Source organism: Pelomonas parva (assembly GCF_043555835.1).
In the GTDB taxonomy this organism is placed as follows: Bacteria; Pseudomonadota; Gammaproteobacteria; order Burkholderiales; family Burkholderiaceae_C; genus Pelomonas; species Pelomonas parva.
This window is the reverse complement of the sequence record NZ_JBIGHV010000006.1, coordinates 327,641-381,724: the sequence shown is the minus strand read 5'-3', so window position 1 is coordinate 381,724 and position 54,084 is coordinate 327,641. Positions and strand designations below refer to the sequence as shown.

The window sequence follows — 54,084 nt, the reverse complement described above, 5'->3', positions numbered from 1 at the left end:
GTGCGGGCCCCGGGGTGCGGGATGCGGTCTCCGGGGTGTTGCTGACAGGGCGTGGGAGCCAGCACGGCACTGCGGGCAGCCCGCGCCGGGGCAACTGCGGCGGCTGATAGGTCGCCGGCAGCGCCACCATGCGCCTCAACGCGCCCCGGCCCTCCGGGTTGAGCATGGCACGGACGCATGCGGCGTTGCTCGATCCTCGTGGGCGCGAGCCCACTTCGTCCTCGCGCCTTGCCTGCGCCCCTGCCAAGCCCAACGCGGGCTACCCGCAATGCCGTTCTGGCTCCCCCCGCCGGCATAATTCCACCCCTTCCCATCGAATCAGGCGAGCGTCATGGCCAGCGTCAACAAAGTCATCATCATCGGCAACGTCGGCAAGGACCCCGAAGTCCGCTACAACCCCAGCGGCGGCGCCTGGTGCACGCTGAGCCTGGCCACCACGCGCAACTGGAAGAACCGCGAGACCGGCGAGCGCCAGGAAGAGACCGAATGGCACCGCGTCGTCTTCAACGACCGCCTGGCCGAGATCGTCGGCGAGTACGTCAAGAAGGGCCGCCCGCTGTACGTCGAAGGCCGCCTGAAGACCCGCAAGTGGCAGGACAAGGAAGGCCGCGACACCTACACGACCGAGATCATTGCGCAGGAGATGCAGCTGCTGGGCGGGCGTGACGGCCAGGGCGGTGGCGGCGATGAAGGCGGCGGTGGCAGCAGTTACGGCCGTGGTGCGGGTGGCGGCGGTGGTGGCGACGAGTACGGCGGTGGCGCTCCGCGTGCTGCTGCGGCCCGCCCCCCGGCAGCGGCTCGCCCCCCGGCACCGCGCGCTCCGGCCCCGGCGCCCAAGGCGTCGACGGGGTTTGATGATATGGATGACGACATTCCTTTCTGAAAACCACCTATAGGTAGTTTGTCAACATGAGGCCTGCAGCCCAATAGCTGCGGACCCTTCTTCTTGTTTGCAAAACTTTGTTGGCGCCGTTATAAATCTGGCTTAAATAAACTAGTCCGTATTTCATACGACAGGTGGTCTTGTCGTCTGGGGCGCGGCTGTCGATGCACGGGGCCAGCAACGCATTCACAGCCCGCAGATTTTTCGCATCCTCTCCAAGACGACACTCTTGCGGTCGGACTGCCCCCCCAACAGCCAGATCAATCGATCATCGAATGTCGGGTTGATTAGTAGGGCGTCGAATTCATCTCGAATGTAGTCGAGCACCTCTGGTGACGCAGCATGCACCTCGTTTACGAGACTTGGCCGACCGTCAACCAGGTTGATGATGTCTTCTAGATCGTGGTGAACGAAGTCTCCGTTGCCTCGTGAAGCAAAGGACTCTAGTTTGGTCGCGACGAACACTGCGGGCGCGATCAGCCTGATGGTTCGGCCGCTGGGCAGTTCGTGCTTAAGCGCGGTTTGAGCCGCTTCGGCATACCAGCTGTTCGTGAAGTTGAGTACGTTCTCGTCTGTGGGCATGACGTCGATCTTGAGCCCGTTGCGTTGCCAGCGGCAGATCACTTCATCGTTCTCTACGAAGCCCAGTTCTTTTAGCTGACCACACAGCGCGTAGTAGTTGCTCAACGGTGCAACTTCAGTGAGTAAGTCGACGTCCACTGTTTGTCGAATTGGCGGACGCGCGGTGTCGGTGATCAGTAGGCTGACGGCGCACCCGCCGACAAGTACCAGCTCATCCATGAGATCGCCGAGCGCAGCAGCAGCAAGCTCGACTGTTGCAACGTTTGGATCTTGGCTCATAGCAAATACTTAGGTAGGTGAGCTTCTGCCAACTCGCGCTCTCGCGCGGCTCCTGCTCGAAGAGCATCGACGAGCGCGAGCATCTGATGAAGGCGTGGATCTCTGAGGCTTGCCAGCGGCACTGACGGATAGAGTGGGCACAGCGCCATTCCGCGAATCTCTCCTGCGCTGTGCGGCCAAATGACCGGTAGCGACTCGCGCCCGTGATCAAAGAACTGGGCAAGTGGCGGAGTGAAGATGCTCGTTGGAATGCCCCGTGCTATCGGGCCAAAGACAGCAGGAAATATGTACCGAATGCCGTGAACTAGAAGTTCCGTCAACGCGGTTCTGTTCACGGTCAGCTCTCCATACTCCCGCCCAAGCAACGTTGACGTCGTGGCCCGCTGAACGGCAGCGTGCACTTCCGAGGCGGACATGAAAAGCTCGGCACCAAGTCCGGCAAATGTCAATGCCGATCGGGCTTCAGCAATGGCGATCTTCGCGACGACGACTACGTCTTGCGGCTTAAGGGCTGCTTGCTTCAGTTCGTGGGCATTTTTCATAGAATTCGCGATTCGCGAATTGAGACGGGCGAATTATGCGCTCGCGGATGAAAAGCCGCCATCGGGACCTGTTGGCTAGCGCAGGAGCTACCTTGGGCAAGTGAACAGAGGCTTTACGCCCGCTGGTAGTATTCGTGAATCGCGAACAGCAAATTCTTGCCGTCAACCGTAGATGTTGTAGAAGAAATTCCCATACAGATCAATGGCTTACAGGTTATTCTTCAGCCGCGCATCGTATAAATGTTCCGTATGCTCCTGAGTTAAACGGTTGTAGCCTGATAGACTAGACTGCATACGCAAGTGAGGTGACCATGCCCGAAATTCCGGTGAGAAAGAAGAGCCCTCGCGCGCCGTCCATTGCACTGGATGAGGCGCTGGAGCGCGCGCTTAGGGCGTATGAAAAGGAGCGCCTCCACCCCGCTCCGACAGAGGTGGTCGCACAAAATCTTGGCTATAAGACGGCGAACAGTGGCACAGCGCTTGGGGCCATCGCAAGCCTGCGCTATTACGGGTTGATCGAGCGCCCGAGGGATGGTGTGCTTGCCGTTACCAAAAATGTTGAGTCCTACAAGTTCACGCCCGACGAGCTTCACAGGCGCGAGCTGCTTGTTGGATTCCTAAGGACTCCGCCGCTTTTTGCTGAGTTGCTAGAGCAATACAGTAGTGGTCTTCCGTCAGACGCCAACATCCGCTACGAGCTCATTCAGCGCGGATTCCTGCCACCGGCTGCGGAAAGCGCGGCGGCGATCTTCCGCCGCTCTGTTGACTTCGCGAGCTATTTTTTGCGCGTCAACGAGCAAGAACGAGTTGAGCGCCCGTCAAGTGAACAGTCCGCCGCCGAGTCGGCGGATGCGTACTACCCGACCTTGGCGCAATTGCAGCCAATCGAACCTACCCCTGCTCCGTCTGTGCGCAACGTGACGACGAGCGCAACTTCGGCCCCAATTGGACTGAGTGATGAAGGGGATCAAATACCTGTTCGATTGCCGGGCGGCCGGCGCGCGTGGTTGATCATCCCTACGCCTTTTTACTCTGCCGACAAAGTGCGTCTAAAAGCGCAGATTGACCTGCTGCTGGCGCAGGACGAAGAGGAATGAGCGAGATGCTCAAGAAAGGATTAGCACTCTGGCGCGCCTCGAGCACAACCCCAATGCGCCATGCAAATGACATTGGCAATGCAACAACGATCCAACCCGTTCCAGCGACTGGCCTTGTTCGTGCATACGGCGCTTGAGCCGGAGTGGACGGTTGCCGAGTCGGCGATGCTGATGGATTCGGTAACCAGCGTGCGCGTGACGCCGTTGTCGCGGGGGCAGGACTTCATGACCTTGACCGCGTCGCCAAAACTGGCCCCGGCCTTGTCGTGATGGAACTCGGCGTCGTCGGTGAAGATGGCTCTGAACTTGCCTGCACCGCAGCTTACGAAGGCCGCCTCAAACAGCGCGGCGTCCATGCCGGAAAGCTCGTCACGGGATCGCGCACCGAGTGGCGAGCTCGCAAGTCGTGATCGTGCACTACTTCCATACAAGTAGTGCGCTTTGCTACCATTTCCCGATGCCAGCCCAAACCCGCGCCACCAAGCTGCTGCGCCTTGCCGCAAAGCAACCAGCGCTGTCCGCACGAGAACTGAACGAGGCCGGGTTTCCGGCGCGCACGCTCTCGCGCATGACGGCCAGTGGTCATCTCCGCCGGGTCGGCCGTGGGCTTTACGCAGGCACAGACACGCCGCCGAGCGCGCATCAGTCCGTCATCGAGGTGAGCAAGCTCGCGCCCAGGGCCGTGCTCTGCCTGCTCTCTGCGCTGGAGATCCATGGCATCGGTGTGCAGGCGCCCTTCGAGGTCTGGATCGCGCTGCCGGCCGGTACCCACGCCCCCAAGGGCAGCACGGCAGCCCTGCGCGTTACGCGCCTGTCTGGCGCCGCCTTCACCGAAGGCATCGAGACCCACGTGCTCGACGGCGCGCCGGTGCGCGTCTATTCCCTCGCCAAGACCATCACCGACTGCTTCAAGCTGCGCGGCAAGGTGGGGCTGGACGTCGCGCTCGAAGCGTTGCGCGAGGCCTGGACGGAGCGCAAGGTGACGATGGACGAGCTGTGGCGCTTCGCCCAGATCAACCGCATGACCAACGTGATGCGGCCGTACCTGGAGGCGCTGGCGGCGTGAGTGCCGACCGCTCGGCGTCGGTGCTTGCCCGGCTGCTGAACCGGTCGCGCAGCACGGGTGCCCCCAAATCGACGCCGTCTGGAATCCAGCCGCAGGCCAATGGACGGAGCGTTGATCGGTCTTGGCTCGCCGGACCGACCGACCCACCCCTGCCTCCAACTCAAGGCGCCCTTGCCCCTGCCGGCCGATGGTCAAAGCTCAGCACCCGCGCCAACCGCCACCCCCCGGTCTCACGCTTCCACAGGTGCACAAACTTCGCCTCCTCCGAGCCGGGTTCGCCTTTGCGGGCAAAGACGTGACGCCCGATCTGCACGGCGCCATAGCCCTGCATGGGATAGACCTCCAGACTGCCGGGGACAAGCGTGCGCGTGACGCCGTTGTCGCGGGGGCAGGATTTCATCGTCTTCACCGTCTCGCCAAAACTGGCCCCGGCCTTGTCGTGATAGAACTCAGCGTCCTCGGTGAAGAGGGTTCTGAACTTGCCGGCGTCGCAGGTCACGAAGGCGGCGTCGAACAGCGCGGCGTCCATGCGGGCCAGTTCGTCATGTAGCGGCCCCGAGCGGGACGTGTCCTGCGCCAGGCCGGGCAGGGCCAGCGCGGCAGAACACAGCCCGACCAGCAGCTGCAATGCAATGACGCGGATGCCCGCGCGCTGTGGACGCGTCGAGAGGGGGTGCATGGGCTGCCTTGCGAAGGTTGCGATCGCAGCAGTTTGCTAGGCGCGCCAGCGCGTGGCGAGCGGTGTGCGACGAACGGCTGCCGCGTGCAGACAGGCTGAGCATTGGCGGGAACGCGCGCCGCCGGGGCCGCGCGCCCAGCCCTGCCGCAGCGCGAGACCTACAACCGACCCGTCAGCAGCAGCACCACCAGGACCAGCAGCACGATGCCGACAACGCCCGTGGGGGCGTAACCCCAGCTGCGGCTGTGCGGCCAGGCAGGGATGGCCCCGACCAGCAGAAGGATCACGAGGACAAGAAGAATGGTGCCAAGACTCATGAGGGTCTCCTGGTGGCAAGTGAGAGGCTGCGCATGAGCGGGCGTGGCCGGGCCGGTGCCAGACTGTCAGTGGCCGCCGGTCGCGCCGGTGTAGGAGCGGCGCGCGAACCACCCGTAGGCGAAGCGGCTGCGATGCACATCGCCGGCCTCGACCCGCCCGGCCTGCCACCAGCAGCGCGCGGATGCCGGCCATCGGCGCACGTGATCATCAGCGTCAGTGAACCAGCCACAGCGCGGCGGAGCGCATGCCGGCGTCCACCTTCGGCGTGGGCGTGCGGTCGGGCGCGGGCATGGGTGGCTGCACCTCCTTGCGGCAGGCCGCCAGCGCGCCGACGCTGACCAGCAGCGCCATCGTCAGCTGAACAAGGCGCGGCTTCATACGCCCCACGCGGCGCCGTAGTGGGCGTAGACGCCACGACCGTAGTCCTCGGTCCACGCGGGGGCCGCGTCCTCGGCGTAACGGGGCGCGCTCTTGAGCTGCTCCATGTCGAGGTTGACGACATAACCGTCTTTCTCCACGTCATAGGTCAGCATGCTCCAGGGCAGCGGGAAGCGGTCCGAGCCCAGGCCCAGGAAGCCCCCGAACGCCAGCGCCGCATAACGCACATGGCCGTTGCGCTTGTCGATGATGAGGTCGTCGATCGCACCCAGTTTTTCGCCGGCAAGGTTGTAGACGTTCGTGCCGTCGACCCGGCTCGACGAGATGGTGGGATGCAGGCTCATGGCGGCTCCTTGGACAGGTGTTGACGGCCACTATCGGCCGCCGCGCAGCGGCGGGCGGTCAGCCTGCGGCACGAGTGGCTGTAGGCGCCGGCCGACCCGGCCGCGCCGCCTGCCTGCAGGCCGGCAGCGCGCCTGCCGTTTGTCCGATACGCCGCGCTGAACGGGGCCGACAACGCGGGCGATGCCGCCTGTCCATCATTGGCTTCATCCCGCCCCCATTCGCCCTCCGCCGGAGACCACCATGACGTCGTCCCGCCTGCTCGCCCCGCTGCTCTGCCTGTGCGCCGCCAACCCGGCACTGGCGCAGACGCAGAACGTGCCGTTGACCGATGGCCCGCTCGCCGGCCAGGGCCAGGCCTTCAGCGCCGCCGACCCGGAGCTGAACTGGCGCGACCCGCAGTGGCTGGCCAAGCAGCGCGAGCGTTCCCGCTGGCGCTACCAGGTCGGGCTGGAGCAGCAGGTGCGCTCGCCCGTGCAGCTAGGCCCCCAGGCAGCCGTGCGCGAGGCGGTGTGGGCCGGCGTGAGCTACGACCTGACGAGCCGCCTGAGCGGTGGCGTGGAAGCCCCCGTGTGGCAGCGCGACACCGGCTGGGCGGCGCGCATGAACTTCACGCGGCCCAAGGGCGACGGCCTGGCCGGGCTGCGTGGCGCGCTGTCATACAAGATGGGGCCGCAGAGCAAGCTGATGGTGCGCCCACGGGCGCGCAGCGTGGTGGTGACCTACGCGGCCACCTGGTAGCGGGGCGTCCCACAAAAAAGGGAGGCGAGGCGCGCGGCGGCGGGTGGATTGAGCAGAATCGCGGCTTCCTCGCACCGCTGGACCCTCGCCATGAAGACCCTGCTGATCTACGACGAAGTCGTCGCCCTGAACCGCGAACAGCACCGCGCGCTCAAGCTCGCGCCGCCCGCCCAGCCGTTCTCGTTCGCCCGCGAGACGAACTCGGTGCTGATCGCTGCGAGCGAGCTGCCGTTTGCGGCCCTGGACTTCCCCTGTGTGTTCATCGAGGCCGCCGACGGCCACAGCCTGGCGGCGCTGGTGGGCCTGCGCGACCACGAGAACCTGTTCGTGCAGCCCGACGGCCACTGGGCGCGCGGCGCCTACCTGCCGGCGTTCTTCCGCCGCTACCCGTTCGTGCTGGCCGAAGCCGATGGCGATGCGACCTTCACCGTCTGCCTGGACCGTGCCTGCCCGGGGTTGAACGCCGACAAAGGCGAGGCGCTGTTCGACGACCAGGGCCAGGAGACGCCGTGGCTGGAGGAGATCAAGCGCTTCCTGCTGAGCTTCCGCCAGGAGATGGGCACCAGCCGCGACTTTGCCAACCACCTGGCGGCGCTGGAGCTGCTGCAGGACGGCGTCATCGAGTACACGCTGGACGGCCACAAGAGCACGCTGCGCGGCTTCAAGACCATCAACGAGAACAAGCTGCGCGCGCTGGACGGCGCCGCGCTGCAGGACCTGGCGGCCAGGGGCTGGCTGGGCTGGGCCTATGCCCATCTGCTGTCCATCCAGCAGGTGCAGCGCCTGGCGCAGCGACTGGACGAGCGCCGCGCGCTGGACACGGCGGAGCGGGACGCGGCGCCGGCGACGCATTGAGCGTGGCGGGAAGAATTCGGGGCTGGGCTGCATCAAAGGCGTTTCAGACAAGTCCCTAGCGCGCACCTCGTGACCCGGTGGTACGTTGCCGCCAGCGTCGGATCGGCGATCTTCAGGCGCGAACGAACCCAACGGAGGCGCACATGGTTTGGCGATGCTTGAAGGTGACAGGTCTGGCGGCACTTGCCGTGGTGGCGGCGCTGGCCGCGACGCCGGCGCGGGCGTCGGGCGACAGAGGCCACGGTCCGGGATCGGCGCCCGACGTTTCGTTCATCAGCTTCCAGTCCCCCAACCTGGCCTCGCCCGGCACGCCGTTGACGATCCAGGGCAAGCTGAGCGTGCCGCGCCATGCCGAGCGGCGCGGCCACCGCAAGCTGCCGGCCGTGCTGATCCTGCACGGCTCGTCCGGCGTCGACGCACGCGGCGATTTCTACGAAGCCGCGCTCAACGAGGCTGGCATCGCCACGCTGCAGATCGACATGTGGCAGGCGCGTGGCATCACCGGGGCGGGCCAGAGGCCCAACGCACCGGTCATGACCTACCCCGATGCGTTCTCGGCCCTGGCCTTCCTCGCGCAGCAGCGGGGCATCGACGGCGCGCGCGTCGGCGTGCTGGGTTTCTCCTGGGGCGGGCTGGTCAGCCTGGGCACGGCAGAGCGCCTGTACGCGGGCCAGTTTGGCGGCGGCCTGACCTTCAAGGCCCATGTGGCGCACTACCCTGTCTGCTACGCCTGGAACAACACGGCCCTGCTCGCCGCCGTGCGCAGCACGCCCGCGCAATACGGCGTGCAGTGGATCAACCTCACCGGCGCGCCCGTGATGATCCAGGTGGGCACCAAGGACGACTACGACAACGGCAGCCAGCCTTGCGAGGCGCTGGCCCAGTCGGTCAACGGCAGCAATGGCGGCATCGTCAGCGTGAAGGCCTACCCCGGTGCCACGCATGGCTGGGACCGCCTGATGGTGCCCATGGTCGTGGCGGACCCGTTCGCCAACCAGGGCAGCTTCTTCAGCACCGGCGTGCCGCCTGCGGTCAAGTTCACGCCCGACGCCGATCAGGCCTACCAGTCGCGCGCACGGGTGGTGCGCTTCTTCGAGAAGAAGCTGTAAAGATGGCAGCTATCCGCCGAGCAGCCGCATCAACGCGGCCGGCGCGGCGGACAGCGCGCGGTCGTCCTGCTCGTCCTTCAGCTCGACACCGCTCAGTTGCCGCGTTCGGGACTGGCGCAGCAGCGCTTGCAGCTTGTCGGCCGCAGCGGCCGGCGGCAGGCCTTCGGGGCGGATGTTGGAGATGCAGTTGCGCTGCGCATCCACCAGGCCCGGGCGCGGCGCCCAGCTGAAGTAAAGCCCCAAGCTGTCGGGCGCCGACAGGCCCGGCCGCTCGCCGATCAGCACGACGACGCAGCGGCTGTTGAGCAGCGCGCCGACCTCGTCGCCCAGCGCCACGCGGGCCTGGGTGGCGACGACGGGTGGCGCCCAGGTCCAGCCACCTTCGGTCGCCAGCCGCTCGCGCAACGCGGTGAACAGCGGCAAGGCCTGGCGCTGCAGCGCGAGGGCGGAAAGGCCGTCGGCGAGGACGAAGGCGAGGTCGGTCTCGGCGACTGGCAGCGCCGTCAACGCGGTGACGCTGGCTTCGCTCAGCCGCCGGCCGAGGTCGGGGCGTTGCAGGTAGCTGGCCCGGTCCGCGGCCTGGCTCTGCACCTGCATCGGCGCCTCGCCCAAGGCGCGCAGGCCGGCCAGCAGCGCGGCCACGTCCAGCGGCGCGTGCACGGCGTCGCGCGCCTCGGCATGGGCTTGCTGGAACGCCAGGTGGGCGCGGGTCGGCACGCTGACGCCGGCGCGACCCAGCGCGATGCGTGCGGCGGTGTGGCGGCGCAGGCCAGCCCAGGGCTGGTCGACGACGGCGGGCTTCATGATTGCGACAGCAGCGCGGCAAAGCGCTCGGGCAGCGCATCGGCCAGGGCCAGCTGGCCGTCGAAGATGCCCACGCGCTGCAGCCAGGCCTCGAACTCCGGCGCCGGCCGCAGCCGCAGCAGACGGCGCATGGCCAGCGCGTCGTGAAAGCTGGTGCTCTGGTAGCCCAGCATGATGTCGTCCGACCCCGGCACGCCCATGATGTAGTTGCAGCCGGAGGCGCACAGCAGCGTGAGCAGGCTGTCGACATCGTCCACATCGGCCTCGGCGTGGTTGGTGAAGCACACGTCCACGCCCATGGGCAGGCCAAGCAACTTGCCGCAGCAGTGGTCCTCCAGGCCGGCGCGCAGGATCTGCCTGCCGTCGAACAAATACTCCGGCCCGATGAAGCCGACGACGCTGTTGACCAGCAGCGGCTCGAAGCGCCGCGCCACCGCATAGGCGCGGCACTCCAGCGTCTGCTGGTCGCAGCCGTGGTGGGCGCCGCTGGACAGCGCGCTGCCCTGGCCGGTCTCGAAGTACATGACCTGCCGGCCGCCGCGCTTGAGTGCCAGCGCCGCTTGCTGTGCTTCTTCCAGCAGCGCCAGCGTGATGCCGAAGCCGCGGTTGGCGCCCTCGGTGCCGGCGATGGACTGGAACACCAGGTCCACCGGCGCACCGCGTTCAATGGCCGCCAGCGTCGTCGTCACATGCGTCAGCACGCAGCTCTGCGTCGGGATCTCGTGCCGCGTGATGACGGCGTCCAGCATCTGCAGCAGCCGCATGACCTGGGGCAGGTTGTCGGTGGCGGGGTTGATGCCGATGACGGCGTCGCCCGCGCCCATCAGCAGGCCGTCCAGCAGGCTGGCGGCGATGCCGGCCTCGTCGTCGGTCGGGTGGTTGGGCTGCAGCCGCGTCGCGAGCCGCCCGCGCAGGCCCAGCGTGGAACGGAACTGCGTGACGACCTCGCAGCGGCGCGCGATCAGCATCAGGTCCTGCACGCGGCACAGCTTGCTGACGGCCGCGGCCATCTCGGGCGTCAGGCCGGCGGCGATCTGCGTGGGGTCGACGGCATCGGCCAGCAGCGCATCGCGCAGGCCGCCCACGGTGAGATGCGAGATCGGCGCGAAGGCGGCGGCGTCGTGCGTGTCGACGATGAGGCGTGTCACCTCGTCGCTCTCGTAGGGCACCACGGCTTCGTTCAGGAAGACCGTCAGCGGCACGTCGGCCAGCGCCAGCTGCGCGGCGACGCGCTCGCGCGCATGGGCCGCCGCCACGCCGGCCAGCTCGTCGCCAGAGCGGCGCGGGCTGGCCTTGGCGAGCAGCGTGCGCAGGTCGGCAAACAGGAAGCGTTCGGTACCGAGCGTGTGGGCGTAGGCCATGGTGCGAGTGTGCGCAAAAGCCAGGGCGCCTGCATGACAAAGCGGTGAGAAATACCGGCTTTGCAACCAAGGGATTGATGGTGCATCGGTGGCTGCCGAACATCGCGCCCTCTTGGAACCCGGCCCGACGCACAGATGCGATTCCCCTTGATGGCATGGCCCCTGGCCTGGACCTTGGTGCTCGGCCATGCCGCTGGCGCCGCCAACCTGGCGGCCGACCCCGCCGCAGTGAAGCAGCTGGTCGACGCCGTCAGCCTGGACGTGATGTCCGAAGCCGCGCTCCAGGCCTGCGACGACGTCGGCGCCGCCGCCACGCCGCAGATGCGCGCGGCCTGGGTGGCCTGGCGCGAGCGCCACCAGGTCGCGCCGCTGCGGATGGTGGTGGCGGCCTTGCAGCGGCGCCAGGGCAGCAGCGCGCCCTCCTGGACCATCATCACCGAGCCCCTGCGCCAGCGCGTGCTGGGCGAGGCCGCGCCCGACGCGATCTGCGCCGGCCTGGCGCAGGACCTGCAGGGCGCCGCCATGGACGTGAGCGCCCAGTACCCGCAGGCCCGTGCCGTCGCCCAGGCGCTGGTGCAGGCGAAGCTGGTGACCCTGTCTAGCCAGCCCGTCGTCGTGCCGGGCGGCGCCCGGGGCCAGGTCTTGCTGCCCTGCCAAATCCCGGCACTGCGGGCCCAGCAAGGCCGCAGCTGGAGCGCCATCTCCGAGGAGGCCGCAGCCCGCGCGCTGGGCGCGGTCCATGCCAGGGGGCGAGTGGAGCGCTGGGGCAGCGACGGCGACCGCTATCGCCTTGTCCAGGAGCAGGGCGACCGGCGCTGCGAACACGGCATCTACCTGGGCTTCAATGCCGAGCCCTGGGTGGGGCGCGAGATCGTGCTGCGCGGCCTGGTCACATCGTTGAGCGGCACGTCCATCACGCTGTCGGGCGCGGCGCTGGTCGGCGATGCCTCGGGCCTGACACCCTACCCGCTGGCGCAGAAGCCACTGGCGCGCCGGGAGGTGCTGCTGCAGCGGGTGATGAGCCCGCCGGCCAGGGGCCTGGCCGACAAGGACCTGGCGGCCGTCGTCATCCACGGCGAGGGCAACTACAGCAACGGCACGCGCTGGGACGAGGACGTGCGCTTCCTGCTGCGCGACGGCACGGTCTACCGCCGCACCGAGATGCCGCCGGACCAGCTCAACGTCGCCGCCTCGCGCCAGCTGGAACCGCAGCGCTGGGGCCGCTGGCGCGCCGATGGGGCGGGCTACCAGATGCAGGCCCAGGACGACGACGGCCGCCCCGACGGCGGCTGGAAGGCCGAGAAGCACTACGCCGTGCGCGCCTGGCCCAGGGACACGCGGCTGGACGGCAGCTTCAGCCGCGGCACGTTCAGCGGCAGCCTGGTGCTGGGCGGCACCTCGTCCACGCGCAGCATCCGCTTCACGCGCGAGGGCCGCTTCGAGCGCAGCTACAGCTCGCTGTCCAGCTCGGGCACGCTGGGCGCCACGCTGAACAACACCATGATCTCCGGTTCCTCGCACCGCGACGGCAAGGGCAGCAGCAGCACCGGCGGCGGCACGGTGGGCTCGGGCGGAGGCACGGCCGGCGCCTTCAGTTCCCGCAAGACCGACGACGGCGCCAGCCGCCGTGGCCGCTACCAGCTCAGCGGCTATGTGCTGACGCTGGACTACGACGACGGCCGCCAGGAGCGCCTGCTCAGCTTCCCCGTGCATGGCGACAACAAGACCGTCTACGTCGGCGACGGCAGCCTGAGCCTCGACAACTGACCCACCGCGCTTCCAAGGAGTCCCGATTGCCCCGACTGCATCCCCTTTCCCTGCGTGCCTTGCTCGCCGCGCTGGCACTCGCCGCCGCAGCAGCCGCTGCCCAGGTGGCCCCTTCGCTGAGCCTGGCCGAGCAGATGCGCAGCATGATCGGCAAGCCCCCGGCGGCCGGCACTGCGGCGCCTGCACCCGCCGGTGGCGCGGCACCCCTCATCGCCAGCGGCCCGCCGCAGCTGCGGCAGTCCGCCACCGAGCTGGCGCAGCGCTTCCCGGCAGCCAACCGTGCCGCGATGGCCAAGGCCTTCGAGGAGTCCTTCGCCTTCTGGCAGAAGCTGGAGACCCAGCTGGGCCTGACGCCCAACGACGTGGGCGCCGCCACGGCCGCCTTCATCGCCGGCAACTACAGCGCCTTCATGCAGCAACCTGTGGCCGACGACGACTTCAAGGCCCTGGTGGTGCAGATGCAGGGCCTGCTGGCCCGCAGCCCCGCCTTCATGCAGAGCAGCCCTGCTGCCCGGCGCGCCATGTTCGAGCAGCTCGCCATGGTGGGCGCCTTCATGGTGGTCTACCGCGAGCACCTGACCGCCAAGCCCAACCCCGCCGAGGAGGCCAACTTCCGCAACACCGCCAAGGCCAACCTGGAAGCCGGGCTGGGCCTGGCGGTGGAGCGCATCCAGATCGGCAGACAGGGGCTGGTGGCGCGCTGAGGGCGGCGTTCTGTGGCCCTCACCGGCCTGTCATGTCGCTTGTCTAGGCTAGGCAGCCTGATGCCCCCATTCACCGCGTTTCTGCCCTGGGCCATGGCCTTGTGCGCCTTGCTGGCCTTGTCGGCCGCCGTCATCGCGCTGCAGGGCAAGCTGCTGTTCGGCCGCACCTGGGTCATCCGCCGCACGGACCCCGGCCCCGCTGCGGCCCGGCGACGCAACGAGGCCGTCTGGCTGGCGCGGCCGGGCGGCGTGCAGTTGCAGGGTTGGCTGACCGTGCCGCTGGATGCCGCGCCGCGCCGGCTGCTGCTGTGGTTTGGCGGGCGCAACGAGAACGTCGCCTGGACGCCCGACCTGGCCGGCTGGCTGCCGGACGACTGCGCGCTGCTGGCCTTCAACTACCGCAGCCTGGGCGCCAGCGGCGGCTGGCCGTCCGAGGCGGCCTGCGTGGCGGATGGCGAGGCGGCCGCAGACTGGGCGCTGGCGCGGCTGGCGCTGCCATCGCAGGCGCTGCACCTGGCCGGCCGAAGCCTGGGCACCGGCGTGGCCATGCAGCTGGCGGCGCGGCGGGCTGCAGCCGACCGGCCGGTCGCCAGCGTCGCGCTGATCACGCCGCTGAAGAGCCTGCGCGCGGTGCTGCGGCGCAACCCGCTGCTCGCGCCGCTGACGCCCTGGCTGCGCTCGCCACTGGACAGCCTCGCCGCCGCGCGGGCGCTGAACTGCGAGGTGCTGGTGCTGCTGGCCGAGCACGACACGCAGGTGCCGCACGCGCATTCGCACACGCTCGTGCAGGCCCTGCGCGGCGCCGGCTCGGCCGTCACGGTGCACCAGCTGGCGGGCACCAACCACCGCAGCCTGGCGCGCACGCCGGCGGCCATGCGGCATCTGGGCGGTTGGCTGCTGGAAGACTCGGCGGCCCCCTAACTGCGGGCTCCTCGCTGGCTAACCCTCTTGCCAGCGCCGGGTCAGGTGCCTAGCGTCGCCTCCCACAAAACCATTGGAGACGACATGACCCACCTTGTTCGCAGCTCACTTGCCGCCGCCGCTCTGGCCATGCTTTGTGCCGGCCCCGCCAGCGCCGTCACTTTCAGCGATGCGTACTTCTTCGGCGACAGCCTGTCCGACACGGGCAACGTCTTCACCTTCGGCCAGATGCCGGCCGGCCCTTACTACCAGGGGCGCTTCTCCAACGGCAAGGTCTGGGTGGAGTACCTGGCCGAAGGCATCGGCCATGCCGACGCCGCCAAGGCCAACTACCAGGGCGGCAACAACTACGCCATCGGTGGCGCGCGCCTCGCCGTCGGCCCTACCAGCGTGCTGGCGCAGATCGGCACCTTCAGCAGCGTGCACGCGGTGGCTGACCCGAACGCGCTCTACGTCGTCGTCGGCGGCGGCAACGACATGCGCGACGCGCGCAGCGGCAACCCGGCCAACATCGGCGCGGCCGCCACCGCCGCCGCCGACAACATCAAGACCGCCCTCAGCCTGCTGGCCGGCAAGGGCGCGAAGAACATCCTCGTGGCCAACCTGCCCGACCTCGGCGCGACACCGGAGGCCATGGCCCTCGGCCTGACCGGCGTGTCCACGCAGGCCACCGATGCCTTCAACTCGCTGATGGGCGGCGTCGTCAGCTACGGTCAGGGCATCGGCCTGACGATGAGCTTCTTCGACTTCGCGGCCCTGGGCGCTGCGGTGCGCACCGATGCGCTGACCAATGGCGGCGGGCTCTACGGCATCACCAACGTCTTCACGCCTTGCGGCGGGTTCCAGGGCTCCGTCGGCATTTCCTGCAGCGTCTCGCAGTTCTCCGACGCGCTGCATCCCTCGGCCGCGTCGCACGCGCTGATGGGCGCCGCAGCCATCGCCGCCGTGCCGGAGCCCGCCACCTACGGCCTGATGGCGCTGGGCCTGGGTGTTGTCGGCTTCATGGCGCGCCGCCGCCGGCCGGCCGCCTGAGCAGGGGCCCTGGGCCGCGCCGAGCTGGAAGAATCGCGGCCCATGAAACTCTCCCACGCCCTGCCCGCCCTGGCCGCCGCCGCGGTTGTCTCCAGCACCGCCCTCGCGGCCGACGGCCAGTTCCAGCTGCTGGTGCTGGCCATGCCCACCAAGTACCACTACGAGTACATCCCGGTGGCGCGCGAGAGCTTCGAGAAGCTGGCCAGGCTGCACGCCTTCGACCTCACCTGGGCGGCCCAGCCCTGGGCCTTCGAGGGCGACCTGAGCAAGTATGCGGCGGTGGTGCTGCTGAACAGCTCGGGCGAGGAGTTCAACGAAGCCCAGCGCGCCGGGCTTGAACGCTACATGCGCGCCGGCGGCAACGCCGTCGTCGTGCACCGCGCCATCATCAGCAAGCCGGGCCTGTGGCCCTGGTACGAGAAGCTGGTCGGCCGCTCGTTCGTCATCCACCCCATGCTGCAGACGGCCGTCGTCACCAAGGCCGACCCGGCCCACCCCGCCACCTTCGGCCTGCCGGACAAGTGGCTGTGGAGCGACGAGTGGTACGAGTTCAGCAACCCGCACGGCGTCAAAGTGAACCCGGTGCTGACGGTGGATGAGCGCACCTACGACCCGAAGAAGATCTGGCCCGGCCAGGTCGCCCACGGCATGGGCGCGGACCACCCGGTGAGCTGGTGGCAGGGCTACGAGAAGGGCCGCGTGTTCGTCACGGCGCTGGGGCACAACGCCGAGATGTACAAGAACGCGCAGTACCTGGACCACCTGTGGGGCGGCGTGTGGTGGGCGGCCACTGGCTACGGGAGCCCCAAGCGGCCGTAATCACTCACCGCCGTGAGCGCGCTCCGCGGGCAAACTGCGCCGCCATGAAGCGCCGCCTGTTGAACCTGCTCGCCCTGTCGACCCCATTGCTGCCGATGCTCGCCTCTGCCGCCACCCTCCCGTCCGTGCTGCCGCTCTGGCCCGAGGGCGTGCCCGCCGCCCAGCGTGCCGACGCGCCGGCCGCGCGCGGCGACCTCGGTGCGGAGCGCGTGGATGCCAACGGCGGCATCGCCAATGTGTCGGTGCCCACGCTGACCGTCGTGCCACCCGCCGTCGACCGCCCCAACGGCAGCGCCGTCATCCTGTGCCCGGGCGGCGGCTACCGCTACCTGTCGTGGGCACGCGAGGGCCAGCAATACGCCGCGTGGCTGAGCACGCTAGGCATCACGACCTTCATCCTGAAGAGCCGCCTGGAGGAATGGGGCCACCCCGCGCCGCTGCAGGACGTGCTGCGCGCCATCCGCCTCGTGCGCTCACGCGCGGCCGAGTTCGGTGTCGACCCCAAGCGCATCGGCGTGATGGGCAGCTCGGCCGGCGGCCACCTGGCGGCCAGCGCCAGCACGCTGTTCGACCACGCCGACGGCCGCACCGGCGCAGCGCTGGACCAGGTCAGCGCGCGACCCGACTTCGCCGTGCTCGTCTACCCCGTCATCACGATGATGGACCCCGCCGCCCACGCCGGCTCGCGCAAGGCGCTGCTGGGTGCCGCGCCCAGCCCGGCGCTGCTGGCGCTGACCTCGCTGGAGCAGCAGGTGAGTGCCGCCACGCCGCCCACGCTGCTGCTGCACACGCAGGGCGACAAGTCGGTGCCGGTGGACAACAGCATCCTGTACTACCAGGCCCTCACCCGCGCGGGCGTGCCGGCTGAGCTATTCGTTTTCGAGCAGGGCGGCCACGGCATCGGCATGCGCGACGGGCTGGGCAACGCGTCCGCCTGGCCCCGGCGGGCGGAAGACTGGCTGCGCCAGCGCGGCCTGTTGCACAAGGCGGCGGCGCGATGAAGCGCCGTGAACTGCTGGCGCTGGCCGGCGTCTTGCCCGCGTGGGCGCAGGCCGCGGATTCGTCCATGACGCTGCCCGGCATGGACCTGCACGACCCCTTCATCGTCACCGACACGGCCAGCAAGACCTATTGGCTGTTCACGAAGAACCACCCGTCGTTCAGCGGGCAGAAGGCCATCGGCGTGATGGCCTACAGCAGCCGCGACCTGAAGCACTGGAACAAGCCCGAGCTGGTGTTCCAGCTGCCCGCTGGCACCTGGGCCAACGACGGCTGCTGGGCGCCTGAGGTGCACCACTGGCGCGGCAAGTGGTACTTGTTCGTCACGGTCCACAACGAGAGCCTGCCGCTGGCCCAGCCCAGCCCGGTGCCGGGGCAGAAGACCTACCGCCGCAGCACCGTGCTGGCCGTGGCCGACCAACCCAACGGCCCGTTCACGCTGGTGCGCGACGGCGAGCCGGTCGTGTCCAAGGACTTGATGACGCTGGACGGCACGCTGTATGTCGACCCGGCGGGCAAGCCGTGGATGGTCTACGCGCACGAGTGGTTGCAACTGCGCGTGGGCGCCTTCGCCGCCGTGCCGCTGGACGACGAACTGCGCGCCACCGCGCCGCCGCGCGAGCTGTTCCGCGGCAGCGCCTCGCCGGCCGCAAAGCCACAGCAAGGCCAGGGCATCATCGTCACCGACGGCCCGCAGCTCTACCGCACGGCCGACGGCAGCCTGCATATGCTGTGGTCCAGCTGGGGCGAGGACGGCTACTTCCAGACGCTGTCGCGCTCGAGGTCCGGCGACCTGTTCGGGCCGTGGGAGCACCTGCCGGTGTGGCTCGCGAAGGGCTCCGGCCACGGCATGCTGTTCCGCACGCTGGAGGGCGGCTGGATGCTGGTCGTGCACCGCCCGTTCAAGAATGCGCGTGGGAAGCTCTACGACGTCCGAGAACGCTCGAACGCGTTCGAGATCCTGCGCCAGCGCATTGATCTCGACCTGGATTCCGCGCCTGTGCCACCGGCAACCCAAAAGATCGGTCATTGACTCTCCTGACCGCGCTGGCCGATGCGGGGAGTCTGGACCCTACGCAGCCGGCAACCCGTCGCCGGCGATGAAACCCGGTTCACCGTCCAAGATGATGACGATATCCGCGCGGGTATCGGTTGCCTGCTTTTCACTCAGCGGTGAACAGCACGCTCGGTCATCAACCGCTCCAGCCATCGGAGGAATTTCATGTGCCGCATCGGTCCGAGATGCTCGCCCGGGACGGCCGAGATCCCCGCGACTCTGACATCGGCCTTCCGATTGCGTACATAGCGCGCGAGTTCGTTTGAACAATCGGCCAGATCCTCCCAGTGTTGGGCCGCAAGTCGCATCTCGCACCGTCTCATCGGGGGCGCGATGACCAGTCCCGGCTCGCAGTCCTCGCACAGCGCACTCCAAAAGGGAGCGGAATCCGCGGACGCTTGCAAGGGGGCGATGGGAAGCGGCTTGCCGGGCGGCGAACATCTTTCTACGACTACCTTCAACAACAGTCGTGCAAGACCGTGACGCCTGAGCGAAGGGTGGACTTCAAGGTCGTCCACATAGATTTCGTTGTCAAGCGGCGAGACCCCAAAGCCGACGCGACACACCGCCATCACGCTATCCGGCAACTACCCGTTGGCAAGCTGCCAGGGCCGCGGCGCGGCAAAGGTCATGAACGGGTCGACCTCGAATTCGATACGCAGGTCGGAGAAGTCTCGGCGCCGCACGAACCAACGCCTGACTTGGCGCCGACCATGCGGACCAATCGCCGACCTGACGCCTGGCAGGTTTGAGCGCAGCCAGCTGTTGACGCTGTGAAATGTCAACGACCAGAACGTCCCCCAGACTGCAGGGGATCTGTTGAGATCAGCTCCAAGACCATCCGCTTCAACTTCCGGATCTAGGTCCGGATCCACACGCCTTGCCTTCCAAGATTGGCGCATGTGTGTCTCCTGTGTGGCAGTTCAAAGCAAACGGGCGAGCCCGCCGCGGTGGCCGTGACGAGTGCGGCCGTCATCGCACCCATTCCGGTCCGGAGCTCCCCCGCCCGACGATGGGTTGCTGCTCCGCTTCGAGATGGCGACCGACCTCACGCATGGCTTCGGGGTGCTTGCGCAGGACGTCCTGGATGTACGGCGTTCGACAAACGAAGTCGGCGACCTTGGACGCCAGTTTGCGGTCTTCCTCTTGTTCGGAGTCCACCAGCGCCTTCAAGATCTGACCCCAACACTTCATGGCCTCGGCGCGGCTGCGGTCGACGGCCTGGCCACTCTTGGTCGGGCGAATGGTCGTTCGCAGGCGCCCTTCGTCCCTGGCCTTCATTCGCCACAGCGAGTCGAAGTTGCGCGTGGCACCCCGAACGGCCTGTCCGGTGGCGTCCGCATCGATCTCCAAGCCCTGCAGCCGCTCCGCGAAAGTCTGTCGCCAACGCTTGAGATCCGGCGTGCCGCAGCTCAGCCGCTCGCCGGCGATCGACTCGCGCTTCACACACAAATGGACGTGAGGACTGGTCTGGTGCTCGTGCAGCACCATGACGTAGCGGTGCCCGGCGAGCTCGATTCTCGCGAAATCGCGGACCGCCTGCCTCACCAGCTTCGCGTCCGTTCCCGACCGCATCGCCAGCATGATGTTGACGGCCTCGCGCCGGTTCTCGACTTCGGAGATGAACCTGCCGCTGTAGCGCCAGCCATCCGTCAAATCACGAAGCGCTTCCTTGCCATCGCGTACCGTTCCGCGATCGTCCTCGAATTCCAGACAGCCCGACCGGGTGATGTAGCGCAGGTGATCGGTGATGGCACCCATGCCCCTGCCACCGCCCGTGACCCTGACGATCACCTGCGGCGCTCGCCGCACCACCGTCGCGATGCGCTGGCGGATGGCGACAGCACGGGCTCGCAGCTTGGGCGGCGGATCCGCCGGCACGATGCGGTTGGACGGGTAGAACAGCCGGTCGCCCCACTGGACCAACGCGCTGTCGATGTTGCGCGCCATCTCACCACCTCGACCTTCTGTATGGCTTCAGCTCGGCGATCAGCACGGAGGCCACCTTCAGGTGTTCCGCGACCGAGTTATTCAGCGACTTGATGCTGGCGTGAAACGGCGCCAGCTCCGCGTGCGTGGCGGCGCTCCGGGTGAGCAGCCGCAGGAACTCGTTGAAATCGGTGGCCACCATTGCGAGACGGTCCGTCGAAACACGCAGCGCCTGCACGGCCGCCGCGTGGTCGGGAGGCAGCGCCGCAGGCGAGATGCCCTTCAACAGCGACCACACGAACTCACCCCGCGTCATGTCGGCAGCGCGTGCGCGCGCAGTGAGTTCCGCATGGCAGGCCTCAGGCAGGTTCAAGTGAAAGTGCAGGTTCCGCGTTGAATGCTCGAACGGTTGGCCACCGATGACCGGGGCGGAGGGCACGAGATCGTCATCGAGCATCTTCAGCGTCGCCCGGCGTACGAGAACCGACATGGACGTCCCCAGACGCTGCGCATGCGCGCGCAGGCGTGGCCCCAAGAGCCCCAGGTTCAACATGAGCCTGTTGCACTCGTTCGTCCGCTTCTGCGAGGTCCGCAGTGGTGCCTGCAGGCCCTCCAGCGGAAGCGCGGTCAACGAATCCAGCAGCACGAGCTGCTCTGGTTCCCGGGTGTTTGAGGACCTGTCCATTCCATCTGCTCCGACACGAGGCGAACGTCTACAGCGGGCTCACGGCCGCGTGCGTTGGGACTGGCCATCCTTGGGCAACCCTTGCTCGCGTGACAGGAAGTCGGACATCCGCTTGGCAATCGGTTCCGCCTGGGCTCCTTGCGGATCGGGCAGATGGCACTGGTCGTAGAGCTTCCAATAGTCGAAGATGCTGGTGATGCCAGCCTGTGCCGGATTCGCCTTGCAAAGCACCAGGAACAGCACGCCGGCCATGTATACGGCGACGCCAGCCGGCGCGGCATAGGCGACGATTGCAAAGACCAGGGCCGCGATCGTGCGGCTTGGGGACCAAGGATTCATGCGTCACTCCTGCCAAAGCGTTTGCCGCGAGAACTCCCGTACTCCATCAGGATCAGCCGCTCGCGGTGGATGCACGCAAGGGCAGCCGATGGCGCCATCCCGCACCGCGCCGCGGCCGGGAGTCTCCTGACCGAGCACCTTGTTGTCCGGATGGCAGTCGAGTCCAAACCTGCTCCCCAGCCTGCTTTGCACACTGCCCGCTTCAGCGGATAGCGGCCTGATGACCGCGGGGGTGATTGCAGACCTTGGACCGCTAACTGTCCAGATGCACTGCTTCCCGCCTCCGGCACCTTCCGGAGGGCTCGCAGAGCACACCAAGCCCGTGCCGGCCAGCACTGGAGGCTTCAAGAACCGAACGTTCGAAGCGGTGTGTCGTTCGGCGCCTCATAGAGTGTCGGGAAACCCGTAAGCAAGTTGCACCGAATGTCTGGGCGCCTCAAACGTCCATCCCTCCAGCGCGATGTGCACGCGGCGGACTTTTACCAACTGTTTCAATGGCGTGGCTTGGCAGCGCCGCACACGGGAGGGATTCCGCCGTCCGACCCATGCGCCTTGAGTTCGCCAGGCCAGGTCTTGCCGGTCGCCGTGGAGCTGGCGGTGGCGGTCGGCTCGACCCATGGCCGGGTTGGGACCTCGGCGATCTCCAAAGACCTTCACGGCGAACCACTTGGACGGTGCCTAGCCGATGGTCGAAGTCGTGCGACCGCGGGTCGCCGTGTTCAGCGTCCCTCTACGTCATCCCGAGCACGCTGTCGTACTGCGGGTGTTCACGGTCTTCGAGAACTGGTGCGGTTCGCAAATATTGCCGACCTCAGCCTGACCGCCTACTGCGATGAGCGCGACAACAAACGTCGGCCTCTTGGACAACTGGCTCAAGCCCCATGCTCGACAACAGGCCTCGTCCCCACTCAGTCGTATTCAGTAGTTCGCGTCACAGGCTCCGCTACGGGACCTTTGCCGATGAGTCGCTATCGGGCGGTCTGAGCAAAAGCCAGGGTTCGGTGCCGAGCGCTGCGGCCAACTTCTGGATGTTGGCCAAGGAAACGTTCCATCGTGAGCGTTCGACGGCTGAGACGTAGGTGCGGTCAAGCTCACATTCCATGGCGAGCTCCTCTTGGGACCAGTCTCGCTGGACGCGGAGCAATCGGACGTTGTAGGCAAGCACGCCTCGAACATCGTCGTGAGACGGTAGTTCAGTGGGTGGCTTGGGCGTCGCGGACATGCCGTCAGGTTGACGACACGACTGATTTGCATCTACGGAGTTTGCTTCACATAATGGATGGGCCAGCGTGCTCTTGAGGGCAAACGCTTGCGCAAACGAAGGAGGCGGCCATGGACAGGTTTTCTGAGACCAGAGATGGGGATGGCGCGGGAATCGTCTACGGATGGCGGGGTAAGTCGCTTTGCTGCAGGTACGTCCTCGCAGAGTTCAAGACCCTCGCCTTGCCCGTTCGACGGGGTGACGTCGTCGAGCATTCCCGCTGGCGCTGGGCTCTGGGTCTGTTCAAGGGGGACCAATACGAGCTGCTAGGCGCCTGGTCTGCGCAAGTGCCCGCGCTGAGCGTTGCCCATGAACTCCACGACCGCGGTATCGAGCACATCAAGGCGATTTCCGCTGACGGCGGCTTGGACTGCACGTCGACCTATCCCGATGCAGTCACCTGGTCGGCGTGTAGCGATCCTGATGCCGCAAACACCTTCGGCCCACGGCGCCGTGCCGCGCTTCAGTCGGCCACCGCGACTGCTGAACGCCTGCAGGCCAGCCTCACCCGCACGATCAAGCGCCAGGCCCCGTTCGCGGACGAGGGTGCCGCTGTTGCCTTCCTCATGCACGCCCTCGAAAACGCCGACCGTCAGCTCCACGGCCTGCCCAAGCTGAGATTCAAGACGGCCCAGCGCCGTTCTCCTGCCGTGGGGGCGCCTGCATGACCGCCTACTGCGAGTAGCGCGACTCAACACGCCCTGCGAACTCAGCGAACGACAACTCAAGTGCCGACGACAACCGATAGAGCACGCTGATCGTGGGCTGCTTCTTGCCAACCTCGATGAGCGAAATGAAGGGACGGTCCAGGTCGCAACGACCGGCAAGGTCCTCCTGCGTCAATGCAAGTTCCTGCCGGCGCGCCTTGATCTCCACGGCAAGCGCTTCGATGAGCTTCTGATTTCGGCTGGGTCGCATCGACCCGAAGTGTTTTTGCTTCGTACACTAAAGACACGTGTCTATTGACAGCAAACTGGATTTGGTTGATCGGGTGCGTACCGACTCGTCACCGACCGCAGCCGGTTGCCAACTGGCCGAAGCGAACAAGGCTTGGCCTCAAGGAGCGAATCAATGGCGTACTTCTTTTGGGAATCCACCCGCTGGTTCACAAGCGCCCTCTGCTGCCGCTACACGGTTGTGCAGTTCGGCAAGCTCCGGATTCGGATGTGGATCGACGGGGCGCCGGCCACCGCTGAATGGCACTGGGCACTCGGTCTCTTCACGGACGGCCAGTTCCAGGTGCTCGGGGCCTGGCGCGACGACGGCCCGTCAACGGCGCACCGGATCGCTGCCGACCTACATGACCGCGGGGTGGAGCGTGTCACGGTGCTCGCTGCCGAGGACAACCTGGCTACGGCGATGAAGGGGTTGGGCCCCAAGGTCTGTGAGCACACCGTGGCTGAGTTTGCCGAGTACGGCGTCGCGAGCTCACGAATGCGGCAGGCCATCCGTTGGACCGACACCGCCGCGCAGCGCCTACAGGACCGCATGTCGCGTGCCGCGAAGAAGCATGGCCCGTTTGCCGATCACGCTGCGGCGGCCGACCTCATCGCGCAGGCGTTTCAGCGAGCGGACCGGGATTTGCTGGCTGACTGCTGGAGACGCACCAAGCCAGCGCAGTTCGGCCTCGATGCCGCGCCTCGTGTCCTGGCACGAGCGGCCTGATCGCCATGTCGGCTTGGCTTGCGAAGAATTGGCAGGACGTCTTCGCGCGGGTGCGCGGCGCCCTGATGCGCCGTGGTCGCAACGCGCACGAAGCCGATGACCTGGTCCAGGAAGCCTGGGTCCGGCTGGCCTGCTACGAGCGGGACCAGCCCGTCGAGCGGCCCGAAGCCTTCCTGATGCGCACCGCGCTCAACCTGTCCGTTGACGCCCATCGCGCTCAGACGACCCGAGGTGAAGAAGTCCTCGTCGAGGATGTCGTCATCATCGACTACGCGCCCACTGCCGAGGCCACGTTGCTCGCCAAGGAGCGGCTAGAACGCTTAAGCCTCGGCGTCAGCCGCATGAGCGAGACCACGCGGAGCATCTTCCTGGCCCACCGACTCGACGGGCTGACCATCGTCGAGCTCGCACGGCTGCACGGCCTGAGCACCACGACGGTCCACAAGCACATCGCCAAGGCCACGCTGCAGCTCACGACCTGGATGGAAGGCTGGTAGCGATGGATCGCCGTCAGGCGTCCGCCGGGGCGGCGGAGCCCGAGGGGCCACCGCTCGTACCGAAAGACGTGGCCGCCGAGGCGGCCGTGTGGATCACCCGCCTGCATGGCGGTATGCGTCCGGCCAAACCACCTTGAACAGCACGCCCTATTGGCTTAGGTTGGCTGGTGTTGCTGCGGGACTGCCGAGGCTCTGCAGCAATGCCGCGGAGCGAGCATCTCTTGCTTCGGCCCGTTGCTTCAGGACCGTCTTGAGCCATGCATCGACCTTGGGCGGTCGTTGGCGCATTGCCGCGACATCGGCCAGGCGATCCCACAAGTTGGGGTTGGTGGAATCCTTGTAGCCTTGCACCAGAGCCATCAGGCTCTCTTCGTCAGCCCGACGGATTGCGCGGCGAGCCAGCGCATCAGCTGCCGGCAAGGGTGACCGCGCAACAACGTAATAGCCCATCCAGGCGTCATTGCTCCGGAGAGCGGTTAAGCGCTGCCCCCATGCCAGCACATCAGAGTCGCCCAAGCCAGCCACGATGAAGGCAAGCTCCCAGTCCTGCGCGTAATCAACCTTCAATCGACTCTTCAATATTTGCGTGGCTTCGGGTGAGGGGAACCTTGCAAACCATCGGGCCAGCTGGCGGGTTTCTTCCGGCGGTGCAGCGCGCAAGGCCTGCAGCATTCGAGGGGCTTCATGTCGAGGGGCGGCAATGATGGCTGTTCGGACGATCGTTTCGTGAAGTTGTTCGTCACTCGTGCCGGGCAGCTCAGCGAGCATGAGTGACGCCAGTTCGCCATCCCGCGTGTTCTCGACGAACTTGCCCGTTACGTGAGGATGGGCGTGCCAGTCGCCGCTTCGAATCGCCCGATCGAACAGGTAACGCGCCTCCGGTTTGGGGGCGGTGGCCATGGCAAGCAATGCACCGGACTTGATGTCTTTGTGGACGCCCTGTCCTTCGTAGAGCGCCAACAACTCCGCGAAGGTCTTCAACCGGCTGGGAGACGCGAAATGCTGCTTGATGTCCGAAACCATCTGCTTGGGATAGCGCGGATCTCGCGGGGCCGTCTTGGCCTTGAGCTCCAACGCCTGGAGTTCACGGCGTTCCGCCACAGGGTTCTTCAGCGTGGCGACGCGCGCGTAATGTCGGACGGCCGCAAGCCAGGGGCTGTCTTGCCGGGCCTCTTCATTGATACGCGTATACGGCGGAGATCCCAGGATATCGGTAGGCTTAACACCTAAGCCGAGAAAGAGCAGGTAGGTCGTTCCCAGACGGTAATCGTAGGCGTTGCAAGCCCCGCGTTGTGCACCGGGCCGGACCTCGTCGAACGAGCTCTCGGAGCTCGGGCCGTCATAGACATCGGTAACGCCTTCGAGCTTAAAGGTCGACGACGGCGGGGTTCCCTTCACCACGTCCTGCACCGTGAAGCTGACCATGGGCGGATCGTTTGGCGTGCCGTTGCCGGCATGCGCCGCAACGGCCTTGGCCAGCACGATGGTCGGGGTCATCCTGACCAACTCGTAGTTAGTGGGCGGCAGGTAGTCGGCGCTCAGCGAGCAACCTTGCGCCGATGCGTTCGCCAGCGTCAAAAGGCAAACAAGCCATCGCAAGCAGTGCCGAATAAGCATGTGTTCTGGGTGGGCGATGTTGTCGGGATTCCGGCGTTCAAGCTGGGCGGTACCTGGCGATTTCGAAGGTCGGAGCTTGACCTTTGGATCGCGACAGGAATAGCGGCAGCGGCTCATAAGAAGAATTCAACAGAATGACCGACGCCAACTTCCAGCAACTCGCAAACTTCATCTGGTCTGTCGCCGACCTACTGCGCGGTCCCTACCGCCCGCCGCAGTACGAGCGCGTCATGCTGCCATTGACGGTCCTGCGCCGCTTCGACGCGGTGCTTGCGCTGACCAAGGAAGCCGTACTCGCCCGCTACGAAGGCCTGAAAGGCAAGGACGCTGCATTGATCGACCGCGTCCTGAATGAGCTGGCCAAAGACGAGGACGGCAGACCACTGGGCTTCCACAATCACAGCGCGTTGGATTTCCAGAAGCTCAAGGGCGATGTCGCCGGCCTGCGCCAAGCGATAAACGGTGCGCTTGCCCGCCTTTAGATACGCGGAGACCTCATCGAGGGTGAAGATTTCGTCGGCTGCGTGAGCCGTCGTTTTGGTCATGCTGCGGATGATCGCAGCTTGGCCGAATCTTGCCAAGTTTAGCCAAGACTGACGCTGCTCCGGTTGAGACCCAGCATCGGAGAATCAGGCAGGCAGGCTAGCGTCAGCGGCTACCCGGTCTTGCATGACTGCTTCCTTGACCGCATCGCCAACAGCGCGTGTGATCTCCGCGTGGCTCAGGCTGACGGCCTTGGTGGTCAAAGCCGCAATGGACTTGGCGGACTTGAGGTAGCTCCCCAGTCGCATGGGCTGCAGCGCCCAGATCTAGTCGGCCGACGGCACGTGGTACTCGACCGAGTCATCAAAGCGTCTGAACAGAGCGTCATCGAGGAATACATCCCCGCGTGAGACGCTGAGCAGCGGGCCAGCTCGCCTTTGGCGCGGGCCAGCGGGAGGGCGCTATCAGCGGCACCTTCGGTGCCCAGTGTGCCGACGCGACTTGGCGGCGTCGATCAGGTCTCGCAATTCCTCAGCCAGCTTGCCATGGCCCTGCTTGGCCTCGCGCGCGGCCATCTGCATGGCCACCTAGTAGACATGGCGATCACCTCACTCCGCATAGGAACGGAGCAAGGCTTTGAGTTGATCGCCATTGGCCATGATCTCCCCAGTGTTACGCAGGTGCACTTGCACAACTGATGCACTAGGGTTTGCCTGATAGCAATAGGCAGGTTGAGCGGCCTGACGGCGGCTCACGAAGGGCGCCCCTCGCAGTGCCCCCAGTCATGAGCTGCATGAGTGGCCGCCCGCATCGGGTCAGAGCCGGCGACGTGGTCATTTCCCACCCGCCGGGGCGGCCAGTCGCATCAACTAGCGCCCGTCAGTCGCAGAACTGTGGCGCGCGTCGCAATTAACTTGGCGCCCTACGACGTCACCCGACAATTTAGACGTCGATGTTCCCAGCTCGTAGCGCGTTGGCCTCAATAAATTCCCTGCGCGGCTCCACCTCGTCGCCCATCAGCATCGTGAAGACCTTGTCCGCCTCGATGGCGTCGTCGATCTGCACGCGCAGCAGGCGGCGGACGTTGGGGTCCATGGTCGTTTCCCAGAGCTGCTCGGGGTTCATCTCGCCCAGGCCCTTGTAGCGCTGGCGGCCGACGGCACCTTCGGCCTGCGTCATCAGCCAGGCCATCGCGGCGCGGAAGTCGTCGACCTTGGCTTCCTTGGCCTTCTCGCCCTCGCCCTTGCGCACGATGGCGCCGGCCTGGATGAGGCCCTGGAAGCTGAGGCCGGCGTCTGCAAGCACTTCGTAGTCGGCGCCGTGCACGAAGTCGGCGTGAATGACGCTGGCGCGCACGTTGCCGTGGTGGGTGCGGGCGATCTTCAGGAAGAACTTGTCGGTGCGCGGGTCGGTCTCCACCGTGACCAGCGCGTCGTGCAGCAGACCCTTCAGGCTGGCGGCGCTGGCGTCGGCATCCTCGCGGGTGTCGAGCTTGAGCGCCAGGCCGTTGGCGAGGATGTGCAGCGCCTCGATGTCCATCCAGTTGGACAGGCGGCCGATGACGGACTGCGCAGCCACGTACTTGCGCGCCAGCGTGTCAAGAGTGTCGCCCTTGAGCGTGTTGCCGGTGCCCGTGTCGAGGCTCGCATCCTGCAGCGCGACCTTGAGCAGGAAGGCGTCCAGCTCGGGCGCGTCCTTCAGGTACTGCTCGTGCTTGCCGACCTTGACCTTGTACAGCGGCGGCTGCGCGATGTAGATGTGGCCGCGCTCGCACAGCTCGGGCATCTGGCGGTAGAAGAAGGTGAGCAGCAGCGTGCGGATGTGGGCACCGTCCACGTCCGCGTCGGTCATGATGATGATGCGGTGGTAGCGGAGCTTGTCGGGGTTGAAGTCGTCGCCACCGGCGCCGCGGCCGATGCCGGTGCCGAGCGCGGTGATCAGCGTGAGGATTTCATTGCTGGTCAGCAGCTTCTCGTAGCGGGCCTTCTCGACGTTCAGGATCTTGCCGCGCAGCGGCAGGATGGCCTGGAACTTCCGGTCGCGGCCCTGCTTGGCGGAGCCGCCGGCGGAGTCGCCCTCGACGATGTAGATCTCGCACAGCGCCGGGTCTTTTTCCTGGCAGTCGGCCAGCTTGCCGGGCAGGCCCAGGCCGTCGAGCACGCCCTTGCGGCGCGTCATCTCACGGGCCTTGCGGGCGGCCTCGCGGGCACGGGCGGCATCGAGGATCTTGCCGCAGATGATCTTGGCGTCGAGCGGGTTCTCGAGCAGGTAGTCGGTCAGCAGGCGGGAGACGATGTCTTCCACCGGGCCGCGCACTTCCGACGAGACGAGCTTGTCTTTCGTCTGCGAGCTGAACTTGGGCTCGGGCACCTTCACGGACACGACGCAGGCCAGGCCTTCGCGCATGTCGTCACCGGCCACCTCGACCTTGGCCTTCTTGGCCAGCTCGTTGTCGTCGATGTACTTGTTGATGACGCGGGTCATCGCGGCGCGCAGGCCGGTCAGGTGGGTGCCGCCGTCGCGCTGCGGGATGTTGTTGGTGAAGCAGAGGACGTTCTCGTTGAAGCCGTCGTTCCACTGCATCGCCACTTCGACGCCGATGTTGGTCTGCTGGTCGCTGAGCTTGTCGCCCTGGGCGTGGAAGATGTTGGGGTGCAGCGTCGTCTTGCCCTTGTTGATGAACTCGACGAAGCCCTTCACGCCACCGGCATAGGCGAAGTTGTCTTCCTTGTTGTTGCGTTCGTCGACGAGGCGGATCTTGACGCCGTTATTCAGGAACGAGAGTTCGCGCAGGCGCTTGGCGAGGATGTCGTAGTGGAAGTCGTTGTTCTGCTGGAAGATTTCCGTGTCCGGCAGAAAGTGGACTTCGGTGCCGCGCTTGTCGGTCTCGCCGATGATCTTCATCGGCCGGGTCTCGAAGCCGTTGACCATGACGCTTTCGCCGTCCTGCGGCACACCCTTGGCGAACTCGATGAAGTGGACCTTGCCGTTCTGGCGCACGGTCAGGCGCAGGAACTTGGAGAGGCCGTTCACGCAGCTCACGCCCACGCCGTGCAGGCCGCCGGAGACCTTGTACGAGTTCTGGTTGAACTTGCCGCCGGCGTGCAGCTCGGTCAACGCGATCTCGGCGGCAGAGCGCTTGGGCTCGTGCTTGTCGTCCATCTTGACGCCGGTGGGGATGCCGCGGCCGTTGTCGATGACGGAGATGGAGTTGTCGGTGTGGATGGTGACGACGATGTCGTCGCAGTGGCCGGCCAGCGCCTCGTCGATGGAGTTGTCGACCACTTCGAAGACGAGGTGGTGCAAGCCGGTGCCGTCCGACGTGTCGCCGATGTACATGCCGGGGCGCTTGCGCACCGCTTCCAGGCCTTCCAGGATCTGGATGGAGTTGGCGTCGTACACGGCGCCCGACTTGGCCTCGGCCGCGGCGGCGGCCTGCTGGTTGGCGTTCAGGCCATCGGGGTGGTCGGCGCTGCTGGAAACATCACTCATCGGGAACTCTCTCTCACTCGCGGGCAACAAACTCATCGCCCTTTAAAAGCACTGAAGCGGGCCGAAGCCCGCTGTGTCCAAGTCAGGTGCTGACTCAGATCCGCATCGGCATCACGACGTACTTGAAGCCGGTGGTGTCGGGGATGGTCAACAGCGCGCTCGATGCGCTGTCGTTGAGGTCGATACAGACCATGTCCTGGCTCATGTTGGCCAGGGCATCCATCAGGTAGGTGACGTTGAAGCCGGTCTCGATCTTGTCGCCTTCGTAGTCGATCTCGATCTCTTCCTTGGCCTCTTCCTGCTCGGCGTTGCTGGACGCAATGGACAGCAGGCCCGGCTCGAAGGACAGGCGCACAGCCTTGAACTTCTCGCTGGTCAGGATGGCGGCGCGCTGCAGGCTGGACAGCAGCGTGGTGCGGCCCAGTGTCAGGCGGAACTTGTGGTTCTTGGGGATGACGCGGTTGTAGTCGGGGAACTTGCCCTCGACGAGCTTGGTCACGAACTCCATGCCGCTGAACGAGAACTTGGCCTGGTTGCCGGCGAAGCGCATCTCGATGGCGTCGTCGTCCTTGCCGTCCTTGAGCAGGCGCTGCAGTTCCAGCACGGTCTTGCGCGGCAGGATGACTTCCTGCTTGGGGATGTCGGTGTCCAGCTCGGCCTGGGCCAGCGCCAGGCGGTGGCCGTCGGTGGCGACCAGCGTCAGGTTCTTGCCCTCGGCGACGAACAGGATGCCGTTCAGGTAGTAGCGGATGTCGTGCACCGCCATTGCGAAGTGCACCTGGTTGATCAGGCCCTTCAGCGCCTTCTGCGGCACGCTGAACGCGGGGCCGAAGTCGGCGGCTTCCTGCACCAGCGGGAAGTCATCGGATGGCAGCGTCTGCAGCGTGAAGCGGCTCTTGCCGCCCTGCAGCGTCATCTTGTTGGCGTTGCTGGTCAGGCTGACGACCTGGTCGGCCGGCATGGAGCGCAGGATGTCGATCAGCTTGCGCGCGCCGACGGTGGTCTGCAGGTTGCCGGCGTCGCCGTCGAACTGCACCGTGGTGCGCACCTGGATCTCGAGGTCGCTCGTCGTCAGCTCCACCTGGTTGCCGGTCTTGCGGATCAACACATTGGCCAGGATGGGCAGCGTGTGGCGCCGCTCGACGATGCCGGCCACTGCTTGCAGCGCGCCGAGCACCTGATCCTGGGGAGCTTTCAAAACGATCATGAGGACCTCTTGGGGGGAGAGATTTCAGCTGGGTCGCAGACCCAAAAACGCGCGCGCGCGTAAAGCTGCGATTGTCGCCCGGAAACGGTGCCCTGCCGGCCGGGCGGGGCGTGCGGGTCAACCCGAAGCGGCGATCCGCTTCAACCCTTCAACGTCTGCTCCAGCACGTGCAACTGCTGGTTCAGCTCGGTGTTCTTCTGGCGCTCGCCGCCGATCTTGCGCACCGCGTGCAGCACCGTCGTGTGGTCGCGCCCACCGAACAGCTCGCCGATCTCGGGCAGGCTCTTCTGCGTCATCTCCTTGGCCAGGTACATCGCGATCTGGCGCGGCCGGGCGATGCTGGCGGGGCGCTTCTTGGAGTACATGTCGGCGATCTTGATCTTGTAGAAGTCGGCCACCGTCTTCTGGATGTTCTCCACACCGATCTGGCGGTTCTGGATGGAGAGCAGATCCTTCAGCGCCTCGCGGGCCAGCGCGATGCTGATCTCCTTGTGCGAGAACTTGGCATAGGCCAGCACCTTGCGCAACGCGCCTTCCAGCTCGCGCACGTTGGCGCGCACGTTCTTGGCGACGAAGAAGGCCACGTCTTCGGGCATGGGCGTGCCTTCGGCCTCGGCCTTCTTGATCAGGATGGCAACGCGCATTTCCAGCTCGGGCGGCTCGATGGCCACCGTCAGGCCGGCGTCGAAGCGGGAGGTCAGGCGCTCGTCGATGTCCACCAGCCCCTTGGGGTAGGTGTCCGACGTCATGATGATGTGGGCCTTCTTGGCCAGCAGCGCCTCGAAGGCGTTGAAGAACTCCTCCTGCGTGCGGTCCTTGCCGGCGAAGAACTGCACGTCATCGATCAGCAGCAGGTCCAGCGAGTGGTACTTGGCCTTCAACTCGTCGAAGGTCTTGCGCTGGTAGTTCTTGACGACGTCGGAGATGAACTGCTCGGCGTGCAGATACAGCACGCGGGCGTCGGGGCGGTCCTTCAGCAGCGCGTTGCCGACCGCATGGACCAGGTGGGTCTTGCCCAGGCCGACGCCGCCGTAGATGAACAGCGGGTTGTAGGTGATGCCAGGCGCGCCGGCCACGTGCAGCGCCGCGGTGCGTGCCATCTGGTTGGCGCGGCCGGGCACCAGCGTGTCGAACGTGAGCTGCGGGTTGATGCGGTGCTTGCTGGCGGCCGGGCCCTGCGAGGGCAGCATGATGGTGGACGGCGCGCTGGCCGGCTTGACCGACGCGCCGGGCTCGGCCGACAGGGCCGCCTGCAGCGACGGCGCCGAGGCGGGCAGGGCGATGGGCGCGGCCGAGGGCTCGCGCGCGGACAGCGACAGCTCCAGCCGCGTCGGGCGGCCGGCGAGTTCGGTCAGGATGGCTTCGATGCGGGTCGCGTACTGGCGGCGGATCCAGTCGCGCTTGAAGTGGTTGGGCACCTTGAGGGTGGCCACCAGCGCGCTGGCTGCGTCGTGGGCGACAGCGCCCTCACCGGCGACGGTGGCAGGCGGCAGCGGGCGAATCCAGGTGTTGAACTGCTGCTCCGGCAGCTCCGTGGCCAAACGCTCGCAGCCACGCCGCCAGAGGTCCGTTGCCCATTCCGCCGAATTCATGCCCGTTGCCTGCATTGCCCGTTCTTGCATCCCATCCGCCCCGTCTTCTGCCGCATCTTGTTCTGGGCTCATTGTGGAAAACTTGTCTTCGAGCGGCCGGATTGTACGGACGCGGCGCCCTCTGAAGAGCGGGTTATCCACAGAATTTCGAGGGGGGTCAATCCCTGGCAAACCCGGCTTGAGACTGGCCACTTATTGACCGGGTCGGCGGCTTCTGCTGTAATGCCGGGTTTTCGCGCACTGCGATTCATTCGCCGTGCGCTTTTCTTGTCGGGCACCAACCGCTGTGCCCGGACCGAACCGAACAAACAAACCCTCCGAAGAGGTTCCCCATGAAGCGTACTTATCAAGCCTCCAAGACCCGCCGCGCCCGCACCCATGGCTTCCTCGTGCGCATGAAGACGCGTGGCGGTCGTGCCGTCATCGCCGCTCGCCGCGCCAAGGGCCGCAAGCGTCTGGCCGTCTAAGGCCTTGTCGCACATGGCGGCGCTCCCGCGCCGCCCGCTCCCGGGCTCTAGATGATCGGTCGAATCCAGCGCCCGGTGGATTTCGAGCGGGTGCTCGCCCGCCCGAGCCGCACACGCAGCGCCCACTTCGCGTTGCACCATCTCTCGGCCAACCTCGCGCCCAGCGCCTGGGTCGCGGCGCAGTTGCGCACAGGTGAGGCCGAGTTATCAACAGGCGAATCACAGCCTGTGCACAAACCTGTGGAACACGATCCGCCTGAGGTGCCGCAAGGCTGCTGGCTGGGCATGGTCGTGCCCAAGCGGCATGCGAAGCGTTCGGTGACCCGCGCCCTCTTGAAGCGCCAGATCCGCGCCGCATTTGCCGAACGCCCCGGCATGCCGCCGGGCCTGTGGGTCGTCCGCTTGCGTTCACCGTTTGACCGCCAGAAGTTCCCCAGCGCCGCCTCCGACGCGCTGCGCCAGGCCGCGCGCGTCGAGCTGGCGCAGCTGCTGGACCGCGCACTGCAATCCAAGCCCAAGACCGAGGCGGCCAAGTGAAGCCGAACTGGCCTGCCCGCGCGCTGATGGCCGCCGTGCGTGGCTATCGCCTCCTGCTCAGCCCCTGGCTGGGCAATGCCTGCCGCTTCGAGCCGACCTGCTCGCGCTACTCGCTTGAAGCGCTGGAGAAACATGGCGCGCTCGCCGGCAGCTACCTGACCGTGCACCGCGTCCTGCGCTGCGCTCCGTGGTGCGACGGCGGGCACGACCCCGTGCCTGACTGCGTGCTTGACAATGCGCCGCGGCTGTTTTCGCGGCTCATCTCGCCCTCCCTGGCGCGCAGCTGCGCGTCCTCTTCCTCGTCCGAGTCTCCCAATGACTGATATTCGCCGCACCGTGCTGTGGGTGGTGTTCACCATGTCCCTCGTCCTGCTCTGGGACGGCTGGCAGAAGCACAACGGGCACCCCTCGATGTTCAGCCCCACGCCGCCCAAGGCGGTGTCGACGGCGCCTGGCACACCCGCCTCAAGCGGCGTGCCTTCGGCCACCGCCGCCGTCGCTGGCCAGGCGCCCGCCCCGGTCAGCGCCCCGGTGGCGGCGCCGTCCGAGAAGGTCGTCATCCGCACTGACGTGCTGACGGTCACGGTGGACACGCTGGGCGGCGACATCGTCCGCGCCGAGCTGCCCAAGTACCTGACGTCTCCCGATCCGACGGTCACCGACCAGCTGCTGCAGATGGTGGGCCTGCAGAAGAAGCCCGAGTTCGAACCCCAGCCGGTCGTGCTCTTCAACGCTGGCCAGCAATACCGCGCCCAGACCGGCCTCGTCGGCGGCGCCGGCCCGCTGCCGACGCACAACACGCCGATGACGGCCGTGGCAGGCCCGCGCGAGCTGGCAGCCGGCCAGGATGAAGTGCAGCTGCGCCTGGAGTCCGCCGAGGTGGGCGGTGTCAAGCTCGTCAAGACCTTCACGTTCAAGCGCGGCGCCTACACGGTGGGCGTCACGCACGAGGTCATCAACGCCGGCGCTGCCGCCGTCACGCCGCAGGTCTACCTGCAGCTGGTGCGCGACGGCAGCACGGTCACCGGCGGCGCGGCCTTCACGCCCAGCTTCACCGGCCCGGCCATCTACAACGACAAGGCCAAGTTCAAGACGATCACCTTCGAGGACATCGACAAGAACAAGGTCGACATCGAGAAGCAGGCGGATGACGGCTGGGTGTCGATGATCCAGCACTATTTCGCCAGCGCCTGGCTCGTCACCGAGCCAGGCAAGCGCGAGTTCTTCGTGCACAAGCGCGCCGGCCAGGCCGGTGTGCAGGGCGACACCTATGCCACCGGCATGGTCTTCACGCTGCCGACGCTCGCGCCGGGCGCCAGCACAACGCAAAAGGCCACGCTGTTCGCCGGCCCGCAGGAGGAAAACAACCTCGCCAAGCTCGCCCCGGGCCTGGAGCGCGTCAAGGACTACGGCATGCTGACCATCCTGGCCGAGCCGCTGTTCTGGCTGCTGGACAAGCTGCACGGCTTCATCGGCAACTGGGGCTGGACCATCGTCGCGCTGGTGCTGCTGCTGAAGATCGCGCTGTACGGCCTGAACGCCAGCGCCTACAAGTCGATGGCGCGCATGAAGGCCGTCGCGCCGCGCATCAGCGAGATGAAGGAGCGCCTGAAGGACAAGCCGCAGGAAATGCAGCAGGAGATGATGAAGATCTACCGCGAGGAGAAGATCAACCCCATCGGCGGTTGCCTGCCCATCTTCTTGCAGATGCCCATTTTCATGGCGCTGTACTGGGTGCTGCTGTCCACCGTCGAGATGCGCCAGGCGCCGTGGACGCTGTGGATCACCGACCTGTCGGTGCGCGACCCCTACTTCATCCTGCCGCTGCTGATGATGCTGACCAGCCTGTTCCAGGTCTGGCTCAACCCACCGGCTGCTGACCCGATGCAGCAGAAGATGATGTGGATCATGCCCGTGGCCTTCGGCGTCATGTTCTTCGTCTTCCCGGCCGGCCTGGTGCTGTACTGGCTGACGAACAACATCCTGTCCATCGCCCAGCAGTGGATGATTAACAGACAGCTCGGCGTGAACTGACGCACGTGAATCTGCACAGCCCCCGCGAGCGGGGGCTTTTTTGCGCCTGCTGATCGCAGTTCAATGGCGTCGCGGGGCAGAGAACAACGGTCGGAACCCGGGCTCACGAGAGCGCCTCAACTGACCTCCCCCGCGCCAATTCGTTTGCAAACAGCCACCCTCGGGTGGCTGTTTGCTTTGTGCCGCCGACAATTGCAGCCATGCTCGCCCGCCACGCTGACCCCATCGCCGCCATCGCCACCGCCCCGGGGCGCGGCGCCGTCGGCATCGTGCGCGTGTCGTCGCCGCAAGACCTGGCCCCGCTCATCGAAGCCGTCTGCGGCCGGGCGCTGAAGGCACGCGAGGCGACCTACCTGCCGTTCCGCGACTCGGCCGGCGCATCGATAGATCAAGGCCTGGCGCTGCACTTCCCGGCGCCACATTCCTACACCGGCGAGCATGTGCTGGAGCTGCAGGCCCATGGCGGCGCGGTCGTCATGCAGCTGCTGCTGGCGCGGGTCATCGAGGCGGGCGGCACGGTTCGGCTGGCCGAGCCTGGCGAGTTCACGCAGCGCGCTTTCCTCAACGGCAAGCTCGACCTGGCGCAAGCCGAGGCGGTGGCCGACCTCATCGACGCCAGCACCGAAGCCGCCGCGCGCAGCGCCAGCCGGGCGCTGGGCGGCGCGCTGTCGCATGAGGTGGGCCAGCTGCGTGACCAGCTTATCCAGCTGCGCATGCTGGTCGAGGCGACGCTGGACTTCCCCGAGGAGGAGATCGACTTCCTGGAGAAGGCCGATGCCTTCGGGCGGCTGGACCGCCTGACGGTACAACTGGGCGCAGTGCAGGCCCGCACGCGCCAGGGCGCGCTGCTGCGCGACGGGCTCAAGGTCGTGCTCGCCGGCCAGCCCAACGTGGGCAAGAGTTCGCTGCTGAACGCGCTGGCCGGCGCCGAGCTGGCCATCGTCACGCCCATCCCAGGCACGACACGCGACAAGGTCAGCCAGACCATCCAGATCGAAGGCGTGCCGCTGCACATCACCGACACGGCCGGCCTGCGCGACGCGACAGCCGACGAGGTGGAGCGCATCGGTGTGTCGCGGTCGTGGGATGCGATTGCGGATGCCGATGTCGTGCTGTTCCTGCACGACCTGGGTCGTGTCGGTCAGGCCGATTACGAGGCCGAGGACGAGCGCATCCGCGCGCGGCTGGCCGGCGTGGACGCGGGCCGCATCGTGCAGGTTTTCAACAAGGCCGATCTGGCCACGGCACCCGAAGGCGAGATCGCGCTGAGTTTGAAGACTGGCGCCGGCCTCGAAGCGCTGCGGCAGCGCCTGCTGCAGACGGCCGGCTGGCAGTCCGTGCCGGAAGGCCTCTTCATTGCCCGGGAGCGCCATGTGCAGGCACTGGCCCGCACGGCCGATCACCTGGCACTGGCGCGCGAAGTCGCCTCTCAGCGCGACGCGGCGCTGGATCTTCTGGCTGAAGAGCTGCGCCTGGCCCACGACGCGTTGGGTGAGATCACCGGTGCGTTCTCGGCGGATGAGCTGCTGGGCGTGATCTTCAGCAGCTTCTGCATCGGCAAGTGACTATCGCCCGGCGCTGGTGAACGCCATCTTCCCCTTGCTGCCTCCGCTGACCTGGGTGCTGGCCACCAGCTTGGCGCGCGCCTCGGCATTGCCGCGCAGGACGGCGTCAAAGAAGGCTAGCTCCCAGCTGTAGGCCTCTCGCTCGGCAGCGGGCGAGAGCAGATGGCCCTCACTTGGCAGTTCGACCGCCCAGGCGGGACCGCCGAGGCGGCGCACGCCGGCGCGGACGGCGTCGGGGGCGACGCTCTTGTCCTGGTCCGCATACACCGCGAAGAACGGTGCCTTGACGGCGGCCAGGCCCTCGAACTCGCGGCCCAGGTGCCAGGCATCGGTCGCGAACGGCCAGACGCCGAAGCTGGTGCCCATGAAGGGCACGAGGCCGAAGCCGGCCTTGATGCGCGGGTCGCGAGGGTTGTGCGCCGGGTGCTTGGGGTCGACGCCGCCGAGCAGGGCCAGCACCGTCATGCCACCAGCGCTGGAGCCCGAGGCGCCGATGCGGTCGCGGTCGATGGCGGGGCCGAGGACCGGGTCCTTCAGCACGTGGTCCAGCGCGGCGCGCACGCCCGCCTGGCGCAGCGCGACGGACTCGTGATAGCCCGGCGCGCGGCCGTCGCCGTGGAAGAGGTTGACGACGATGTAGCCATGCGAGGCCAGCCCCTTCAGATGGCCGAGGTGCCACAGACCGTGCGTGTTGTAGCCGCCGGAGTAGACGATGAGCGGGTACCTGGCGGCAGGGTCGGCCAGCAGCGGCTTGTCGGTCGGACCCTGCATGTGCGGCACGAGCGCGTCGCCGGTGTCCTTGTACGGAAAGGCGTAGTCGGGCCGCGCGTTGCTGGCGGGCGTCGGGTAGAGGATGTGCAGCACCAGCGGCTGCGGCTTGCCGGCAATGGCCCCGGCGCCGGGCTGGCTGGCGGGAACGATGATCTGCAGCTGCGGCACGGCCTGCGGGTGGGTCAGGATGGCGGACAGGTAGGCGCCGTCCTTGCTGCCGTTGAGGTAGTCAATCAACGGCCTGCTGGTGGGCGGCGTGACCTGCAGGTTGGTCGAGCCGACAGCATGTGGGCCGGGCGCGAAAGCGCCGATCTCGGCGGCCTGTGCGGATGCAGCAAGGCACAGGCTCAGCAGCAGCGATAGATAGCGCATGTCATCGGGCGGGCAGGCTTGGGGTGGCGCAATGTCGCCGAAATGCCCGCCGATGACAACGGTGTCAGCTAGGGGTTTTCGGCCTTCCAGCGCGGGTAGGCGTCCAGCGCCTTCTGCGGCCAGGTGCCCCACCATGTGTAGCCATTGCGGCGGCCCTTGGAGATCTCGTTGACGTCGTCGTGGATGGTCTTGGGCCAGTCGCCAAAGATGGGGCGGCCGGTGGGCACGTCATACAGGCGTGACCACAGCGGACCGGCGCCGGGCTGGGGGATGAGCTTGCGGCCGTCGGGGGTCATCGTGAAGACGTGGTCGCGCAGCGCATGGGTTTGCAGCCAGGCGACGCCGCTCTCGATGGCCGCCTTCATCGCGGGTGTGGGGCGCGGCTGCTGCATCAGGAACAGCAGCACGGCGGCGCTCTCGGCGCTGGCGAGGCTGCGCGGCTCGTAGTTGCGCGCGGAGATGGGCGCCAGCGTAACGGCGTCGATCTGCTGCGGCCAGGCGGTCGGGCGGCCGTCCACCTTCACCTGGGCGGCGAGGAGCAGGTCCACCGCGCGGGCCGCTGCAGAGCGGGCCTGACGGCGCAGCGGCTCGGGAACGAACGCGAACTCGGGCGTTGCCTTGGCCACGTCCTGCAACAGCCGTGCGGCCTCGCTAACCGCGTCGTCGTTGAAGGTGATGCCGTCGTGGAAGCCGCCTTCCAGCGGGTAGTTCTGCGGCCAGCCGCCGTTGGGGTACTGGGCCATCAGCAGGTAGCCGATGCCCTTCAGGATGGCGGCCTGATAGGCCTCACCCGGGCGCTGCTGGTTCACGCGCGCCAGGAAGCGGATCTCGCTGTGCGTGGCGTCGTTGTCCAGCGTGCCGACGAAGGTCCAGTAGCGGTCGCGTGGCTCGTCGAAGCTGCCGGTGCCGACGGTCATCGTCTCGGCGTTGTTCGAGTAGCGCTGGCCAGGCAGGCGCGGCGGCTTGCTGCGGTCCTGGTTCTTGCTCCAGCCGCCGCTGGGCGTCTGGAAGCTGAGGATGGTGTCGGCGATTGCCTTCGCCTCGGCCGAGGCATACCAGGCTGCCTCGCGCTCCAGCGGCGCGTTCATCTTGCCGGCGGTGGGCGGTGGCGGCACGGTGTCGCCGGCCTTGAGCTCGCGGGCGAGCGTGGCGCGGTCGAAGGCCATCTGGCGGTCGGAGCGGTCGAGATAGGCCCGCCACGCGGGGCGCTGCGCGGCAGGCAGTTCGGCGAGCCGCGCGGGGCTCATCTCGGGCGCAGGCGTGTTGTGGCCAATGACAGCGGCGAGCAGGGCGCCCGGTGCGAAGGCGAGGGCGAGCAGCAGGCGCTTCATGGCAGCGGCAGCAGGCCTTCGGCGCGCACGTTCCAGGCGCCGTCTTTCGGGAAGCCGGGCGTCAGGCCTTTCGGTGCACCGTCCCAGCCGCCGGCCATCAGGCCCATCGCCATCAGGTAGGCGGCATTGGTGGGCAGGTAGGCCACGGCGCCCTCGGGGTCGCGCGGGCGGCGGCTGTAGCCGCTGGGCATGAAGCGGGCGGCGGCGGCGGTTTTGCCGAGGATGGCGACGGCCCGCTCGGGTTCGCCCAGCCGCGCTGCCGTCAGCGCGCCCTGGCCCATCTGCCAGCTGACCCAGCCGCCGTCGTCGCCGCGCTGCGCGTGCACGGCGTGGAAGGTGCGGCGCGCGGTCTCGATGTCGATCTTGGGCGTGGCCGGCAGATAGCCCAGCGCCAGCAGCATGGACGACGGCGCGCCGCGCTTGCCCGGGCCGAACAGGTCGCGGATGCCTTCGATCTCCAGGTAGCGGCCGTCCTGCTGCGGCAGCGGGGCGAGGTGCTTGATGACGTCGGCCCACTTTGGCTCGGGCGCCAGGCCCAGCCGCTGGCGCCACTGCTGCGCGACCTGCAGGCCCCAGTACCAGAAGGCCACCTCGAAGGTCGGGTTGCGCACCAGTTCCACCGACGTGCTCTCGCTGACGTTCTTCAGCGGCGGGCCCAGGTGGTAGACGCCGGTGGCCGGGTCGCGGTGGGCGAACGACGCCAGGAACTTCGCCGACTCGGCCACCAGGTCGCCATAGCGAGCCAGCGTCTCCTTCGTCGGCTTGGCGCGGTAGACCAGCTCGGCCAGGTAGATGGGGTTGGGCTGGTTCCAGATGATGTAGGGGTTGATGCCGCCGGGCGTCGGGCGGCCGTCCAGGCCGGACATCTTGGGCCAGCGCACGCCGTCGAAGCCTTCCGATTTGGCCTGCGCGATGCCTTTGGGCAGCTGACCCAGATACCAGGCCAGGCCCTTCTCCAGCAGGTCGACATGGCCCCATTGGTAGAACTGCGCAGCGTGGAAGACGTAGACCTCGGAGTTGTGCTTGCCGAACCAGCTCAGGTGCTGCAGGCCGGTCTCGGCGGGCGGGAAGCTGCCGGCGTAGTTGACGCGCATCAGGTAGAGCGACTGGATGGTGCGGCGCTCGATCTCCTTGGCGCGCGGGTCGGTGGCGGCGCCGAGGTCGACCATGCCGCCCTTGGTCCAGTAGTTCGCCCACGCTTGCTTGGACGACGCCAGCGTGCTGGCGACGGTTTCGTTAGGCGCCGGGTGCTCGGCGTCGGCAAAGGCGGCCGTGAAGGCAATCGTGTCGCCGCTGGTGGCACGCAGCCGGTAGTCGTGCGGCGCGGCGAGCTGGGGCGTGGAGGCGCTGACCAGCTCGGCCGGCGTGCTCCAGCGAAGCTCGGTGTCGTAGCGCGTGCCATCCGCCTCGCGGGCGATGCGCGCATGGCCGGGCGCGACCTGCGTCAGCGAGCTGCGGTGGCGTTCGGGCTGCTCCCAGATGAAGGGCGGCTTGTGCGCGACGGCCGTGCGGTACGCATACGGGAAGCGCACGCGCACCTGCAGCTCACCGCTGGCGATCAGCGGTGAGCGCGCCTGCACGGCCAGCACGGCGGCGCTGCCGTGGGCGGCGGTCGTCACCTCCAGCGGCTGGCCGCGCACGGTCAGGCGGCTGGTGACGATGCCGTTCCAGAGGTCCAGCGTCTGGTTGATGCCGGCGATGTCCTCGCTGCGCAACACCTCGCCGTGCAGCGTGAACTGGAACTGGCCCAGCGGCATGGGCTGCGGGTTCTCGCGGTAGTAGCGGCCGGCAGGCGTGTTCTGGTGGATGGGGTAGAGGATCTGCCGGCCATGGAAGGGCACCGGCGCCAGCGTGTCCTCGAAGCGCAGGTTCTCGGGGTTGGGAAAGCTGTGCCAGCTCCAGGTGTTGCGCGTCTCCAGCGGCAGGCCGTTGTCGTAGTAGATGCGCTCCAGGCTCTGCAGGCCGGTCACGTCCACGGTCACTGCAAAGTCGCCGTTACCGACGGTCAGCGCGGACTCGGGGTTGAGGCCGGTGTTGCGCACCTGGTGGCGCGCGACGACGGCGGCGCGGTCGATGGGTTGGGCGGACGCGGGCAGTGTCAAGCACACGGCCAGCAGGAAAAGAAACTGCTTCAAAACGGCGACCTCGGTGGGGTTGTCAGGGCAGGCGGCGGTCGAGCGTCAGGCTCATCAGGCCGATCACCACGTCGTTGCTCAGCGTGCGCAGCGTCAGGCTCGCGAGGGGCTTGTGCGGGTCGAGCGGCAGGTCGACCACGGTCGCGGCGCCGCCAGGCACCGCGCGGCCGGTGGGCTGCAGGCGCACCAGGCCGGTTTTCAGGTCCACGCGCGGCGGCGTGGGGCCTGGGCGCTGGAACTGGAAGTCATCGATGAAGTAGTCCTGCTCGATGGGCCACCAGGTGGTGGGATTGTGCAGCGCCAGCCGGGCCTGGCTGCCGTCCGCGTAGTGGACGATGACCTCGCCGTTGTCGATGCGGCTCTGCATGAAGTTGGTGGAGCCGGCCATCAGCAGGTAGGCGTGGCGCGCCTGGCCTTGCAAGGGGACGCTGATCTCGCGCGGATAGTTGTCCCAGCGCGAGGTGAAGACGATGTTGCGGGCCTCGGGCGCGGTGGGCGTGGCGAACGGCAGGCCGTTGGGCAGCTTGAGCTGGCCGTCGTTCTCAGCGGCCACGCGGCGCAGGCCGCTGTCGTCGATGAGCGGCAGCTCGTTGACATGGCCGGCCCAGGCGCCGGCGCCCTGCGAAGGCAGCGCCAGCGACACGCCGGCCGGGCGCGGGCTCAGGTACTTGCTGGGCCTGAAGATCTCGGTGACACGGTCGTTGAAGTGGTCGTCGAGGGCGATGGGGTCGAAGGCTGCATTCGCTACAGGCGTCTTCCAGTTCGGTACCTTGCTAACAACCGGATAGCTCGTGCGCGGTGGGAAGGTCGGCTGCGGCAGCTTGCGCCACTGCACGACGACGTTGGCACGCGGCCCCCACGGTTGCTCCACGACCACCACATTGGCCGCCGGGTCCGGCGTCCAAGCGACGGGCTGGCCGTTCCAGCTCACCGACTCGATCTCGCGGCCCCCTGCCTGAAACTTGATTCGCAGTTGCTTGAAGCGCGACTCTGGCTGCGTCAACTGCCAACGCTCGAGCATGCCTTCGCGCTTGAAAACCAAGCCTACGCCGGGATGCTGCAGTTCCGCCTCCTTCCACTCGACCGGCAGCCCTGGCTGCACTGTCATCAAACCCGCCAACGCATCCGGCCGCACGCCGAACAGGCCCTCCACCAACGCGCGTGCCGTCACGCCGGTGCCATCCGCAAAGTCGCGCTGCGACTCGCGGCGGTAGTGGTCGAGGTAGTTCATGGAACCGACGTTGCCGGGCGTGATGCCCATGTTCATGCTGGCCATCAACGCACCCTTGGCGAGCACGAAAGCGGACTCGAAGTCACCGGCCTGCCACATGGCCAGCGCGGTGTGCAGGTTCTCGCCCATGACCACGTTGTTGACCGACCAGGCATAGGGCATCCAGTCGGTGCTGGGCAGGACGTGATAGTTCGCGTCCCTGGGCACGCCGGGGCCGTGGACAGGAATGCGTTTGAAATGCTCAGTCAGGTCGGCGGCCATCTGCGTGGCCTCCTCGGGCGTGGGCACCTCGGAGTCGATGGCGGTGTAGAAGCTCCACAACCCGTAGCTGCTGTGCAGGCGCTGCAGGCCCAGGCTGTCGCGGTACTCGCCGAAGGCGCCGCGCTCGGGCATCCACAGGTGGCGGCGCATGGCTTGCGCGATGAGGTCGGCCTCGCGCTGGTAGGCGCTGCCGTCCTCGCCGATCAGCTTTGCCAACCGAGCGGCGCTGCGGAACGCGTAGAAGTTGTAGGCCGACGCATGCGTGACGCCACCGCCGCCGTAGTACACGTCGTCGCTGGCCCAGAAGTTGGCATAGCCCTCGTACAGCGGCAGCCCGCCAAAGTCGCGGCGGAACAGGCGCTGCTCCCAGGCGAGGTGGCGCTGGATGGCGGGCCAGGCGCGGCGCGCGAGGTCCAGGTTGCCGGTCCACAGCAGGTGGCGGAACAAGGCGTCGAAGAACACCATGTTCATGTCGTAGTGCGATGCGGTCAGGTTGCCGTTGGAGTGCAGCGCCTGCCTGCTGCGCGCGAGATTCGTGTCGGCGTCGGGCGGCGGCAGCTGGGCGGGGATGGGCGAGGTGTTCTGCCGCGCGATCCAGGTCTCGATGTTCTGCTTCGCGCGGTCGTGCCAGCCCAGCGCATCCAGCGCATAGGCACCTCGCCAGCCCAGCAACGGCACGCGCCAGGCGACGGCGCCGTGCAGGATGGCCTTGGCGTCGTCGTCCCACAGCGCATCGCCGACGACGTTGAGCGCGCCGACGGCGGCGTTCAGCCAGGGGTCGGGCGTGACGATGCGCACCTGCTGGCGCAAGGCCTTGAAGTGCGCCTGTTCCCTGGTGAACAGCGCGGGCAGTTCGGCGGGCCTGAAGCGGGCGGCCAGCGGCGTGCTGCGGGTGGCGGGGCGCGGCGCACCGACGGCGGCATAGGTCTGCGCAGCAACGCTGGCCGGCGAGCGGGCCGCGTCGGCCAGGCGTTGCAGCGCCAGCCAGGCGGGCTGGCGCTCATGCAGCGCCACGCGGCCGACGGTGATGGCGGTGTCAGGTGTTGCGCTCGATGGCGCCAGCAGTGCGGGCAGCGAGTCCCAATCGCTGGCGGCGGCCAGCTGCTGTTGCGCGCCCGCCGGCACCACGCCGGCAATGACGGCTGCCGGCGCAGCCAGCACAAAGCCGTCCGCGCCCAACACCAGGCGGTTGCCCGCCGCGAAGGGCGGCTGGAACTGGAAGTAGCGGCTGATGGGCACGGGCTCGGTGCCGATGTCGCCGTCGCGCCGGCCGCGCTGGCCGGTGACACCGCCATAGGCCCAGACCAGCTCGGCGCCGGCGGGCAGGTCGCGGCCTTCGGCGCGGATCAGCAGGCCTTCGGTGCTGGTGGTCGCCAGCGCCACGAGCGCGAGGCTGCCCTTGTCACCCAGCAGCGGGTCGCGGATGTCGTAGTGCAGCTCGCCCGGTCGGTAGCGCGTGGTGATGGACGCCGCCTCGTGCAGCCAGCGGCTGCCGGCCGGCGTGCGCAACGCCAGGCGCAGGTTGCCGCCACGGCCAGGCAGGTAGAGCAGGAACTCCGGCTTGTCGCCGCCGTCGACCCGAAAGCCCGTGCGGCCGCCGTACAGCGGGCGGTTGAAGAACTCGGCGCCGTTGTGGATGACGAAGTCTTCGCCGTCCGGCGTGTAGCGCAACGGTTGCGCGGTCTGGCCCTGCAGGTTGATGCGGGTCTGCTGCGGGCCGGCGATGAGCTGGGCAGCGGCCGGCCACGGCAGCGCCAGCGCGGCCACGACCACACATTCGAATAACCAGCTGCGCATCCCTTGCCCTCGCCCGGCGTCTTGCCGGCTCACGGCGAGTCGTCCCGGGCGCGCAGGGCCCGGGACGACAGGCAACTCACTCGTCGTTGAACAGCGGCTCGGGCAGGTAGAGCCCCGCGGCCACGGTCATGCCGAACAGGCTGCCCGACAAGGGCATGGCCATCAGCTCGGCGGTGCTGAGGCCCACACGGGCCGTGGTGACGGCGAGCTGGTCGCCGGCCGGGCCGCCGAAGGCGGGGCAGGTGACGTCGCGCACCGGCAGCTTGTAGCGCGCCAGCAGGCGGCCGTCCGTCGCGTAGTGGGCCACCGCCGCGTTGCCCCATTCGGCGTTCCACAGGCAGCCCTGCGCGTCGATGGTGGAGCCGTCGGGCCAGCAGTCGTCCAGCTCCTTCTTGACGAACAGGCGCGGCTCGCTGACACGGGCGCTGGCCGAGTCGTAGTCGCAGACCATGATGCGGCGCGTCGGCGTGTCGCAGTAGTACATGCGCTGGCCGTTGGGGCTGAAGCAGATGCTATTGGCGATGGCGACACCATCCAGCGCCAGGCGGCGCAGGCCGCGGGCCAGCGAGTATTGGTAGAAGCCGCCGATGGGTTGACGAGGCTCGGCCTCGTCCAGCGTGCCGAAGACGAAGGCGCCGCTGCGGTCGCAGCGGCCGTCGTTGGCGCGCGTGGTGGGCAGGTGGGCTTCCAGCGGCGCGATGGTCTCGGGCTCGGCGGCGACGCTGCCGGTGGCCTGCAGGTCGGGCAGGGTCAGGCGAGCGACGCGCTTGGCCATGGCCAGGATGATGGCGCCGGAGCGGCCATGCACGAAGCAGCCGACGCGCTCGGGCAGGCGCACCTGCAGCGTGGCGCTGGCGCCGGGCGTCCAGGCGTAGATGCAGGCGGCCTCGATGTCGGTCCACCACCAGCGGCCGCTGGGGGCATGCCATTGCATGCCTTCGCCGAGGTTGTTGGCTTGGGCAAGGGCGAGAACGAAGGGGTGTTCAGTGCTCATCGGGTTTGACGTCAGGTCTCACTTCGAGGGCCGCGCGGGCCTGCTTGCGGGCGAGGGCACCGGCGTGGCGGCGGCGCTCGTCGGGGGTGAAGGGCCGCAGCGGCGGCACGGGCACGGGTTTGTTGTCGTCGCCCACGGCCACCATCGTGAAGTAGCAGCTGTTGACATGCCGCACTTCCTGCGTGCGGATGTTCTCGGCCACGACCTTGATGCCGACTTCCATCGACGAGGTGCCCGTCATGTTGATGCTGGCCTGGAATGTGACCAGTTCGCCGACGTGGATGGCCTGGCGAAAGATGACCCGGTCCACCGACAGCGTGACGACGTAGCGGCCGGCATAGCGGCTGGCGCAGGCGTAGGCCACCTGGTCGAGCAGCTTGAGGATGTTGCCGCCGTGGACGTTGCCGGAGAAGTTGGCCGTGTCCGGTGTCATCAGCACCGTCATCGTCAGTTGGTGGGCGGGCAGGTCCATGGCTTTGCTTGCAGGGTCAGGCGAAGCGATGGATTGTCGTGCTGCGGAACACCTCGCCCGGCCTCAGCACGGTGCTGGGCCAGTCGCCGCTGGCTTCGTGGTGCGGTGAGTCGGGGTTGTGCTGGGTCTCCAGGCACAGGCCGTCGCCCTGGCGGTAGATGCGGCCGTTCGGCCCGGCCAGGCTGCCGTCGAGGAAGTTGCCGGAATAGAACTGGATAGCCGGCTCGCTGGTCAGCACGTCCATGCGGCGGCCGCAGTAGGGGTCCTCCAGCGTGGCGGCGGCGCGCAGGCCGTCGGCGTTGAGTTCGCCGTCGAGCAGCCAGTTGTGGTCATAGCCCTTGGCGCGCAGCAGCTGGGGGTGGGACTGGCGGATGCGCGCCTCGATGGGCGTGGCGGTGCGGAAGTCGAAGGGCGTGCCCTCGACCGATGCATGGCGCTGCGGGATGAGGTGCTGGTCCACCTCGCTGTAGCGCGACGCCGGGATGGTCAGCCGGTGGCCCAGCACGCTGCCGTCGCCGGCGAGGTTGAAGTAGTCGTGGTGGGTCAGGTTGACGACAGTGGCGCGGTCGGTCGTGGCCGTGTAGTCGATGCGCCAGCTGTTGTCAGTGGCGCTGACCGCATAGCGCACATAGACCCGCAGCTCGCCGGGGAAGCCTTGCTCGCCGTGCGGGCTGGTGTAGCTGAACAGCAGCGCCTGGGCCTCGCCGGTGCGCGGTTGGGCTGGCACGACCGTCCACAGCCGGTGGCCGAAGCCCTCGGTGCCGCCGTGCAGGCAGTTGGGGCCGTCGTTGCGGCCAAGGCTGTGCGTCTCGCCGTCCAGCTCGAAGCTGGCGCCGGCAATCCGGTTGCCGTAGCGGCCGACGATGATGCCGAAGGACGGGTTGCGGTGGACGTAGTCGTCCAGGTTGTCAAAGCCCAGCACGACGTTGCCGGTCTGGCCCTTGGCGTTCGGCACCCACAGGCCGGTGACGATGCCGCCCAGCGTGATGGCAGTGAGCTTCAGGCCCAGGTTGTTGGCGAGCGTGTATTCGTGGACCGTGCGCCCGTCGGGCAGTTGGCCGTAGTCGCGGCATTCCATCAGGCCCAGCCCCCATCGACAACGAAATCCTGTGCAGTGCACATGGCCGAGTCGTCGGCCGCCAGGAACAGCGCCATCGCAGCGATGTGCTGCGGCATCAGCGGCTCGTTGATGCACTGGCCCTTGGCGATCTCGACCTTGGTCTCTTCCGTGACCCAGAGCTTCAATTGCTTCTCGGTCATGACCCAGCCGGGTGCCAGCGTGTTGACGCGGATCTTGTACGGCCCGAAGTCACGCGCCAGGCCGCGCGTCAAGCCCTGTATCGCCGCCTTGCTGGCCGTGTACGCGGGCATGCCGCCCTGCTTGAGCATCCAGCTGATGGAGCCGAAGTTGATGATGGACCCGCCACCCGCCGCCTTCATGTCGGGCAGCACGGCTTGCGCGGTGAAGAACTGGTGCTTGAGGTTGACAGCCACGCTGGCGTCCCAGAACTCGGGCGTGGTGTCCTCGACGGCGTGGCGCTTGTCGTTGGCGGCGTTGTTGAGCAGCACGGTGAACGGGCCGCTGCGCTCGCGCAGCGTGGCGATGGCCGCGCGCAGGGACTCGATGTTGCTGAGGTCGGCGGCGGCGAATTGCGGCGCGTGGCGCGAACCGGCCAGGCGGGCCGCGAGAGCCGCGCCCTCGTCCGCAGCCAGGTCGATGAAGGCCACCTTGGCGCCCTGCGCGGCGAAGGCTTCCACCAGCGTCTCGCCTATGCCCGTGGCCCCGCCAGTGATCAGAACGCCCCGGTCCTGCAGGCTCGGGTACTGCGCGTAGGAACTCATCGAAATGTCTCCGGTCGGAATGCTGCCGGCTTCTCTGGCCAGTCGATGACGAGATTATTAGTCATACTTTTTTGTTTGCAAAGTCGCCGAATTCCGGGTTTACCCCGATCATCAAGGTTAAATAGTCATACTTTAATGGGCGCCATGCCAGCGACAACAGCCGGCCCTGCGCCGCGCGTCGACGCTTGATCCAACTTCCCCCAGAGACAAGGGACCGCACCATGAGCGCCTCCACCACCCGGCCGTACCGCGGCGTCTTCCCGGTCGTTCCGACCATCTTCCACGCCGACGGCACGCTGGACGTTCCCGGCCAGCTGCGCTGCGTCGACTTCATGATCGACGCGGGCTCCACTGGCCTGTGCATCCTGGCGAACTTCTCCGAGCAGTTCGTGCTGTCGGACGCCGAGCGCGAGACGCTGACGCGCGCCATCCTCGAACACGTGGCCGGCCGTGTGCCGGTCATCGTCACGACGACGCACTACTCGACGCAGATCTGCATCGAGCGCAGCAAGCTCGCGCAGGACCTCGGCGCGGCCATGGTCATGGTCATGCCGCCGTACCACGGCGCCACCTTCCGTGTGTCGGAAGGCCAGATCGAGAGCTTCTACCAGCGCCTGTCGGATGCCATCGGCATTCCGATCATGATCCAGGACGCCCCGGTGGCCGGCACGCCGCTGTCGGTGCCGCTTCTGGCGCGCATGGCCGCCAACATCGCCAACGTGAAGTACTTCAAGCTGGAGATGCCGCAGGCCGCCGCCAAGATGCGCGAGCTGATCCGCGTCGGCGGGGCGGCCATCGAAGGCCCATGGGACGGCGAGGAGGCCATCACGCTGTTGGCCGACCTGGACGCCGGCGCGACGGGCGCGATGACGGGCGGCGGCTTCCCTGATGGCATCCGGCTGATCTTCGACGCCTTCCACCGCGGTGACCGCGAGGAAGCCGTGGTGCAGTACGGCCGCTGGCTGCCGCTGATCAACTACGAGAACCGCCAGGGCGGCATCCTGACCGCCAAGGCGCTGATGAAGGCCGGCGGCGTGATCGCCAGCGACGCGCCTCGCCACCCCTTCCCCGAGATGTCTCCTGAGACACGCGCCGGCCTGCTGGACGCCGCAAAACGCCTTGATCCCCTGGTCCTTCGCTGGAGTAAGTAGCCCACCCCCTACCGGCTGCGCCGGCCCCCTCAAGGGGGCGCCGCTGGTGGCCCGGCAAAGCCGGTTCCACGGCGGCCGCGCGATGGCCGGCGTCCTGCGTCGCCGGAAATGCGGCGCTCTGAGAGGTGCACGTGATTCGATTGCTGCTGATTCTGCTTTCCGCGTGGCTCATTGCCGGGAACGCGCTCGCCGCCGAGCCGCAGGCCGAGCCCGGCGCGCATGACCCGACGCTGCTGATCTCTGCCGACCGATGGTTCGTCTTCACGACGGGCAAGGGGCTGCAACGGCTGGAGTCGACGGACCAGGGCAAGACCTGGCGCCGTCTCGCGCCGGTGTTCAGCCAGGCGCCCGCCTGGTGGGCCGAGGCCGTGCCCGAGCACAAGGGCGTCGACGTCTGGGCGCCCAAGGTCTTCCAGCACGCGGGTCGCACCTGGCTGCTGTACTCCATCTCGACCTTTGGCAAGAACCGTTCGGCCATTGGCCTGGCCAGCAGCGACAAGCCCGACAGCGGCGAATGGCGCGACGACGGCCTGGTCGTGGCCAGCACCGCGACCGACAACTTCAACGCCATCGACGCCGATCTCTTCGTCGAGAAGGATGGTCGGTTGTGGATGAGCTATGGCTCGTTCTGGGGCGGGCTGCGCCTGACCCAGCTGAACGCCGACACGCTGCAACCGATTGGCGAGTCCACCTTCATCGCCCGCCGCAAGGGCGGCATCGAGGCGCCCACCCTCGTGCGGCGCGGCGACTGGGTCTACCTGTTCGCGTCCTATGACCTGTGCTGCAAGGGCGCCGAGAGCACCTACAACGTCCGCGTGGGCCGCGCCCGCAGCGTGGCGGGGCCGTATCTTGACCGCGACGGCAAGGACATGATGAACGATGGCGCCACACCGCTGCTGAGCGGTGGCGCGCGCTGGAAGGGTCCGGGCCACCAGGACGTCGTCGGCGACTGGTTCGTCCATCACGCCTATGACACCGAGCGCGGCGGCAAGCCGCATCTGCGCATCAAGCGCCTGAGCTGGACGGCCGACGGCTGGCCCGTGCTCGCACAAGAAGATTGAACCGGAGACACCCACCGTGGCTGGCTTGAAGTTGGAGAACGTCTGCAAGCGTTACGGCGCGGTGCAGGTCATCGAGAACCTGTCGCTGGACGTGGCCGAAGGCGAGTTCGTCGTCTTCCTGGGCCCGTCGGGCTGCGGCAAGACCAGCCTGCTGCGCATGGTGGCGGGGCTGGAGGAGGTCAGCGGCGGGCGCATCCTGATCGGCGACCGCGACGTGACCGTCGCCCCCCCGGGTCAGCGCAACCTGGCCATGGTGTTCCAGCACTACGCGCTGTATCCGCACATGAGCGTGCGCGAGAACCTCGCGTTCGGGCTAAAGAACATCGGCCTGCCGGCGGACGAGATCGCCAGGCGCATCACCGAGTCGGCGCGCATGCTGGAGCTGGACACGCTGCTGGACCGCAAGCCGGGGCAGTTGTCTGGGGGCCAGCGCCAGCGGGTCGCGATTGGGCGTGCAGTCGTGAAGGAGCCTGGGATCTTCCTGTTCGACGAGCCGTTGTCGAACCTGGATGCGGCGCTGCGCGGCCGCACGCGGCTGGAGCTGGCGCAGCTGCATCAGCGCCTGGGCGCAACGATGGTGTTCGTCACGCATGACCAGATCGAGGCGATGACTTTGGCGACGCGCATCGTCGTCATGAAGGGTGGTGCGATCGAGCAGGTCGCCACGCCTGCGGAGCTGTATCGGCGGCCGGCGACGCGCTTTGTGGCGAGCTTCATCGGCACGCCGGGGATGGGGTTCGTGCCGGTGGAGCGGGCGGCGGACGACCGTGGGCGTGCGGTCGTGACGGTGCCGGGTGGTGCTTCTGTCACGACGCGCGTCGCGGTTGAAGGTCTGTCTTCTCAAGGGCTGGTGCTGGGGGTGCGGCCCGAGAACCTTCGCGTCGCCGAGCAAGGCCCGCTGCGCGGCCGCGTTGAGCTGGTCGAGTTCCTCGGCGAGCGCACGCTGGCGCACTTGAAGCTGGAAGGCGGCACGCCGTTGATCGTCACGGTGCCGGCGGGGGTGTCGCCGAAGTTGGGTTCCTACGTTGCGGTGAGTGTGGATGTGGCTGAGGCGCATGTGTTTGACGAGGGCGGTCTCGCGCACCATGCACAGGAGGCTCTTCAATGAGCGCCTTTGCGGCCAGGCCCAGCCGGGATTTCGTCCCGGCGGCCGACTCACTTTCTTGTGCGAACAAGAAAGTAATCAAAGAAATCGCCCCCGTTCCGTCGCCCCTTCGCTTCGCTGCGGGGTCCCCTGCGATGCTCGCAACCCGAGGCTCGCGCAGAACTCGCTCCGCTACGCGCCGCTCAGACAGCTGCGCGAAGTCAGTTGACGAAGTGCGCTTCGCGCACGCCTCGGGTTGCTGCGCTTCTCGGCTCCTCCAAGGGGGAGCCCCGAACAGCCAACAGCCAACAGCCAAACCCGAAAGCCGTTCGAGCCGAGGTATTTCTATTCCCCCCTCTGAGCCCGCCGAGAAGCGCAGGGCAGCCCGCTGCGAAGCTAAGGGCCGGGCGGTTCGGGGGCGGTTTCTTTGGTTACTTTCTTGGGCGCCCAAGAAAGTGACTCGCCTGCGGGGGCGAAAACCGAAGGTTTCGCTAAATCCCCGCATGGACCTCGGCGTCAAGCCGCACCGGCCGGAGCAACCGCAATGAGCGCAGCCCCCACCGTCGGCCTCCGCGCCTCCCGCCCCGCCTACGCCCTCTTCGTCCTCCCCTTCGTCACGCTCTACGCGCTGATGCTGCTCTGGCCGCTCGCCAAGGGCATCTGGACCAGCTTCCACGACCACGACCTGCTCTCCGACGACAGCTTCTGGATCGGCCTGGCCAACTACAAGGAACTGTGGGCCGACGAGGTGTTTCACGAGGTCGTCTGGAACACCATCCGCTTCGTCGCCATCAGCACGCCCATCTTCGTCATCCTGTCGCTGATGCTGGCCATCGCGCTGAACCGCCCCGGCAAGCTGGCCACCTTCCTGCGCGCCACCTTCTTCTGCGCGTCGGTGTTCTCCGTCACGCTGATCACGCTGGTCTGGAAGCTCGCGCTGATGCCAGAACGCGGCCTCATCGCGCAGATGTTCGCGGCACTCGGCATCCCCGAGCTGCCCCTGCTGACGAGCGACAACTTCGCGCTGCTGACCATCGCCCTCGTCACCGTCTGGTGGATCATCGGCCTGCCGATGATCCTCTTCCTGTCGGCGCTGCAGCAGATCCCGTCGGACATCTACGAAGCCGCAGCACTCGACAACACGCCGCGCTGGCGCGTGCTGACGCACATCACGCTGCCCAGCCTGAAGCGCGCCATCGTGCTGGTCGCGCTGATCGAGATCATTCGCCAGTTCCAGGTCTTCCCGCAGATCATGCTGATGACCAACGGCGGGCCCAACAACACCACCCGCTCCATCGTGCAGTTCACCTACGAGCAGGCCTTCATGCAGCTCTCGCTGGGCTATGCGACTGCGGCGTCGCAGGTGCTGCTGGCCATCATGCTCATCGGCGTGTCCACGCAGCTCTGGCTGGAACGTGACCGCAAGGGAGCACAGCGATGAACCCCTTGCTCAGACGCGGTTGGTTCGACCGCTTCGTGATGGCTGCGCTCACGCTGCTGGCCCTGGCCTGGATGGCGCCGCTGCTGTGGGTGCTGGCCCTGTCCTTCAAGCCCAACGAGTTCCTGCTGCGCCACACCGACGTGTTCCTCGCGCCGCCCTACACGCTGGCCAACTACCTGGACATCCTGCAGACCTCGCAGGTGTTCCGCTGGCTGGGCAACAGCGCGCTCGTCGCGCTGCTGCAGACGGCGGGTGTGCTGGTGCTGTCGTCCCTCGCCGGCTACGGCTTCGCGCGCTGCGAGTTCCCGGGCCGCAAGTGGCTGTTCGCGCTGGTGATGTTCGGCCTTGCCGTGCCGGCGCAGTCGGTGTTCATCCCGCTGCACCGGCTGTTCTCGGACTGGGACCTGCAGAACACCATTGCGGGTCTTGCGCTGCC

General features: G+C 67.3%; 56 protein-coding genes (1 of these 56 running past the window's edge). 27 read left to right on the top strand and 29 right to left on the bottom strand.

Going from position 1 to position 54,084, the window contains the following annotated elements:
• The first annotated feature begins 331 nt into the window (after positions 1–331).
• Positions 332–883: a single-stranded DNA-binding protein gene (ssb, locus tag ACG00Y_RS18360; protein ID WP_394481315.1), complete on the top strand. Its 552-nt coding sequence runs from the start codon at positions 332–334 to the stop codon at positions 881–883.
• 186 nt (positions 884–1,069) lie between these two features.
• Here the strand turns inward: ssb and ACG00Y_RS18355 are convergent, their stop codons facing one another.
• Together ACG00Y_RS18355 and ACG00Y_RS18350 are read right to left on the bottom strand one after the other, a co-directional pair.
• A complete protein-coding gene (locus ACG00Y_RS18355) occupies positions 1,070–1,744 on the bottom strand; it encodes a hypothetical protein (protein ID WP_394481313.1) in 675 nt (224 codons plus the stop codon).
• On the bottom strand, positions 1,741–2,286 hold the full coding sequence (locus ACG00Y_RS18350) for a hypothetical protein (protein ID WP_394481311.1): 546 nt from the start codon (positions 2,284–2,286) through the stop codon (positions 1,741–1,743). Before ACG00Y_RS18350 ends, ACG00Y_RS18355 begins: the two co-directional genes overlap by 4 nt.
• A 311-nt stretch (positions 2,287–2,597) precedes the next feature.
• Here ACG00Y_RS18350 and ACG00Y_RS18345 point away from each other — a divergent pair, with 311 nt between their 5' ends.
• Positions 2,598–3,383, top strand: a complete 786-nt coding sequence (locus tag ACG00Y_RS18345) for a hypothetical protein (RefSeq protein ID WP_394481310.1) — start codon at positions 2,598–2,600, stop codon at positions 3,381–3,383.
• A gap of 20 nt (positions 3,384–3,403) precedes the next feature.
• Here the strand turns inward: ACG00Y_RS18345 and ACG00Y_RS18340 are convergent, their stop codons facing one another.
• Positions 3,404–3,739, bottom strand: a complete 336-nt coding sequence (locus tag ACG00Y_RS18340; protein ID WP_394481308.1) for a hypothetical protein — start codon at positions 3,737–3,739, stop codon at positions 3,404–3,406.
• A 101-nt stretch (positions 3,740–3,840) separates the two neighbouring features.
• Between ACG00Y_RS18340 and ACG00Y_RS18335 the strand changes: the two genes are divergently transcribed.
• Complete coding sequence (locus ACG00Y_RS18335; protein WP_394481306.1) at positions 3,841–4,449, top strand: type IV toxin-antitoxin system AbiEi family antitoxin domain-containing protein; 609 nt, start codon at positions 3,841–3,843, stop codon at positions 4,447–4,449.
• Positions 4,450–4,609: 160 nt separating this feature from the next.
• Here the strand turns inward: ACG00Y_RS18335 and ACG00Y_RS18330 are convergent, their stop codons facing one another.
• The 5 genes from ACG00Y_RS18330 to ACG00Y_RS18310 form a co-directional block, all read right to left on the bottom strand.
• Entirely contained in the window at positions 4,610–5,128 is a 519-nt protein-coding gene (locus tag ACG00Y_RS18330) for a nuclear transport factor 2 family protein (RefSeq protein ID WP_394481304.1), read from the bottom strand.
• A gap of 158 nt (positions 5,129–5,286) precedes the next feature.
• Positions 5,287–5,445, bottom strand: a complete 159-nt coding sequence (locus ACG00Y_RS18325) for a DUF3309 family protein (RefSeq protein ID WP_394481302.1) — start codon at positions 5,443–5,445, stop codon at positions 5,287–5,289.
• Between the two features lie 66 nt (positions 5,446–5,511).
• A complete protein-coding gene (locus ACG00Y_RS18320; protein ID WP_394481300.1) occupies positions 5,512–5,646 on the bottom strand; it encodes a hypothetical protein in 135 nt (44 codons plus the stop codon).
• Positions 5,647–5,659: 13 nt separating this feature from the next.
• On the bottom strand, positions 5,660–5,824 hold the full coding sequence (locus tag ACG00Y_RS18315) for a hypothetical protein (protein WP_394481298.1): 165 nt from the start codon (positions 5,822–5,824) through the stop codon (positions 5,660–5,662).
• Complete coding sequence (locus ACG00Y_RS18310) at positions 5,821–6,168, bottom strand: PRC-barrel domain-containing protein (protein WP_394481296.1); 348 nt, start codon at positions 6,166–6,168, stop codon at positions 5,821–5,823. Before ACG00Y_RS18310 ends, ACG00Y_RS18315 begins: the two co-directional genes overlap by 4 nt.
• A 241-nt stretch (positions 6,169–6,409) precedes the next feature.
• Here ACG00Y_RS18310 and ACG00Y_RS18305 point away from each other — a divergent pair, with 241 nt between their 5' ends.
• The 3 genes from ACG00Y_RS18305 (at position 6,410) to ACG00Y_RS18295 (ending at position 8,871) form a co-directional block, all read left to right on the top strand.
• Positions 6,410–6,907: a hypothetical protein gene (locus tag ACG00Y_RS18305; RefSeq protein ID WP_394481295.1), complete on the top strand. Its 498-nt coding sequence runs from the start codon at positions 6,410–6,412 to the stop codon at positions 6,905–6,907.
• Positions 6,908–6,997: 90 nt separating this feature from the next.
• The gene (locus ACG00Y_RS18300; RefSeq protein ID WP_394481293.1) at positions 6,998–7,762 is read left to right on the top strand and encodes a SapC family protein; all 765 of its coding nucleotides are present in this window, start codon (positions 6,998–7,000) and stop codon (positions 7,760–7,762) included.
• A 143-nt stretch (positions 7,763–7,905) separates the two neighbouring features.
• The gene (locus ACG00Y_RS18295) at positions 7,906–8,871 is read left to right on the top strand and encodes a dienelactone hydrolase family protein (protein WP_394481291.1); all 966 of its coding nucleotides are present in this window, start codon (positions 7,906–7,908) and stop codon (positions 8,869–8,871) included.
• 9 nt (positions 8,872–8,880) lie between these two features.
• Here ACG00Y_RS18295 and eutC read toward each other — a convergent pair whose 3' ends face one another.
• On the bottom strand, positions 8,881–9,675 hold the full coding sequence (gene eutC, locus ACG00Y_RS18290) for an ethanolamine ammonia-lyase subunit EutC (protein ID WP_394481289.1): 795 nt from the start codon (positions 9,673–9,675) through the stop codon (positions 8,881–8,883).
• Positions 9,672–11,036, bottom strand: coding sequence for an ethanolamine ammonia-lyase subunit EutB (locus ACG00Y_RS18285; protein WP_394481287.1), 1,365 nt, complete (start codon positions 11,034–11,036; stop codon positions 9,672–9,674). Before ACG00Y_RS18285 ends, eutC begins: the two co-directional genes overlap by 4 nt.
• A gap of 150 nt (positions 11,037–11,186) precedes the next feature.
• Here ACG00Y_RS18285 and ACG00Y_RS18280 point away from each other — a divergent pair, with 150 nt between their 5' ends.
• The 7 genes from ACG00Y_RS18280 to ACG00Y_RS18250 all read left to right on the top strand — a co-directional run bounded on the left by ACG00Y_RS18280 (position 11,187) and on the right by ACG00Y_RS18250 (position 18,311).
• On the top strand, positions 11,187–12,803 hold the full coding sequence (locus ACG00Y_RS18280) for a hypothetical protein (RefSeq protein ID WP_394481285.1): 1,617 nt from the start codon (positions 11,187–11,189) through the stop codon (positions 12,801–12,803).
• A 26-nt stretch (positions 12,804–12,829) separates the two neighbouring features.
• Positions 12,830–13,507, top strand: a complete 678-nt coding sequence (locus ACG00Y_RS18275; protein ID WP_394481283.1) for a DUF6683 family protein — start codon at positions 12,830–12,832, stop codon at positions 13,505–13,507.
• 60 nt (positions 13,508–13,567) lie between these two features.
• A complete protein-coding gene (locus ACG00Y_RS18270) occupies positions 13,568–14,428 on the top strand; it encodes an alpha/beta hydrolase family protein (protein WP_394481281.1) in 861 nt (286 codons plus the stop codon).
• An 84-nt stretch (positions 14,429–14,512) separates the two neighbouring features.
• Positions 14,513–15,460, top strand: a complete 948-nt coding sequence (locus tag ACG00Y_RS18265) for an SGNH/GDSL hydrolase family protein (RefSeq protein ID WP_394481279.1) — start codon at positions 14,513–14,515, stop codon at positions 15,458–15,460.
• Between the two features lie 42 nt (positions 15,461–15,502).
• Complete coding sequence (locus tag ACG00Y_RS18260) at positions 15,503–16,279, top strand: ThuA domain-containing protein (RefSeq protein WP_394481277.1); 777 nt, start codon at positions 15,503–15,505, stop codon at positions 16,277–16,279.
• A gap of 44 nt (positions 16,280–16,323) precedes the next feature.
• Positions 16,324–17,280 carry an alpha/beta hydrolase gene (locus ACG00Y_RS18255; RefSeq protein WP_394481275.1) on the top strand — a complete coding sequence of 319 codons (957 nt, stop codon included), beginning with the start codon at positions 16,324–16,326 and terminating at the stop codon, positions 17,278–17,280.
• Positions 17,277–18,311 (top strand): glycoside hydrolase family 43 protein, encoded by a 1,035-nt coding sequence (locus ACG00Y_RS18250; RefSeq protein ID WP_394481273.1) that lies wholly within the window; start codon positions 17,277–17,279, stop codon positions 18,309–18,311. The genes ACG00Y_RS18255 and ACG00Y_RS18250 overlap by 4 nt, the downstream gene beginning before the upstream one ends.
• A gap of 134 nt (positions 18,312–18,445) precedes the next feature.
• Here ACG00Y_RS18250 and ACG00Y_RS18245 read toward each other — a convergent pair whose 3' ends face one another.
• From ACG00Y_RS18245 to ACG00Y_RS18220, 6 genes are all read right to left on the bottom strand, one after another.
• Positions 18,446–18,907, bottom strand: coding sequence for a GNAT family N-acetyltransferase (locus tag ACG00Y_RS18245; protein WP_394481271.1), 462 nt, complete (start codon positions 18,905–18,907; stop codon positions 18,446–18,448).
• 15 nt (positions 18,908–18,922) lie between these two features.
• Positions 18,923–19,237 carry a hypothetical protein gene (locus ACG00Y_RS18240; RefSeq protein WP_394481270.1) on the bottom strand — a complete coding sequence of 105 codons (315 nt, stop codon included), beginning with the start codon at positions 19,235–19,237 and terminating at the stop codon, positions 18,923–18,925.
• Positions 19,238–19,307: 70 nt separating this feature from the next.
• Positions 19,308–20,285: a relaxase/mobilization nuclease domain-containing protein gene (locus ACG00Y_RS18235; RefSeq protein ID WP_394481268.1), complete on the bottom strand. Its 978-nt coding sequence runs from the start codon at positions 20,283–20,285 to the stop codon at positions 19,308–19,310.
• Between the two features lies 1 nt (position 20,286).
• The gene (locus ACG00Y_RS18230) at positions 20,287–20,949 is read right to left on the bottom strand and encodes a hypothetical protein (RefSeq protein WP_394481266.1); all 663 of its coding nucleotides are present in this window, start codon (positions 20,947–20,949) and stop codon (positions 20,287–20,289) included.
• Between the two features lie 39 nt (positions 20,950–20,988).
• Positions 20,989–21,288: a hypothetical protein gene (locus ACG00Y_RS18225; RefSeq protein WP_394481264.1), complete on the bottom strand. Its 300-nt coding sequence runs from the start codon at positions 21,286–21,288 to the stop codon at positions 20,989–20,991.
• Between the two features lie 943 nt (positions 21,289–22,231).
• Positions 22,232–22,510, bottom strand: coding sequence for a helix-turn-helix domain-containing protein (locus ACG00Y_RS18220; RefSeq protein WP_394481262.1), 279 nt, complete (start codon positions 22,508–22,510; stop codon positions 22,232–22,234).
• A gap of 110 nt (positions 22,511–22,620) precedes the next feature.
• Between ACG00Y_RS18220 and ACG00Y_RS18215 the strand changes: the two genes are divergently transcribed.
• A complete protein-coding gene (locus ACG00Y_RS18215; protein WP_394481260.1) occupies positions 22,621–23,217 on the top strand; it encodes a hypothetical protein in 597 nt (198 codons plus the stop codon).
• Between the two features lie 4 nt (positions 23,218–23,221).
• Here ACG00Y_RS18215 and ACG00Y_RS18210 read toward each other — a convergent pair whose 3' ends face one another.
• Positions 23,222–23,467 carry a helix-turn-helix domain-containing protein gene (locus ACG00Y_RS18210; RefSeq protein WP_394481258.1) on the bottom strand — a complete coding sequence of 82 codons (246 nt, stop codon included), beginning with the start codon at positions 23,465–23,467 and terminating at the stop codon, positions 23,222–23,224.
• A 153-nt stretch (positions 23,468–23,620) separates the two neighbouring features.
• Between ACG00Y_RS18210 and ACG00Y_RS18205 the strand changes: the two genes are divergently transcribed.
• Both ACG00Y_RS18205 and ACG00Y_RS18200 read left to right on the top strand, forming a co-directional pair.
• The gene (locus tag ACG00Y_RS18205; protein ID WP_394481256.1) at positions 23,621–24,214 is read left to right on the top strand and encodes a hypothetical protein; all 594 of its coding nucleotides are present in this window, start codon (positions 23,621–23,623) and stop codon (positions 24,212–24,214) included.
• Positions 24,215–24,219: 5 nt separating this feature from the next.
• Positions 24,220–24,711 carry an RNA polymerase sigma factor gene (locus ACG00Y_RS18200; RefSeq protein ID WP_394481254.1) on the top strand — a complete coding sequence of 164 codons (492 nt, stop codon included), beginning with the start codon at positions 24,220–24,222 and terminating at the stop codon, positions 24,709–24,711.
• Between the two features lie 147 nt (positions 24,712–24,858).
• Here the strand turns inward: ACG00Y_RS18200 and ACG00Y_RS18195 are convergent, their stop codons facing one another.
• Positions 24,859–26,445 carry a hypothetical protein gene (locus ACG00Y_RS18195; RefSeq protein WP_474103954.1) on the bottom strand — a complete coding sequence of 529 codons (1,587 nt, stop codon included), beginning with the start codon at positions 26,443–26,445 and terminating at the stop codon, positions 24,859–24,861.
• Positions 26,446–26,462: 17 nt separating this feature from the next.
• Here ACG00Y_RS18195 and ACG00Y_RS18185 point away from each other — a divergent pair, with 17 nt between their 5' ends.
• Positions 26,463–26,810, top strand: coding sequence for a type I restriction-modification system subunit M N-terminal domain-containing protein (locus ACG00Y_RS18185; protein ID WP_394481248.1), 348 nt, complete (start codon positions 26,463–26,465; stop codon positions 26,808–26,810).
• Between the two features lie 943 nt (positions 26,811–27,753).
• Here ACG00Y_RS18185 and gyrB read toward each other — a convergent pair.
• The 3 genes from gyrB to dnaA form a co-directional block, all read right to left on the bottom strand.
• Positions 27,754–30,303: a DNA topoisomerase (ATP-hydrolyzing) subunit B gene (gyrB, locus tag ACG00Y_RS18175; protein WP_394481246.1), complete on the bottom strand. Its 2,550-nt coding sequence runs from the start codon at positions 30,301–30,303 to the stop codon at positions 27,754–27,756.
• A 94-nt stretch (positions 30,304–30,397) separates the two neighbouring features.
• Positions 30,398–31,510 (bottom strand): DNA polymerase III subunit beta, encoded by a 1,113-nt coding sequence (dnaN, locus tag ACG00Y_RS18170; RefSeq protein ID WP_394481245.1) that lies wholly within the window; start codon positions 31,508–31,510, stop codon positions 30,398–30,400.
• Between the two features lie 140 nt (positions 31,511–31,650).
• Positions 31,651–33,102 (bottom strand): chromosomal replication initiator protein DnaA, encoded by a 1,452-nt coding sequence (dnaA, locus tag ACG00Y_RS18165; RefSeq protein ID WP_394481243.1) that lies wholly within the window; start codon positions 33,100–33,102, stop codon positions 31,651–31,653.
• Positions 33,103–33,434: 332 nt separating this feature from the next.
• On the opposite strand from dnaA, the gene rpmH reads away from it, so the two are divergent.
• From rpmH to mnmE, 5 genes are all read left to right on the top strand, one after another.
• A complete protein-coding gene (rpmH, locus tag ACG00Y_RS18160; protein ID WP_054021782.1) occupies positions 33,435–33,569 on the top strand; it encodes a 50S ribosomal protein L34 in 135 nt (44 codons plus the stop codon).
• A 51-nt stretch (positions 33,570–33,620) separates the two neighbouring features.
• On the top strand, positions 33,621–34,106 hold the full coding sequence (locus ACG00Y_RS18155) for a ribonuclease P protein component (protein WP_394481241.1): 486 nt from the start codon (positions 33,621–33,623) through the stop codon (positions 34,104–34,106).
• Positions 34,107–34,132: 26 nt separating this feature from the next.
• The gene (gene yidD, locus ACG00Y_RS18150) at positions 34,133–34,429 is read left to right on the top strand and encodes a membrane protein insertion efficiency factor YidD (protein ID WP_394481336.1); all 297 of its coding nucleotides are present in this window, start codon (positions 34,133–34,135) and stop codon (positions 34,427–34,429) included.
• A complete protein-coding gene (gene yidC / locus ACG00Y_RS18145; RefSeq protein ID WP_394481239.1) occupies positions 34,422–36,140 on the top strand; it encodes a membrane protein insertase YidC in 1,719 nt (572 codons plus the stop codon). Before yidD ends, yidC begins: the two co-directional genes overlap by 8 nt.
• Positions 36,141–36,340: 200 nt before the next feature.
• Positions 36,341–37,705, top strand: coding sequence for a tRNA uridine-5-carboxymethylaminomethyl(34) synthesis GTPase MnmE (mnmE, locus tag ACG00Y_RS18140; protein ID WP_394481237.1), 1,365 nt, complete (start codon positions 36,341–36,343; stop codon positions 37,703–37,705).
• Here the strand turns inward: mnmE and ACG00Y_RS18135 are convergent, their stop codons facing one another.
• The 8 genes from ACG00Y_RS18135 to ACG00Y_RS18100 all read right to left on the bottom strand — a co-directional run bounded on the left by ACG00Y_RS18135 (position 37,706) and on the right by ACG00Y_RS18100 (position 48,911).
• Positions 37,706–38,848, bottom strand: a complete 1,143-nt coding sequence (locus ACG00Y_RS18135) for an alpha/beta hydrolase family protein (protein WP_394481235.1) — start codon at positions 38,846–38,848, stop codon at positions 37,706–37,708.
• 68 nt (positions 38,849–38,916) lie between these two features.
• On the bottom strand, positions 38,917–40,179 hold the full coding sequence (pelA, locus tag ACG00Y_RS18130) for a pectate lyase (RefSeq protein ID WP_394481233.1): 1,263 nt from the start codon (positions 40,177–40,179) through the stop codon (positions 38,917–38,919).
• On the bottom strand, positions 40,176–42,314 hold the full coding sequence (locus ACG00Y_RS18125; RefSeq protein ID WP_394481232.1) for a hypothetical protein: 2,139 nt from the start codon (positions 42,312–42,314) through the stop codon (positions 40,176–40,178). The genes pelA and ACG00Y_RS18125 overlap by 4 nt, the downstream gene beginning before the upstream one ends.
• A gap of 22 nt (positions 42,315–42,336) precedes the next feature.
• Positions 42,337–45,603, bottom strand: coding sequence for a DUF4450 domain-containing protein (locus tag ACG00Y_RS18120; RefSeq protein WP_394481230.1), 3,267 nt, complete (start codon positions 45,601–45,603; stop codon positions 42,337–42,339).
• Positions 45,604–45,679: 76 nt separating this feature from the next.
• Positions 45,680–46,597 carry an SMP-30/gluconolactonase/LRE family protein gene (locus ACG00Y_RS18115; RefSeq protein WP_394481228.1) on the bottom strand — a complete coding sequence of 306 codons (918 nt, stop codon included), beginning with the start codon at positions 46,595–46,597 and terminating at the stop codon, positions 45,680–45,682.
• Positions 46,587–47,069, bottom strand: coding sequence for an acyl-CoA thioesterase (locus ACG00Y_RS18110; RefSeq protein ID WP_394481226.1), 483 nt, complete (start codon positions 47,067–47,069; stop codon positions 46,587–46,589). The genes ACG00Y_RS18115 and ACG00Y_RS18110 overlap by 11 nt, the downstream gene beginning before the upstream one ends.
• Before the next feature lie 16 nt (positions 47,070–47,085).
• Entirely contained in the window at positions 47,086–48,147 is a 1,062-nt protein-coding gene (locus ACG00Y_RS18105; RefSeq protein WP_394481224.1) for an aldose epimerase family protein, read from the bottom strand.
• Entirely contained in the window at positions 48,147–48,911 is a 765-nt protein-coding gene (locus ACG00Y_RS18100; protein WP_394481222.1) for an SDR family NAD(P)-dependent oxidoreductase, read from the bottom strand. Before ACG00Y_RS18100 ends, ACG00Y_RS18105 begins: the two co-directional genes overlap by 1 nt.
• Positions 48,912–49,132: 221 nt before the next feature.
• Here ACG00Y_RS18100 and ACG00Y_RS18095 point away from each other — a divergent pair, with 221 nt between their 5' ends.
• From ACG00Y_RS18095 to ACG00Y_RS18075, 5 genes are all read left to right on the top strand, one after another.
• Positions 49,133–50,062 carry a dihydrodipicolinate synthase family protein gene (locus ACG00Y_RS18095; RefSeq protein WP_394481220.1) on the top strand — a complete coding sequence of 310 codons (930 nt, stop codon included), beginning with the start codon at positions 49,133–49,135 and terminating at the stop codon, positions 50,060–50,062.
• A 140-nt stretch (positions 50,063–50,202) separates the two neighbouring features.
• Complete coding sequence (locus tag ACG00Y_RS18090) at positions 50,203–51,123, top strand: arabinan endo-1,5-alpha-L-arabinosidase (protein WP_394481218.1); 921 nt, start codon at positions 50,203–50,205, stop codon at positions 51,121–51,123.
• A 16-nt stretch (positions 51,124–51,139) separates the two neighbouring features.
• Positions 51,140–52,231 carry an ABC transporter ATP-binding protein gene (locus tag ACG00Y_RS18085; RefSeq protein WP_394481216.1) on the top strand — a complete coding sequence of 364 codons (1,092 nt, stop codon included), beginning with the start codon at positions 51,140–51,142 and terminating at the stop codon, positions 52,229–52,231.
• A gap of 520 nt (positions 52,232–52,751) precedes the next feature.
• Positions 52,752–53,648 (top strand): carbohydrate ABC transporter permease, encoded by an 897-nt coding sequence (locus ACG00Y_RS18080; RefSeq protein WP_394481214.1) that lies wholly within the window; start codon positions 52,752–52,754, stop codon positions 53,646–53,648.
• Positions 53,645–54,084, top strand: the 5' portion of a protein-coding gene (locus tag ACG00Y_RS18075; RefSeq protein ID WP_394481212.1) for a carbohydrate ABC transporter permease. 397 nt of this gene lie beyond the right edge of the window; only the first 440 of its 837 coding nucleotides appear in the window; it begins with the start codon at positions 53,645–53,647; the stop codon falls past the right edge of the window. The genes ACG00Y_RS18080 and ACG00Y_RS18075 overlap by 4 nt, the downstream gene beginning before the upstream one ends.

Excerpts from the sequence above, each read along its gene's own strand:
- ssb (WP_394481315.1), top strand. The coding sequence starts at position 332 with ATGGCCAGCGTCAACAAAGTCATCATCATCGGCAACGTCGGCAAGGAC.
- ACG00Y_RS18355 (WP_394481313.1), bottom strand. The coding sequence starts at position 1,744 with ATGAGCCAAGATCCAAACGTTGCAACAGTCGAGCTTGCTGCTGCTGCG.
- ACG00Y_RS18350 (WP_394481311.1), bottom strand. The coding sequence starts at position 2,286 with ATGAAAAATGCCCACGAACTGAAGCAAGCAGCCCTTAAGCCGCAAGAC.
- ACG00Y_RS18345 (WP_394481310.1), top strand. The coding sequence starts at position 2,598 with ATGCCCGAAATTCCGGTGAGAAAGAAGAGCCCTCGCGCGCCGTCCATT.
- ACG00Y_RS18340 (WP_394481308.1), bottom strand. The coding sequence starts at position 3,739 with ATGGACGCCGCGCTGTTTGAGGCGGCCTTCGTAAGCTGCGGTGCAGGC.
- ACG00Y_RS18335 (WP_394481306.1), top strand. The coding sequence starts at position 3,841 with ATGCCAGCCCAAACCCGCGCCACCAAGCTGCTGCGCCTTGCCGCAAAG.
- ACG00Y_RS18330 (WP_394481304.1), bottom strand. The coding sequence starts at position 5,128 with ATGCACCCCCTCTCGACGCGTCCACAGCGCGCGGGCATCCGCGTCATT.
- ACG00Y_RS18325 (WP_394481302.1), bottom strand. The coding sequence starts at position 5,445 with ATGAGTCTTGGCACCATTCTTCTTGTCCTCGTGATCCTTCTGCTGGTC.
- ACG00Y_RS18315 (WP_394481298.1), bottom strand. The coding sequence starts at position 5,824 with ATGAAGCCGCGCCTTGTTCAGCTGACGATGGCGCTGCTGGTCAGCGTC.
- ACG00Y_RS18310 (WP_394481296.1), bottom strand. The coding sequence starts at position 6,168 with ATGAGCCTGCATCCCACCATCTCGTCGAGCCGGGTCGACGGCACGAAC.
- ACG00Y_RS18305 (WP_394481295.1), top strand. The coding sequence starts at position 6,410 with ATGACGTCGTCCCGCCTGCTCGCCCCGCTGCTCTGCCTGTGCGCCGCC.
- ACG00Y_RS18300 (WP_394481293.1), top strand. The coding sequence starts at position 6,998 with ATGAAGACCCTGCTGATCTACGACGAAGTCGTCGCCCTGAACCGCGAA.
- ACG00Y_RS18295 (WP_394481291.1), top strand. The coding sequence starts at position 7,906 with ATGGTTTGGCGATGCTTGAAGGTGACAGGTCTGGCGGCACTTGCCGTG.
- eutC (WP_394481289.1), bottom strand. The coding sequence starts at position 9,675 with ATGAAGCCCGCCGTCGTCGACCAGCCCTGGGCTGGCCTGCGCCGCCAC.
- ACG00Y_RS18285 (WP_394481287.1), bottom strand. The coding sequence starts at position 11,036 with ATGGCCTACGCCCACACGCTCGGTACCGAACGCTTCCTGTTTGCCGAC.
- ACG00Y_RS18280 (WP_394481285.1), top strand. The coding sequence starts at position 11,187 with ATGGCATGGCCCCTGGCCTGGACCTTGGTGCTCGGCCATGCCGCTGGC.
- ACG00Y_RS18270 (WP_394481281.1), top strand. The coding sequence starts at position 13,568 with ATGCCCCCATTCACCGCGTTTCTGCCCTGGGCCATGGCCTTGTGCGCC.
- ACG00Y_RS18265 (WP_394481279.1), top strand. The coding sequence starts at position 14,513 with ATGACCCACCTTGTTCGCAGCTCACTTGCCGCCGCCGCTCTGGCCATG.
- ACG00Y_RS18260 (WP_394481277.1), top strand. The coding sequence starts at position 15,503 with ATGAAACTCTCCCACGCCCTGCCCGCCCTGGCCGCCGCCGCGGTTGTC.
- ACG00Y_RS18255 (WP_394481275.1), top strand. The coding sequence starts at position 16,324 with ATGAAGCGCCGCCTGTTGAACCTGCTCGCCCTGTCGACCCCATTGCTG.
- ACG00Y_RS18250 (WP_394481273.1), top strand. The coding sequence starts at position 17,277 with ATGAAGCGCCGTGAACTGCTGGCGCTGGCCGGCGTCTTGCCCGCGTGG.
- ACG00Y_RS18245 (WP_394481271.1), bottom strand. The coding sequence starts at position 18,907 with ATGGCGGTGTGTCGCGTCGGCTTTGGGGTCTCGCCGCTTGACAACGAA.
- ACG00Y_RS18240 (WP_394481270.1), bottom strand. The coding sequence starts at position 19,237 with ATGCGCCAATCTTGGAAGGCAAGGCGTGTGGATCCGGACCTAGATCCG.
- ACG00Y_RS18235 (WP_394481268.1), bottom strand. The coding sequence starts at position 20,285 with ATGGCGCGCAACATCGACAGCGCGTTGGTCCAGTGGGGCGACCGGCTG.
- ACG00Y_RS18230 (WP_394481266.1), bottom strand. The coding sequence starts at position 20,949 with ATGGACAGGTCCTCAAACACCCGGGAACCAGAGCAGCTCGTGCTGCTG.
- ACG00Y_RS18225 (WP_394481264.1), bottom strand. The coding sequence starts at position 21,288 with ATGAATCCTTGGTCCCCAAGCCGCACGATCGCGGCCCTGGTCTTTGCA.
- ACG00Y_RS18220 (WP_394481262.1), bottom strand. The coding sequence starts at position 22,510 with ATGTCCGCGACGCCCAAGCCACCCACTGAACTACCGTCTCACGACGAT.
- ACG00Y_RS18215 (WP_394481260.1), top strand. The coding sequence starts at position 22,621 with ATGGACAGGTTTTCTGAGACCAGAGATGGGGATGGCGCGGGAATCGTC.
- ACG00Y_RS18210 (WP_394481258.1), bottom strand. The coding sequence starts at position 23,467 with ATGCGACCCAGCCGAAATCAGAAGCTCATCGAAGCGCTTGCCGTGGAG.
- ACG00Y_RS18205 (WP_394481256.1), top strand. The coding sequence starts at position 23,621 with ATGGCGTACTTCTTTTGGGAATCCACCCGCTGGTTCACAAGCGCCCTC.
- ACG00Y_RS18200 (WP_394481254.1), top strand. The coding sequence starts at position 24,220 with ATGTCGGCTTGGCTTGCGAAGAATTGGCAGGACGTCTTCGCGCGGGTG.
- ACG00Y_RS18195 (WP_474103954.1), bottom strand. The coding sequence starts at position 26,445 with ATGAGCCGCTGCCGCTATTCCTGTCGCGATCCAAAGGTCAAGCTCCGA.
- ACG00Y_RS18185 (WP_394481248.1), top strand. The coding sequence starts at position 26,463 with ATGACCGACGCCAACTTCCAGCAACTCGCAAACTTCATCTGGTCTGTC.
- gyrB (WP_394481246.1), bottom strand. The coding sequence starts at position 30,303 with ATGAGTGATGTTTCCAGCAGCGCCGACCACCCCGATGGCCTGAACGCC.
- dnaN (WP_394481245.1), bottom strand. The coding sequence starts at position 31,510 with ATGATCGTTTTGAAAGCTCCCCAGGATCAGGTGCTCGGCGCGCTGCAA.
- dnaA (WP_394481243.1), bottom strand. The coding sequence starts at position 33,102 with ATGAATTCGGCGGAATGGGCAACGGACCTCTGGCGGCGTGGCTGCGAG.
- rpmH (WP_054021782.1), top strand. The coding sequence starts at position 33,435 with ATGAAGCGTACTTATCAAGCCTCCAAGACCCGCCGCGCCCGCACCCAT.
- ACG00Y_RS18155 (WP_394481241.1), top strand. The coding sequence starts at position 33,621 with ATGATCGGTCGAATCCAGCGCCCGGTGGATTTCGAGCGGGTGCTCGCC.
- yidD (WP_394481336.1), top strand. The coding sequence starts at position 34,133 with ATGGCCGCCGTGCGTGGCTATCGCCTCCTGCTCAGCCCCTGGCTGGGC.
- yidC (WP_394481239.1), top strand. The coding sequence starts at position 34,422 with ATGACTGATATTCGCCGCACCGTGCTGTGGGTGGTGTTCACCATGTCC.
- mnmE (WP_394481237.1), top strand. The coding sequence starts at position 36,341 with ATGCTCGCCCGCCACGCTGACCCCATCGCCGCCATCGCCACCGCCCCG.
- ACG00Y_RS18135 (WP_394481235.1), bottom strand. The coding sequence starts at position 38,848 with ATGCGCTATCTATCGCTGCTGCTGAGCCTGTGCCTTGCTGCATCCGCA.
- pelA (WP_394481233.1), bottom strand. The coding sequence starts at position 40,179 with ATGAAGCGCCTGCTGCTCGCCCTCGCCTTCGCACCGGGCGCCCTGCTC.
- ACG00Y_RS18120 (WP_394481230.1), bottom strand. The coding sequence starts at position 45,603 with ATGCGCAGCTGGTTATTCGAATGTGTGGTCGTGGCCGCGCTGGCGCTG.
- ACG00Y_RS18115 (WP_394481228.1), bottom strand. The coding sequence starts at position 46,597 with ATGAGCACTGAACACCCCTTCGTTCTCGCCCTTGCCCAAGCCAACAAC.
- ACG00Y_RS18110 (WP_394481226.1), bottom strand. The coding sequence starts at position 47,069 with ATGGACCTGCCCGCCCACCAACTGACGATGACGGTGCTGATGACACCG.
- ACG00Y_RS18105 (WP_394481224.1), bottom strand. The coding sequence starts at position 48,147 with ATGGAATGCCGCGACTACGGCCAACTGCCCGACGGGCGCACGGTCCAC.
- ACG00Y_RS18100 (WP_394481222.1), bottom strand. The coding sequence starts at position 48,911 with ATGAGTTCCTACGCGCAGTACCCGAGCCTGCAGGACCGGGGCGTTCTG.
- ACG00Y_RS18095 (WP_394481220.1), top strand. The coding sequence starts at position 49,133 with ATGAGCGCCTCCACCACCCGGCCGTACCGCGGCGTCTTCCCGGTCGTT.
- ACG00Y_RS18080 (WP_394481214.1), top strand. The coding sequence starts at position 52,752 with ATGAGCGCAGCCCCCACCGTCGGCCTCCGCGCCTCCCGCCCCGCCTAC.